Raw genomic sequence first — 57034 nt, forward strand, 5'->3', positions numbered from 1 at the left:
CACCACCCCCGGTCCGCCAGCCCCGGAAGAGCGCCGACGGACGGGTCCGGGCCGCCCGCTCGCCCGGTTCCTGCTGGGCCGGCTGGTGCAGATGCTAGTCACGCTGGCGGTGCTCGTGCCGCTGACGTTCCTGCTGTTCCGGGCCGTCCCGGGTGACCCGGCGGCGGCCGTCGTCGGACCGGATATGGATCCGGCGGTCGCCGAGCAACTGCGGGAGCGATACGGCCTGGACGAGCCGCTGCCGCAGCAGTTCCTGTCGTACTGTCTCGCGCTGCTGCAAGGTGATCTCGGGATCTCGTTCCAGTACAAGGTGCCGGTGGTCGACGTGCTGGCGGACCGGCTGCTCAACACGGCCGTGCTGGTCGTCCCAGCGGTGCTGCTGGCCGCCACCATCGGTATCGGGCTCGGCGCCTTGGCAGCCACGTCGAGCCGAAGGTTCGACGAGGGTGTGCGGACGTCTGCGTTCGTCATCAAGGCTTCACCGATCTTCTGGGTGTCCACCCTGGCGCTCACGCTGTTCGGGCTGACGCTGGGCTGGGTCCCGTCGCTGGGCATGTTCTCGCCTGGCGAGGGCGGTGACGGGCTGGCCCGGTTCCTGTCGCTGGACTTCCTGCACCATCTCGTGCTGCCGCTCACCATCCTGGTGCTCTACTACCTGGTCGAGCCGACGCTGACCATGCGCGCCTCGATGAAGGAGGTACTCGACCAGGAGTTCATCGAGCTCGGCCGGGCGCAGGGCCTGCCGCGGCGGCGCATCGTCTACCGCCACGGTGCACGCAACGCCGCGCTGCCGGTCGTGACGCTGGCGCCGACGCTGGTCGACAACATCATCGGTGGCCAGGTCATCGTCGAGACGGTGTTCTCGTGGCCTGGCATGGGCCGCGGCGTCGTCGAGGCCGTGAACAACTTCGACTACCCGATGATGCAGGGCATCTTCCTGCTCACGGCGGTGACCGTCATCGTCGTCAACGCCGTCATCGACGTCGCCTATGCCTATCTCGACCCGAGGGTGAGGCTGGCATGAGCGCGACCACCGCCGACGTCCGCGACGCCGGCCGGCACTTCGTCACCGCCGGGCGTGACGCTCTGGTGCGGGTGTGGCACACGCCAGGCGCGAAGCTCGCGCTCATCGGTTTCGCGCTGTTCGTGCTGGTGGCGCTGATCGGTCCGTGGATCGCGCTCTACGGTCCGTTCGATCGGCTGCGGCTGGCGAACGGCGAGCTGGCGCGGTCGGTCCCGCCCAGCCTGGAGCATCCGTTCGGCACGACGAGCTACGGCCGTGACGTGCTGAGCCAGGTGATCTGGGGGACCCGCCGCACTCTGGTGGTGGGCTTCGCCGGCGCGCTGGTGACAGTGGTCATCGGCGTCAACATCGGCCTCATCGCCGGGTTCGCCGGCGGCCGCGTCGACTCGCTGCTCATGCGCATCACCGACAGCGCCTACGCGCTGCCGTTCCTGCCGTTCGCGATCGTGCTGGTCGGCATCCTGGGCCGGTCCGACATGGTGCTGCTCCTGGCGATCGCGGCGCTGTTCTGGCGGACGACGGCACGGGTGGTCCGCGCCCAGGTCCTGAGCCTGAAACAACGGCCGTTCGTCCGCGCCGCCGTGGTCGGCGGCGCCCGTCCCCGGCGCGTGCTCTACCGGCACATCGCACCCAACGTGGTCTCACTGGCCATGCTCTACGGCCTGTTCCTCGTCACCGAGGCCGTGATCGCCGAGGCGAGCCTGAGCTTCCTCGGGCTGGCGCCGCCGGACTCGATCTCCTGGGGAACGATCATGTTCGACGCGTTCACCTCGACCGAACTGAACACGACCTGGTGGTGGGCATTCTTCCCCGGCCTCGCGATCATGCTCTTCGTCCTGTGCATGTCACTGCTCGGCCGCGCCTACGAGTCCGCCCAAGCCCACCGATGGGAGGCGCGGCAGCCATGACGAACCCCGTAACCGCCGGCCTCACGACCGGAACCGCCAGCGCGCCGGACCACGTGCTGGACGTCCGCGGACTCGCCGTCACCTACGAGACCGCCGACGGGGTCCGCCAGGCGGTGGAGAGCCTCGACCTCACCGTCGCGCCCGGACACACCGTCGGCCTGATCGGACGGTCCGGCTCCGGGAAGACGACAGCGGGCAAGGCCATCCTCGGCCTGCTGCCGCGCACCGCGACGGTCAGCGGCGCGGTCCAGTTCGGCGGGCACGACCTGCTGGCGATGCCCGAGCGCCAGCGGCGGCGGCTGCGTTGGGAGCATCTCGCGCTCGTGCCGCAGGCGGCCATGAGCTCCCTCGATCCGGTCATGGCGGTCGACCAGCAGATCGCCGAGGTGGTCCGCGCCCACCGTGACGTCAGCCAGCGTGCGGCCTTGGCCATGGCCCACGAGGCACTGGAGCGGGTCGGCATCCACGCCGACCGGACGTCGTCGTACCCGCACCAGTTCAGCGGCGGGATGCGGCAACGGACGTTGATCGCGATGGCCACAGTGCTGGAGCCGACGGTGCTCGTCGCCGACGAACCGACCACCGGCCTGGACGTGATCGTCCAGGACCGTGTTCTGGAGCTGCTGGTCCGGGCGAAGGAGGACCTCGGTCTGGCTCTGCTCGTCGTCACTCACGACCTCGGCGTGGCCAACGAGCTGTGCGACCACGTCATCGCGCTCGACCAGGGCCGGGTCCAGGCCGAGGGTACGCCGGCGCAAGTCCTGGGCCGGCCGCACGACGCCGGCGTGCTGGCGCCGCGACCGGCAGCCGAGCCGGAGTCCGAGCCGCCGCCGGCACTCGAGGTGTCCGATCTGACGGTGAGCTTCGCCGGTGGCCGTGGCCTGGCCGCGCTGCGCCGATCCAACGAGCTGACCGTGCTCCGCGACGTCTCGCTCATGGTGCGGCGCGGCGAGGTCGTCGGGCTGGCGGGGGAGAGCGGCTGCGGAAAGAGCTCGCTCGCGGCGACTCTCGTCGGGCTCACCGAGGTCGCCGGCGGGGCGATCCGCATCGCCGGTCACGAGGTCGCCGGAGGCGACCGGGCCGGCTGGCGGCCGTTGCGCAGGCATGTCCAGATGATCTTCCAGGATCCGTACGACTCGCTCAACCCGCGGCTCCGGGTGCGCGACGCTGTGGCTGAGCCGCTCATCGCCCAGCATCTCGCCGCGAACGACGCCGACCGAGACCGTCGTGTGACGGAGGCGTTGGAGAACGCCGGCCTGACGCCCGCGTCCGACTACGCCGGCCGATATCCGCACCAGCTCAGCGGCGGAGAACGGCAACGGGTCGCGATCGCGCGGGCCCTCGTCGTGGAGCCTGAAGTGCTGCTGGCCGACGAGCCGGTGTCGATGCTGGACGAGCAGACCGCGGCCGGCGTGGTCGCGCTGCTCGCCGACCTCGCCCGTCGCCTGGACGTGGCCGTCCTCCTGGTCTCGCACGACGTGTCCTTGCTGCGGCGGGTGTGCGACCGGGTCGCCGTTATGTATCTGGGCCGGATCGTGGAACAGGGACCGGCTGGGGAGGTCATCGACGCTCCACGGCACCCGTACACGGACGCCTTGGTGCGGGCCGTGCCCACGCGCGTACCCGGACAGCGGCGAGCTCGCGTGTTGCTCAAAGGTGAGCCACCGTCGTTGCGGAACCGGCCGGCCGGGTGCGCCTTCCACCCCCGCTGCCCGCACGTCTTGCCGGCCTGCCTGGAAGACGACCCGGCGCTCCTGGATCTCGGGCCCGGGCCGGGCCACGACACAGCCTGCTGGCACCCCATGGCCGAGCGCGGCATCGCGGAGAAGGGAGGCGCCCGGGACTGACGACATGCGCCACAGGCTCACCGTCACACGTACCGCACACACGAGAGGACAGCACGATGCTGCAGATCATCACGCCGGACGACGTCGAGACCAACGACAACGAGACCCGCACGAGCTGGCGGCTGCTCAACGCCGACACGCTGGGCATCGACTACGGTGCGCGCGGCGGATTGATCGACTACAAGTTCCGCTCCGAGGAGCCGACGGACGAGGAGCTCGGCGGCGCGCACGAGCACCCGGAGTACTACTACGTGATCTCCGGGTCCGGGGTCGTGGGGCTGCCGGGGGAGCGGGTCCCGATCAAGGGCGGATCGGCGTTCGTGATTCCGGCCGGCGTCCGGCACTCGATCTGGGGCTCGTCCGAGGACGGTCCCGTCACGGCGTTCTACGTCTCGCTCAAGCGATGAGCCTGAGCACTGAGACGGCCGCGGCCGCCGCTGACCTGTCGCCCTCTTTGGCGACGGGTCAGCGGGCCGTCCACGACCACGAGCTGACGTACCCGCTGTGGCCACCGCTGGTCGCTGGCTGCCCGCGGTCGAGCACCGAGACGGTCGCGTACCCGCTCGAAGTGACGTTCGGCTACGACGCGCTCGGCGATGGCACGGTCGACGAACTGTTCGGCCGCGACACCGTGCCCTCCGACGCCTCCGCCTGGGCACCGCTGCTGCCGCCATTGCACCCGGGCTTGGTCCGCGGCATCGGCGGCACCACCCTGCTCGACGCCTCGGCACTGTTCGACACCGACGTGCCGGTGCTGCTGAAGGACGAGAGCCGCAATCCGACCTGGAGCCACAAGGACCGGCTCAACCTGTGTGCCGTCAGCGCCGCGGCGTTGTCCGGCGCGCCGGGTGTCGTCGTCGCGTCCTCGGGCAACCACGGCGCCTCGGCGGCCGCGATGTCGGCCGCCGTCGGGCTCCCGTGCGTCGTCGTCATGTCCACCGGCGGTCCGCCCCCGGTGGAGTCGTTCGTCGGTGCCTACGGCGCCACGGTGCTGTCGGTGCCGCGGGCCGCCCGGTGGGGTGTGGTGAAGGACATCGTCGACCGGCTCGGCTTCCAACCGGTCAGCAACCAGACAGTCACCCACACCGGTCACCCCTTCGGTCCCGAGGGCTACAAGACGATCGCCTACGAGCTCTACATCGAGCTGGGCCGCCGCGTCCCCGCCGCGGTCTACGTCCCTGCCGGTTACGGCGAACTCCTCTACGGTGTGTGGAAGGGCTTCGAGGAGCTGCGGACGCTGGGCGTGGCCGGCACCGTCCCCGCCGTGTACGCCTGCGAGGTCGGCGGTCGCGCCGTCATCGCCACGGCGCTGCGCGAACACCAGCCGGCCGTCACGGTGCCGGTCACCCCGACCGACGCCTACTCCGTCGCGACGACCACCGGCGGCTACCGCGCCACCCACGTCATGACGCACACGACCGGCGAGGTGATCGGCGTCGAGGACGCGGACATGGTGCGCGCCCAGGACGACCTCGCCCGCTTCGGCATGTGGCAGGAACTGTCCGGCGTGATCGGCGTCGCCGGGCTGCGGCAGAGTCTGGCGGCCGGGACGAGGTTCGAAGGCCCGGTCGTCTGCATCTGCACCTCCAGCGGGTTCAAGGACAAGAACGCGCTGCGCTACGAGCCGATCCCGACCGGGGCGGACTGGGCGTCGGTCTCCGCCGTCCTGGCAGGTCGTGGGATCGACATCGGCAGCTGAAGGCGCCGGGCGCGAAGACAACGGCCCCGCCGGGCATCGCCGGCGGGGCCGTCGCACGTCAGGAGGCTGTCACGCCGGCGCGCCCGTGCGCCGACTCACCGAGCGCGTGCTCGGCCTGGAAGACGATGTCGGCCAGGTGGTTGACCGAAAGCTCCTCGCCGCGCAGCGCGAGGATGATCCGCACCCCCAGTGGGGTCGGAGAGGAGGGAGAAGACCTCCGCGGCCAGCTCCACGTACGGGCTGTCGACGTCCAGCTTGCACGTCTTCGTATCTTCGGACATAGGCAGGTTCTATGCCAGTCGTTCCGACGCCGAACACAGGTGGGGCCGGATCCGGGGATCCGGCCCCACGGCTGCGTCGCTCTCAGCCGGTGCGGCCGTGCGCTTCCTGGTAGGCGCGGCGGGCTTCGGGTGAGGAGTGGTGGTGGGTCAGCTCGTGCGCCTCGGGGGGTGTGATGCCGTCGTAGGTGGGATGGATGTGCACGCTGACGTCGTTGAGGTGCGGGATCGTGTGCAGTAGCTCGTGGTGGGTCTGTTCGGCGAGCTGGTGGCCGTCGGCGACGGTGAGTGTGGCGTCGATGCCGAGGGTGAGTTGTGCCTCCAGCCGGTGGCCGCTCCACCGTGCCCGGATGGCGTCGACGTAGTGCACGCCCGGCACGGCCGATGCGGTCTGGTGGATCTCGTCGACGAGGCCGGGTTCGACGCCGTCCATGAGGCGGCGGATGACCGACTTGCAGGACTCGACGAGGATCCACAGGATCGCGACCGCGATGAGTAGCCCGATGATGGCGTCGGCTTGCGGGAAGCCCAGCCATACGCCGATCACGCCGAGGACCACGGCGATGGAGGTGAAGCCGTCGGCGCGGGCGTGGTTGCCCTCGGCGATCAGCGCGGCGGAGCCGATCTTGCGGCCGATGCGGATCCGGTAGGCGGCGACGAGTTCGTTGCCCAGCGCGCCAACGAGCCCGGCGGCGAAGACCCAGCCCAGGTTCGCGAGGTCGCGCGGGTTGATCAGGGCGTGGACGGATTCCCAGATGATCAGGGCCGCCGACAGGGCGATCACACCGGCGATGAGCAGGCCGACGAGGTCTTCGGCGCGCCGGTAGCCGAACGGGTACTTCTTCGTGGGGTTGCGCCGGCCCAGCCGGAACGCGATCACCAGCGGGATCGTCGTGACCAGGTGACCGAGGTTGTGCAGCGTGTCGGCGAGCAGTGCGATGGAGCCGCTGACGGCCACGATGACGATCTGCAGGACCGCGGTCGCGCCCATGCCGCCGAGGCTGATCCAGGCAGCCCGGATGCCTTCGCTGCTGGCCTCCTCCGCGGTCTGGATGGCCTCGGTGTGGTCGTGCGCGTGCGGTCTGAACAGATGGGTGACGCGGCCCCACAGGCTGATCCCGTCGTGGCCGTGCCCATGCCCATGCCCGTGCCCGTCCTTGTGCGGGTGGGGATGCGGATGCGGGTGGTCGTGGTGCCCCTCCTGCGCCGCGTCGTCGTGGAGGTGTCCGTGTCCATGGTCCGCTGTCTCGGTCTGGCCGGAGGCCGGCCCGGGCTCGTCGTGGCCACGTCCGTGACCGTGGCCATGGCCGTGCCCGTGACCGTGGACCTTCGGCGCCGACTGGTCGTCCATCTGCGCTGCTCTCCCAACGGGTCGTCTCGTCGACTCCAGGCGTGTCGCCTGTGATACATCACAGACGATGTTATCTGAAACATCACTGATGCGGAAGGGCTTCGTGCAGGTCGGGCCGCTCGAACGTCAGCGCTTCGGCGGCCGCAGTACGGAGCGTGGTGCCACCTGTCGCGGGTCGAGGTGATCGCGCAGCGCATCGCCCAGGAGGTTCACGGCGACGACGGTGATCGCGATGGCCAAGCCTGGCGCGGCGATGATCCAGGGATCGGTCTGGAAGTAGACGCGGCCGTAGTTGACCATTGCGCCCCATTCGGACTGTGGCGCCTGGACTCCGAGGCCGAGGAAGGACAGCGAAGTGAGATTCAGGATCGCGGCGCCGAGATTGACGGTGAGGAGAACGACGAGGGGGCCGGCGACGTTGGGCAGCACGTGCCTGATGACGATCAGGGGCAGCGGCACCCCGATGGCGCGTGCCGCCTCGACGTACTCCCGGCGCCGCTCGAGGAGGAACAGGCCGCGGTAGGCGCGGGCGTACCAGGGCCAGCCGGTGATGATCAGCGCGATGATGATGTTGGTGAAGGATTTGCCCATCGCGCCGACCAGGGCGAGGGCGACCACCAGGGACGGCAGTGCGAGCAGGGCGTCGACCAGGCGCGACAGGACGGTGTCGACGCGCCCGCCGACGATGCCGGCCACGGCGCCGACGGTGATGCCGATCACTGACTCTCCGACGAGGATGATCCCGGCACCGGCGAGCGACAGTCGCCCGCCATGAAGCAGCCGGGCGAGGATGTCGCGCCCGAAATCGTCCGTGCCCAGAGGGTGCTGGGCACTGAATGGCGCGAACTGGCGGGCCATGTCGGTCTTGTCGGGGTCGATCGTCCAGATCATCGGCCCGATCAGCACAGCGCTGACAACGACGAGCAGCGTGACCAGTGAGGTCACGCCCACCCAGCCCAGCGCCCGATAGCCGGAGGCGAGCCGGCTCGGCGCCGGTACGGAGATGGTGGTCACGCGCGCACCTCCTCGCGGATCCGCGGATCCATCAGGGCGTAGGTGATGTCGACCAGCAGGGTCGTGAGCAGCACGACGACGCTGACGACCACGGTGAAGGCCATCAGGACCGGAAGGTCGCCGGCGAGGGCGGCCTCTACGCCGAGACGCCCGACACCGGGCCAGGCGAACACCCACTCCACGACGGCGGAGTTGGCGATCAGAACGGCCAGATCGAGCCCGATGACGGCGACGATCGGCAGGATGGCGTTCGGCAGCACGTGTCTGCGCATGATCGCGAACTCGCCGAGTCCCTTCCCTCGGGTGACCTTGACGTGCTCGCTGCGCAGGACCTCGGCGGTGGTCGTCTGCATGAGCCGGATGAGGCGGCCGAGTGGGCGCAGGCTGAGGACCAGGATCGGGAGGATGGCGCCGGCGAAGGTGAGCTGGCCGATCGCGGGTACCAGGTGCAACTTGGCCGCGAACAGCGCAATGGCCATCAGAGCGATCCAGAAGGCGGGCAGCGACACGCAGGCCAGGGCGAGCAACCGGCTGGAGTAGTCGATCAAGCCGTTCGGGCGAACGGCCGACGCCATCCCGAGTGGAACGCCGACGGCGATGGCGACGACCATTGCGAGCACGGCCAGCATCAATGACGCGGGAAAGCGCTCGACGAACAGCGCCGTCACGGACCTGCCCGACGTGAAGGACTCACCGAGGTCACCCTGGACCAGATCGCCCAGCCAGGTGAGGTAGCGCTCGGGCAGCGGGCGGTCGAGTCCCAGCTCGATCCGCTTCAGCTCCACATCGCGTTCGTCGATCTGCACGCCGGTGCCGCCGGCGGCCAAAGCCATGCGGGCCGGGTCGGACGGTGCGGCGTTGCCGAGGGCGAAGGCGACCAGCGTGATGAGGAACAGCAGCGGAACGGCGTGCACGATCCGCTTGAGGATGAGCCGAGTCATGGTGGCCGCACCTCCCGTGAGGGGCAAGGCGCGAGCGAGAAGCCCGCGCCTCACCGGGTGTGGTCTAGCCGATGCCGAGCGCCGGGTCGATCTTGTAGTTCTCGAGGAAGTGCGGTGTGAAGTCGGTGACGTCCGGTGCGGTCGCCACGATCTGGTTGGGGTTCACCAGGTACACGACCGGCACGTCGGCACCGATGAGCTCCTGGATCTGCCGGAGCAGATCCTCTCGCTCGGCCTCGTCCAGCGACGTGCGGTACTGCTCGAACAGCGCGTTCACCTCGTCGTTGGAGTAGCGCTCGTTGTTGGTGCTCGACGGTGTGTAGAGCTGGCCGATGGCTCGGTCGATCTCGCCGAAGGGCGCGACGTTGTACGAGTAGAGCGTGGCGTCGAATTCGTTCTCGGCCATCGCGGTGTTGATGTCGGCGATGCTCTCCAACTTGACCTCGATACCGATCTCGGTGAGCTGGTCGCGGATGATCGTCGCGAGGGGCTCGAGCTCGGCGCGGGAGGTGTAATACCCGAGAGCGAACGCGAGCCGGTCGCCGTCCTTCGTCCTGATGCCGTCGGCGCCTTCGACCCACCCGGCGGCGTCGAGCACCTCGCCTGCCTCCGCGAGGTCGAACTCCTGGGTGGCCACCAGGCCGGTCAGGCCGATGTCCTCGGGCGCGAGGGCGTAGGCCGGCGTGCCGGAGCCGGCCAGGACGCCGTCGACCAATGCTTCGCGGTCGATGGCCAGGGAGATGGCCTGCCGGACCGCGACGTCGTCGAACGGTGGGCGATTGACGTTGAAGACGAGGTCGTTCTGCCGCCCGAACGGATACTCGTGGATCTGCATCCCGGCGGCTTCCAGCTGCGGCTTCAACGACGGCAGCATCGCATACGCCATGTCGATGTCGCCGGCTTGCAGCGCCAGGAGCCTGGCGCTGACGTCGGGGATCATCTGTACCTCGATCGTCGCCACGGCCGCGGGCGTCCGATGGCCTTCGTAGGCCTCGAGGACGATGGAGGTCTGCTCGACGAACTCCGCGTACCGGTACGGCCCCGTGTAGACCAGCGAGCCGTCGTCGGCGACCTTCTTGATGGTGAAGTTGAAGGAGGCCAGGTTGTTGCTGAGCGAGCCCACGGGCTCGGGCGTCGTGATGGTGAGGACTTGGCCGTCGGCGGCGAACGTGGTCCCCGCTGGGATCAGGGTGTCGGTCCCGGGTTGCTCGGTGACCGAGCGTTCCAAGGACCGCTGGACGGCCGTGGCGTCGACCTTCTCGCCGTCCCAGAAGGTCACGTCGTCGCGGATGGTCACCTCCAGGGTCAGCGGGTCGACCTGCTCGACAGATTCGGCCACCCACGGGACCAGCTCGTTGTCCGGGGTCACCCGCATGAGCGACTCGGCGATCCCGTAGGCCATGAGGGTGTAGCCGGCGAATCCCACGTCGGCGTCGAGCGCGGTGGGGAACGTGTTCTCGCCTATGGTGAGCGTGCCCTCCGGGCCGGTGGCATCGTCCGGTGCCTCGTTGCTGGCGTCGCTTGCCGAGCAGGCGGTCAGAGTCGCCACGAGGGCGATGATCGGCGCGAGAGCTGTGGTGCGCCGCCGTGCGCGTTGCTGTCTCACTTGCGTGCCTCGCTTTCGTGAGATGTGAGGTCGCTGAGCGCGGCCGGCCAGTCGTGGAGTGGCCCGCTACGCAGGGCGAGTGCGGGAGAGCAGGACGTCGAACTCCGCACTCGCCGTGCTGTACTCGAGATCTCGCTCGAACGGTCCGCCGTGCGTGAATCGTTCGGCACTGAACGGGCGCAGGTCGACGGTGCGTGGTGCCCCGTCGACGACCCACTCGGCGACGGCGCGGCCCAGCGCCGGTGCGCCCTTGAAGCCTCGGCCGTTGCAGCCGGCGATGTAGTGGAGTCCGGTGAGCTCGGGGTGCCGGTCCACGATCATCGCCCGGTCCGGGGTCAGCGTGACCGGCCCGGCCCAGCCGGGGCCGCGGCGAGCGGCGGCGGCCGCCGGCAGCCGCGCGACGAGGCGTTCGCCGGCACGCTCGCCGTAGGAGTCGTCGCCGCTCTCGTCGAAGTGGTCGAGATCGTCGACGGCCTGTCGGTGGTCAGCGGACAGACCGGCGATGAACCGGCGGCCTACGCCGTCCCAGGTGAAGTAGCTGCCGTGGATTTGGTCCGAGACATTGACGAACGTCGCCGAGCTCGGCACGTCCGGCCAGGCGAACTGCGCCAGTTGGGTGCGAGCGAGGGCCACCGGAGGCCGGACTCCCACCTCCTTCAGCAGGTCCAGGTTCCAGCCGGCCGCCGCCAGGACGACGACTGGAGCGGCGATGATGCCGCGGTCCGTCCTGACTCCGCTGACGCGTCCACCCGTGACCTCGATCCCTCGGACCGGCGTGCGGGCGTGGAGGCGAGCACCCAGCTGTTCGGCGCGGCGCACGAAGCCCTCCGCGGCCTCGGTGGCGGACGCGTTTCCGGCGACCGCCTGATAGATCCCGAAGGCGACGTCGGAGGTGTCGAGGTACGGCGCGAGCTCGGCCACCCCCGCCTGGTCGAGGATGTCGACGTCGACACCCCACGAGCGGAGCAGCTCGGCGTGCAGACGTGCCTTGGCTTCCTGATCGGAGGTTCCAACGCGCAGGTAGCCCTTCTGCTCGAACCCGCAGGAGCCGTGGCCGACGATCTCGTCCCAGTGCAGGTAGTAGCGCAGGCTCGCCAGGGTGATGCGCGCCTCGGGCCAGGATGTCTCGACGACCTGGACGAACGCCGCCGTCTTGCCGGTGGCGCCGGAGCACAGGGCGTCGCGCTCGCAGAGGACGACCCGTTTCAATCCGCGGGCGGCCAGGTGGAACGCTATGCTCGCGCCGGTGATCCCGCCGCCGACGACGACGGCGTCCGCGGTTTCGGCTGCCATGTCATTCTCCCGTGCATCAGTGCTGGTGAGCCGGCACGCCGGTGGCGGCAAACTCGTGGACCGCCTCGGCGTGCACGTGCAGCAGGCGTGCCAGCATGCCACCGCCCCGGTTGTAGTCGAGGGTCGGCGCGGCAGGCTCGGGGTCGTCGTTGCTCGCGCCGAGGGCAGGGGGATCGGGCAGCTCGAAGAGCACCCGGCCCTGGTCGGGCGGATTCCGGTCGTCTCCGTCCGGCGTCACCGGGGTCTGCAAACCGCGCAATTTCGGCCAAAGGGCCCGGGCGGCCGCCGTCGACTCGAACTCGAGCATCAACACCATCGTGTCGGGAAGCAGCTCGCCGGCAGACTCCCGCAGCACCGCGCCGCCCAGATACCCAGGATGGCCGTCGAGCTCGCCCAGCCAGTTGGACAGCCGGATGAGCGCTTCGTCGGCACGCCCCGGCGCCGGAACCAGCATGAACAGGTCTCGTCGTTTCGTCATGTCGAGCACCGCCTACTCCGAGTTAATTGATACTAGGGCACTATCGATTTCTGTCGAATATCAGCCTGAAAACATTTCGCCCATTTCGGCATCCGGCCAGGCGCTCTTGAGGCCGCTGCCGGTCAGCACCACAACCGTGTCGTTGGTGGCGGTGTTCGACCCGGCCAGCCGCCGGAAGCCCGCGACTGCGACGGCACTGGTCGGTTCCACGTAGTGGCCGAGTCGGCCGAGATCACGCAGGGCGGCCGCGATCTCGTGTTCGGTCACGGTGAGGACGTCGCCGTGGGACTCGCGGATGGCCCGAAGCAGCTGGCCGCCGTACAAGGGACGCACCGCGGCCACGCCCTCGGCGATGGTCGGGCCGTGGTCGAGCGCGGTGACCTCGTCGCGCCCCGATGACCAGGCAGCGGACAGCGCCGAACGCGTCTGGGCCTGCACGGCGATCAGGCGTGGGAGCCGATCGATGGAGCCGCCTGATCGCAGCGCCCGGAAGGCGTGTGCGAGTGCCAGGACCAGGCTCCCGTGGCCGGCTGGTACGACGACGACGGCGGGTGCGGCGTGCCCGAGGTCCTCCCAGAGCTCGAAGCCGAGCGTGGACACGCCGGCGATGAACGCGGGCATCCTGTTGTGACTGGCGTAGAAGGGTGCGCCGTCGGCGGCCGCCGCGTCGCGCATGGCCGCGGCGCGGTCGCCGCCGATGGGGCGCAGTTCCGCACCGTAGCCGCGGATCTGCGCGAGCTTGCCGGACGAGTTGCTGGCGGGCACGTAGACGACGCACCGCATGCCGGCCGCCGCGGCGTAGGCCGCGAGGGAGGCGCCCGCGTTGCCCGACGAGTCGTCCATCACCTCGGTGACGCCAACGTGGTGCAGGAGCGACACGACAACGGCCGAGCCGCGGTCCTTGTAACTCCCGGTGGGCAGTGCGTACTCCGCCTTGAGCAGCGCATCGGCGCCGTCGATGCGGACCGGCACGAGGGGAGTGCGGGCCTCGCCCAGCCGGACCCGCCCCGCGGCGGGCACCCGGGGGAGTGCAGCGGCGTAGCGCCAGGGACCGGTCTCGAGCGTGTCCACGTGCTCGCTGGTGAGAGGGGCGGGCGGGGCGAGTTCCAACAGCCCTCCGCAGATGCACGACACCACAAGGCGCTCGTGTTCGTATCGGGCGCCGCACACAGTGCACGCCACCGGCGGGCTGGTCGCAGCCGGGCTCATGTCGCGATGCCTTTCGTCTTCAGGTGCTCGCGAACCGAGGCCCAGTCCGGGGCCGAGATCGTGATCTCGCGCGGGTGCTCCTCGTGGTCCTTGAAACCGCTGGACGTGGAGACGAAGACCACGGGTCCGTCGTCGGCCCAGTCTCCGCGGCGGGCGCCGGTGAAAAGTTGCCGCAAGGCTGCCAGTCCTGCCCCGCTGGACAGTTCGTGCCAGAAGCCGGCCCGGCGCTGAGCCTGGTGGGCCTCTTCCAGCTCATCCTCGGTCAACAGGATGGCGGTGCCGCCGCTGTCGCGTATCGCCACGACTCCGCGGTACCCGCTGGTCGTCGATCCGATGGAGAACGCGCGTGTGGGGTTCGTGGGAACGTGCGTAGCGTCCGATCCCTCCCGCAAGGCCTTGTGCAGTGGCCCGCGAGCTGCCGGCTCGCACGCCACCATCCGCGGCAGCCGGGACGTCACCCCGATCGCCTGCAGTTCGACGAACCCCTTCCAGATGCCGTACAGCGCCTCGGCGTATCCGGTCGGGACCAGCACGGCGGACGGTACCCGCCGGCCGAGCTGACCGAAGATCTCGAACGCGATGGTCTTGTAGCCCTCCGGCCCGAACGGGTGGCCGGTATGGGTGATGGTCAGATTGCTCACGGGGTGGAAGCCGAGCTTGTCGACGATGTCGCGGACCACTGGCCAGCGATCGTCGCGGTCGACGGCGACGACGGCCGCGCCGTAGGAGTCGACGAAGCGCTGGCCGACATCGGGTCCGCCGGCGGTCGCCACCACGATGCACGGTAGTCCGGCGGCTGCGGCATGGGCTGCCGCCGACGCGCCGTGGTTCCCGGGGGAGGCAACGACCACGCCCGGAGCTCCGGTGAGGACCGCGGCGCTGACCGCGCACGTGTTGAGGCGGTCCTTGTGGCTCCAGGTCGGGTTGCGGGTCTCGTCCTTCATGTACAGCTCGCCGTCGAACCTCGCGAACCGGGCCAGTTCCGGTACGGGCACGAGCGGTGTCCCGCCCACGCCGAGATCGAGTCCGGGGGCGAGCGGCGGCAGCACCGGTGCCCACCGGTGGAGTCCGGGCAAGGCGGGCTGGTCGAACAGCGTCGGATCGACACGTTGGAGGTCGTACGCGATCTCCAACGGGTACTGGACCTCCGTGCCGCTGGAGCGTGGACAGCCCTCGGTCAGCGGCGGCCACAACGGATAGGTGATGGTGGCATCGCGCACCGAGCGCTGGGCCACAGCCAGCGACGCCGCGCCGGACGCGTCGTCGGGTCCAGTGGTCTGCGGTGCAACCGAAACACTCACGTGAGGTCTCCTCTTCAGCGAGGCATAGCGATAATTGACGAATATCGATAATCATGGTCGAGCGCGCAGGCGTCGCGGCCCGTCGGTCGGTCAGGTCACATCGGGAAAATGACAGGCGGTCCAGTGCCGGGTCGCGAGCTCGACCAACGGCGGCTCCACCTCGGCGCAGACCTCCTGTGCCTTCCAGCACCGGGTGCGGAACCGGCAGCCGCTGGGCGGTGACATCGGGCTGGGAACGTCGCCGTGGAGAATGATCTGCTCGCGGTGTTGCTCCACCACCGGGTCGGGGACCGGCACCGCGGACAACAAGGCCTGGGTGTAGGGATGCAGCGCGTGGGCGTACAGGTCGTCGCGGTCGGCCAGCTCGACGATCTTGCCGAGGTACATGACGGCGACGCGGTCGCTGACGTGCCGGACGACGGCGAGGTCGTGCGCGATGAACAGGAAGGCGAGGCCGTACGCCGCGCGGAGGTCGGCGAGCAGGTTCACCACCTGCGCCTGGATCGAGACGTCCAGAGCCGAGATCGGCTCGTCGGCCACGATGACTTCGGGCTCTACCGCCAGCGCACGTGCGATGCCGATGCGCTGGCGCTGGCCGCCGGAGAACTCGTGCGGATAGCGCGAGACCGATGCCGGGTCCAGGCCCACTGTCCGCAGCAGCTCGGCGACCCGGACCGGCCGCTCGTCCTTCGCCACCAGCCGGTGTACGCCCAGCGGCTCGCCGACGAGCTGCCCGATGGTCATGCGCGGGTTCAGCGACGCGAACGGATCCTGAAAGATCATCTGCACGCGCCGGCGAACCCGGCGCAATTCCGTCCCTCGCAGCCGCGAGATGTCGGTGCCGTCGAGCCGGATCGACCCGGCAGTAGGCCGTTCCAGCCGCGCCACCGCCCTGCCGGTGGTGGACTTCCCGCAGCCGGACTCGCCGACCAGGCCGAGCACCTCGCCGCGGTGGAGGCTGAAGCTCAGGCCGTCGACGGCGCGCACCGCCGCGACCTGGTGGTCGAACAGGATGCCGGCCCGAACCGGGAAGTGCACCTGGAGATCGGTCACCTCGATCAGGGGCGGCTGGGGCGCCGGCGTCGCGGCGCTCGAATGGGGAGTCGCGTGGGCCGAGGTCTGCGTCATGGTTGCCCCGCCGTCGTCGTGGCGTCGGCGAGCCAGCCATCCGGCTGGGTCGCCCAGCAGCGCACTTCGTGGCCGTCTTCGGCGATGGTGTGCCGTGGCGCCGACACCAGCCCGGGCTCGCTCGCGCCACAGATCTCCTGGCGATGACCGCACCGTGGCTCGAATCGGCAGCCGGCGGCGCCGTCGGCTAGGTCGGGTGGAGCGCCGTCGATCGGGGTGAGCCGGTCGGCACGCGGATGATCCAGGCGGGGCAGCGACCGCAGCAGCCCCCAGGTGTACGGCATGCGCGGGTTCGCGAAGAGCTCCTGTGTGGTCGCCTTCTCGACGATCCGGCCGCCGTACATGACGTGGATGCGCTGCGTCATGCCGGCGACGACACCGAGGTCGTGCGTGATGAGGATGAGCGCTGTCCCCAGGTCGCTCGCCAGGGCGCGCAGCAGCGAGAGGATCTGCGCCTGGATGGTGACGTCCAGCGCCGTGGTGGGTTCGTCGGCGATGATCAGCTTCGGCTGGCACGACAGGGCCATGGCGATAACGATGCGCTGACGCATCCCGCCGGACAGCTGGTGCGCGAACGCGTCCACTCGGGTCGTAGGGCTTGGAATTCCGACCATCTCCAGCAGCTCGATGACCCGGAGCCGAGCCCGGCGCCTGCTGAGGTGGAGCTTGCACTCGAGCAGCTCGGCGATCTGGCGGCCGACCGGCATGATCGGGTTCAGGCTCGTCATCGGATCCTGGAAGATCATGGCGACCTCGCGCCCCCGGATCCGCCGGATCTCGCGCTCGCCGAGAGCGAGAAGATCGCGGCCGTCGAGACGGATGGAGCCGCCTGCGATCCGGGCCGATGCGGGCAGCAGCCGCAGCAGTGACAGCGCGGTGACCGACTTTCCGCAGCCGGACTCGCCGACCAGGCCGAGCGCCTCGCCGCGGCTCACCGTGAAGCTCACCCCGTCGACAGCGGCGACGGTGCCGTTCTTGCCGGTGAACTCGGTCCTGAGGTCCGATACCTCGAGCAATGCCATGGCGACCTCCGCCCGTTCGGCTATGCGAGATTGACCGTCACGTTCTTGGTCTGCGTGTAAGCCTCGAGCATGCCCGCCAAGGAGTATTCGCGTCCGAAGCCGCTCTGCTTGTAGCCGCCGAAGGACTGTCCCGGGAAGGCGCCGCCGCCGTGGTTGATCTGAATCCAGCCGGCGTCGATGCGGTGGGCGGCCCGGATGGCCGCCGCGGTGTCCCGGCTCCAGATATAGGCCGCGAGCCCGAAATGCGTGTCGTTGGCCAGAGCGACCACCTCGTCCTCGTCGCGCCATGGTAGCGCCACGAGCACTGGCCCGAAGATCTCTTCCCTGGCCACCCGCCAGGCGGGACCCGTGCCGGCGAAGATCGTCGGCACCGCGAAGTACCCCTCGGCGAGCGGCCCGGTCGTCGGCGGCAGTCCGCCGGTCACCAGGCGGGCGCCCGGCTGAACCATCGCGTCGGTGACGTAAGCGCAGATACGGTCGAACTGGTCCGGCGTGGTGACCGCACCGACGTCTGTCGTCTCGTCGAACGGGTCGCCCACCACCAGGGCCTCGAGGCTGGCGACCACACGCGCGAGGAAGGAGTCGAACACCGACTCGTGGATCAGCAGACGAGATCCCGCCGCGCATGACTGGCCCTGCCGGCTGAACCTCATCGCCGCCACGACGCCCGCGGCCGTGCGGTCGTCGTCGGCGTCGGGGAAGACGATGCTCGGGCTCTTCCCGCCCAGCTCCAGTGTCGCCGGCACGATGCGCTCGGCCAGCTCGCGAAGCACGACGCGCGCCGTACTTACGCCGCCGGTGAGACTGACCTTGCGCACTGCCGGGTGTGCGACGAGGGCCGCGCCCGCCTCGTCGCCGGTCCCCGTCACCACGCCCAGAACTCCAGCCGGCAGATGTGCCGCCAGGATCCTCGCCACGGCCAGGACCGCGAGCGGTGCCTCGAGCGCTGGCTTGAGGACAACGGCGTTGCCGGCGGCGAGTGCCGGGGCGAGTTTGAGAACGCTCAGGGAGACCGGCGCGTTCCACGGCACGATGGCCGCGACCACACCCCACGGTTCGCGTCTGGTGTAGCTGAGCATCGACCCCGGCAGCGGTACGGTGTCACCGGCGACTTGGCTGGCCACGCCGCCGAAGTACCGAAGGAGACCGACGGCGTTGGCGACCTCCGGCCGGGCCTGCGTGCGTATGGCCATGCCGGTCTCGAGGGCGAGCAGCCGTGCCACGTCTTCCAACTGTGATTCCAGGTCATCAGCAGCTCGCGTCAGCGCCGGACCGCGTTCACTCCAATGCGCCGCCGCCCATCCCGGTGCTGCGTCGGCGGCCGCCGTCACGGCGTGGTCGACGTCCCGCTCGTCGGCGAGAGGGACCGTCCCGGCGATGGCGCCGCGGTGCGCAGGGTTCTCCACGAACGCCGTCCGGCCGGTCGTGCCCGGCGTCCAGTCGCCGCCGACGAGCAGGAGCGCGTCGGCCGCGACGTGGTCGGGTCCGGGCACCGACATCAGTCGTGGTCCGCTGTCCAGGCGTTGCCGTACGAACCGTCCGGGAAGGCCATGTGGAAGTGCAGGGCGCCGTTCGGGCCGGGATCCTTGCGCGCGTCGTAGATCTCCACGGTCGGCATTGACCGCCAGAACGGTTCGGCGCCCGGCGATCTCGGGTCGGTGTGGAGGTAGATGACGTCGTAGCCGCCCTCGTTGGCGACGAAGTCCCGCGCGTTGTTGACCAGCGCGCGGGCGAGGCCGTGGCGGCGATAGTCCGGGTCGATGTAGACGCGGAACAACTGCGCGGTTCGCTCCGGGTGGTACCTCGCCGCCAGCCACTCCGGATGGGGCGGCGACCATGGCCCACCTGGCCGGACGGCGGACGTGCCGGCCACGGCTCCAGTCGCCTGGTCGATGGCGACGACCAGGCAGTACCGCGACTGCTTGATGTAGGTCTCTTCGAGTCGCTCCAGGTCCCAATGGATGTCCGGCCTGTACCCGCCGAGATCCTCGTCGAGGACCCGGCGGATCACCTTCCCGGCTCCGTCCAGGTCCTCGACCGTGGCCCGCCTGATGAGGAATCCGTCGACTGTCCTGGTTTCCGCTGACCGACTCACGTAGCCTCCTTGAGCCGCGACGATTATTGATAACTATCTATAGTCCACGCGATTCGACAACGTCAAGGCTTCGGAGGGCGGAATCGGGACGCTGAGCCGGGCGGCGCTCGGCTCAGCGTCCCTTGCCGCTGTCGGGGCCAGGTGACCTGAAGACCGCCGCGAGCGCCTCCAGCGTGTGCTCGACACCCTCGTCGCGCAGGCTGAGCAGGGTGCCGTTGCGGACCCGCTCCTGACGCACCAGCTCGGCGGCGCGCAGGGCCGCGACGTGGTGATGCACCGTCGGCTGCGAGAGGCCGACGAGCCGGACGAGCTCGGGTCCGGTGAGGGGCCCACGGCTGAGCAGGCGGAGGATTTGCAGGCGGGCGGGCACGGACATCACCTTGAGCGCGTAGACCAGCGAGGCGTCGACCGGCGCCGCGTCGAACCTCTGGGCCATGGTGGACTCGATGCCGTACACCACCAGCGCCTCCCCTGTGGACTCGTCCATTCGGACCGAGGCGAACGGGTGCAGGAAAACCGACGGCGCGAGCGTGAGCCGCCGCAACGGCCAGTCGGTGGAGATCGTGAAGCCGCCGCTGAGGTGTTCGACGGCCTTGGACGTCGGCAGGACGTCGAGCGTGTCCTCGGCACGCTTCACGGCCTCGGTCAACGGCTGTGTCAGCTGGTCGATCTGCTGGGCGAACACCGACTCGTTGTAGCGCGTCAGCACCTCCGCGAGCTCGTGCCGGGCGCGTGCGGGGTCCTCCAGGATCCGCCTGGCGCGCTGCTTGCGCACCGTGGGCAGGCCGCGCACGGCCGTGGTGACCGCGTTCGGTCGATCGCTGTCGAGCGCCCGGCGGAAGAGCTCGAGCCGGTCCGCCGGGGTGTCGCCGGGCGAATCGAGCATGTGCATGGCCAGGACGCGCGGATCGCTGGCGCGGATGCCCTCGATGAGCTGCTCCGGTCCGGCATCGTCGGGCAGCTCCGGCACCAGCCAGAGCGCGCCGATGCCCATCGACGTGTCGTGACCTTGGAAATAGAAGCGGCCCGCCTGAGCTACCTGCGCGGAGAGGGACTCCTTGGCAGCTGCCGCCCAGCCGCGCAACGACGGATACGTCCGCGGGCTGTACAGCACCCGGAAGCTGATCAGGAGGTCGTAGCAGACCGAGTTGTGCACCCGGGCCAGTCCGTCGAAGGGATCGTGGGTCGCGCTCCGACCCTGCCGCGCGCGTCTCATGTCCACCACTCACTCGTATCGGTTATCGACGATTGTCACGTTACTCGGCGAACGCACTGGCGAGGACGATCTCGGCCCGGCGAGGTCGTGTCGTCGGAGTGCCCGGCCGGGCCGGTTCCCCGTGTCGGCGGCATCGGCCCAGACGATCTCCCCGTTGACGACGACCGCCTCGACTCCCCCTGCCAGTTGCCGCGGCGCGTCGTACGTCGCGTAGTCGGCCAGTGCGTTGAGGTCGAGGACCACGAGGTCAGCAGCTTTACCAGACCGGATGACCCCGCGACCGGCGAGATCGAAGCGGCGCGCCGGCCTTCCCGTCATCGCATGGACGGCCTGCTCCAGCGACAGGCCGCCGGGCGATCTGGTGCAGGCGATGAGGTACCGCGGGAAGGAGCCCCAGCCGCGTGGATGCGGTCGCTGGCCGACCAGGATCGCGTCACTGCAGACCATGCCGGCGGGATGGCGCATGCACGCAGCGACACTGTCATCGGAAACGGTGCTGCCGACGTAGCCGACCGCCAGGTCGTTGTCCGCGAGCATGGCCGTGAGGACGTCGCCCACCGTGCCGCCGAGGCTACCGGCAGCCTGTGCGAGGCTCGCTCCGGCGAGCGAGGCGTAGGTGTCCTTGGCGAAGCCGCTGAGCACGTACTCGTCGGCGACGGCATCGAGCCGGTCGGAGAGGTGTCGCGCGATCCGTGCGCGCGACCTGCTGTCGTGCAGCCGGTCCATGAGCGCCGCCGGCCCGCCGACCAGGCTCCACGGTGGCACGTGCATCAGCATCATGCTGCTCGCCACCGCATAGGGGTAGACGTCGAAGGTGACGTCGACACCCCGGTCGAGAGCTTCGTCGATGACAGGCAGTGCGGCCGCCGCGCGTAGATGCGAGATGTGCACGCGCGCGCCGGTCGCCGCGCCGACCTCGACCATCTCGCGCACCGCTTCGACGATGCCCAGTGCCCGGCTCCGGGTGTGCGCGACGAGGACGCTGCCATGGGCCGCGACGACGCGGCCGAGCTCCAGCAGCTCGGCCGTGGTGGCGATGCTCTGGGGGAAGTAGTCAAGGCCGAGACCGACGCCGACCGCGCCCTGGTTGAGGCACGCCTCGGCGAGGTCCGCGGCGTGCTGGAGCTGCTCGGAATCCAGGGCGCGATCCGTCCACCCGGCCACGGCGATCCGGATCGCCCCGTAGGGCGCGAGCGAGGAGACGTTTTGGGCAGTGGCGCGGTCGTACTGGTCGAGGAACTCCAGGAACGTGGCGCCCTGCCCCCGGTAGCGCCCGTTGAGAGGCAGGAGATAGTCGGCCTGTTCTCGCAGGCGCTGGGCGGCCAGCGGCGCATAGGAGAGGCCGTCCTGACCGAGGATCTCGGTGGTGACGCCTTGGGCGAGCTTGGCGGCCACGGCGCCCTGGTCCAGGAGGGCTGCCTCGACATGTGCATGAGTGTCGATGAATCCAGGGCTGACGACCAGGCCCGTCGCGTCCAGCGTGCGGCCCGCGCTGGCTCCGGTCAGGTCGCCGACCGCGACGATCGTCGCAGCGCTGACACCGACGTCGACACGCGCCGGGGGTGCGCCGGTGCCGTCGACCACCGTCGCTCCGGAGATCACCAGGTCCAGGTCCATAGCGCACACCCATCGTTATAGACATGTGTCGATGATTGATGGTAGACAAAGCTCGTCGATGCTCACGAGGAGGCCCCATGTACGACTGCGTGGTGGTCGGCGCCGGCGCGATGGGATCGTCCGTAGCCTGGCACCTCGCTCGCCGGGGGCGCGAGGTCGCGGTGCTGGACCGGTTCGAGGCAGGCCACGCGCGGGGAAGCTCTCACGGCAGCACCCGGATCTTCAGGCTCGGCTATCCGCAGGCCGACTATCTGGAGCTGGCTCGTGAGTCCTTGCGCTGGTGGGAAGAGCTGGAGGCCGAGTCAGGAACCCGGCTCCTGGAGCTCACGGGCGCCGTCGAACACGGCCGGGAGTACATCATGCGGCCGATCCAGGGCGCTCTGAAGGCGTCAGGCCTCCCAGTCAGCCGGCTCTCGCCGGGCGAGGCGGCCGAGCGATGGCCCGGCCTGGCCTACGAGCCGTATGTGCTCCACCAGCCCGACGCCGGGCGTATTCTCGCCGACCGCACGGTCCAGGTGCTTCACCGTCGTGCGGTGGCACACGGCGCGGAGCTGCGGCATGCCTCGCCGGTGCGTCGCATCGACGTGGCGGGCGACCGCGCGACGGTGATCACGGACGACGCTACGTTGATTGCCAGGCGCGTGGTCGTTGCCGCCGGCTCGTGGTCGCAGGACCTGCTGGGCAACGTGCTGAACCTGCCTCGCATGGTGGTGACCCAGGAGCAGCCGGCGCATTTCGCGCCTTCGGAGGCCGCCGACTGGCCCAGCTTCCTGCACCATGGTGACCCGGGCCGTCCGAGCCGGCACATGTACGGCGCGTATGGCCTGGTCAGCCCAGGTGAGGGAGTCAAGGTAGGCCTGCACGGAACCGGCATCCGCTGCCATCCCGACCAGCGCACGTTCCGGCCCGATCCCCGCGGCGCGGACATTCTTCGGTCCTACGTCCGCGAGTGGGTCCCGGGCGTCGACCCGGACTCCGCAGAGTTCATCAGCTGCCTGTACACGACCACGGACAACGAGGACTTCGTCATCGATCGTCGAGGCCCGCTGGTGGTGGTGGCCGGATTCTCCGGTCACGGCTTCAAGTTCACCCCCGCGATCGGTCATCTCGTGGCCGGCGCGTTGCTGGACGGCGCCGCGTTGCCGGAGCGGTTCGCGATCGACCATCGCTTGCCCATCGAACGACCCAGGCGCGCTCAGCTGGAGACGTTGCTCGCGGCCCTGGGCGCGGGTCCGCCGGGGATCGTGGAACCGGCGACGCTTCACACGCAGCTGGCGACCGCCAGGAAATCTCCCACGAGCTGCGGACCCCGCTGACATCAACCGGACTCTGATCGAGGTGGCCCTTGACGACCCGCGGACGCCGGAACCGATGCACCGTCTCGGCGCGCCGGACCCGGGTCGCGATCCGCACCGACACGCGGGCGGCCCGCGTCGAGAAGGGTCCCGGGTCTGCTGGGCGGGTCCGGGCTGGGGTTGTCGATCGGCGCTCGGTCACTCACGCGCATGGCGGCGAAGTGCGGGCGAGCGCACGTGACGGGCGGCGGTCCGCGGGTCGAGGTGCGGTTCTCAGATGCCCAGGTTGGCAGCGGGCGCGCCGAGTGAGGTCGGGCTGAAGCCCGTGATCAGGGAGTCGATGACGCGTCGCCGGCTCTGCTCGATCTGCTCGGCGCTGATCTGCCGCGCAGCGTCGGCGTCGCCGGCCAGGATGGCGTCGTAGAGCGCGAGGTGCTCGTGCATCTGCTCGCTGCTGGTGTCGCGCATCGTGAGGCTGAGGAAGAACAGCCGCTGCATCTCCTCCAGCAGGGTCCGGATCGAGCGCGCGAGCCGCAGGTTGCCGGCCGCGACGGCGAGCCGCACGTGGAACTCCCGGTTGTCGACGATGAACCGCTCGTAGCTGGCCGGATCGGTCTGGTCGTACTCGGCGTGGGCGAGGTCGTGCAGCGCCTCGATGGAGGCACGTGATGCCCGGGCCGCCGCGAGCTCGCAGGCGGCGGGCTCGAGCAGTAGCCGCAGTTCGAACACCTCGTTGACGTCGGTGATCTTGAGGTCGGTGACGCGGTAGCCCTTCCGCGGGCGGACCTCGACGAAGCCGTCCTGGACCAGCCGGCCCAGCGCCCCGCGGACCGGTGTGCGGCCCAGTTCGAAGTCCTCGGCCAGTTGCGCCTCACGCAGCTCCGAGCCCGGTGCCAGCGCACACGTGAGAATCGCACGCTTCAGACGCTCGTAGGCGACGTCCGTCGCTGTGGCCGCGGCGGCACCTTCGGCCATGTGTGTCAACCGCGTTACCTCTCCTCGCAGCTCTTGCCACGGTGATGCATCACTCGTAGGTTACCTGACACATCACAGTCGGAAGGAGCTTCGATGCCCGTCGATCCGAAGCTGGTGCACCGCGATGCTCCACCCTTTGCTGCAGTTCGACGCCAGGCTACTGGATGGTGACCTTTGCGAGCGGTGTCGCGGATCTCCTGGCGATCCGCGAATTGACGGTCACCTTCCGTACCGGTGGACGCGATGTGTACGCCGTCCGCGGGGTGGACCTGTCCGTCGCCGAGGGTGAGACGCTCGCCGTCGTCGGGGAGTCCGGGTCGGGCAAGAGCGTGACGATGATGGCGGCGCTCGGCCTGCTGCCCGACAACGCCGAGGTGTCCGGGTCGATCCGGCTGGGTGATCGCGAACTGCTCGCGATGGAGGAGCGGGCGCTGCGCTCGGTGCGTGGCGCCGAGATCGGCGTCGTCTTCCAGGACCCGATGTCGTCGCTGAATCCCGTCCACACGGTCAGCCGGCAGATCGCCGAGGCGATTCGCGCCCATTCGGACGTCTCGCGCGCCGCCGCGCATGCCCGGGCGGTCGAGTTGCTGGGCGAGGTCGGCATCCCGGACGCGAAGGGGCGAGCCGACGACTACCCGCACCAGTTCTCCGGCGGCATGCGGCAGCGAGTCATGATCGCGATGGCGCTGGCTTGCGGTCCGCGCGTGCTGGTCGCCGACGAGCCGACGACGGCGCTCGACGTCACCGTCCAGGCGCAGATCGTGGACCTGGTCGACCGGATTCGCGCGGAGCGGGGCATGTCGGTCATCTGGATCAGCCACGACCTGGGTGTCGTGGCGCAGATCGCCGACCGGGTCACCGTCATGTATGCCGGACGCGTGATCGAGCAGGGCTCGTGCGCCGACCTGTTCGACGCGGCCGTCCACCCCTACACGGCCCGGCTGCTGCGGGCCATGCCGCGCCTTGACGCCGTAGCCGGAGCCGAGCTAGAGGTCATCCCCGGCAGCCTGCCTGACCCGGAAGCACAGCCCGAGGGCTGTGTCTTCGCCCCGCGCTGTGACCACACCCTGGACCAGTGTGCCGCCGCCCGTCCAGCCCTGCTGCCGCTCGTGGCGGGCGGCAGGCACGCGGTGGCGTGCCACCGGGCCGGCGATCGGCTCACGCACAGCCAGCCGCCGGGCCTCGTCGGGGGCGCGCCCGCGCACGAACGATCCGCCGGCCAGATCGTCGTCGCGCTGGACGATCTGCGGGTTCACTACTGGGGGCGGGGCTCGTGGCGCCGAGCGGCAGCGCCGGTGCGCGCCGTCGACGGCGTCACCCTCGGCCTCGAGCGCGGACGGACGCTCGGGCTGGTCGGCGAGAGCGGCTCGGGCAAGTCGACGCTGGCCAGGGCGCTGCTGGGGCTGGAGAAGACCAGCGGCGGCACCGTGGCGTTCGGTGGCCAGGTGCTGCACACGATGAGCGCCGCCGGCCTGCGAAAGCTGCGCTGCACCGCACAGTTGGTCTTCCAGGACCCCTCGGCGTCGATGAACCCGGCGCTGCGTGTCGAGGACGTAGTCAGCGAGCCGCTGCGGATCAACCGCCGCGGCTCGGTGGCCGAGCAACGCGCTCGGGCGGGCGAGCTGTTGGAGATCGTGGAACTCCCACGCGAGCTGGGTCGCCGCTTCCCGCACCAGCTCAGCGGCGGGCAGCGACAGCGGGTCGCCATCGCCCGCGCGCTCGCCCTGGACCCTCAGGTCCTCGTCTGCGACGAGCCGGTCTCGGCGCTCGACGTCTCGGTGCAGGCACAGATCATCACATTGCTGTCGAGACTGCAGGCGGAACTGGGGCTCTCCCTCCTGGTCATCTCGCACGACCTGGCCGTCATCCGGACCATCGCGCACCGGGTGGCCGTCATGTACCTGGGCCAGATCGTCGAGCTCGGCAGCCGTGACGACGTTTTCGGCGGGCCGCGCCACCCTTACACTCGCGGTCTGCTCGACGCTGTCCCAATTCCAGATCCGCACCGACGCTCCCGGCCGGTACCCCTGGCCGGTGACCCCCCGAGCCCGGTCGCACCACCACCGGGCTGCCGGTTCCACGAACGGTGCGCTTTCGCCCGACCCGGACTCTGCGACACCACTCCGCCACCCCTGGAGCAGCAGCGCCCCGGCCACTGGACTGCGTGCCATCTCGCCGACGAGATCGCCGCCTCGTCCACCGCCCCCGATCCGGTCCGCTCAGCGACGGGCTGACCGCGCTGACGCCACTGATCGCCACCCGGAGGTCCAGAAGATGTTCGAACGTCGCATCACCAGGACGGCAGTGCCGGCGCTCGTCCTCGTCGTCCTGATCCTCGGCGCCTGCGGTTCCAATGGAGGGACCGAGGACACCGGCTCGTCCGACGCCGCCGGCGCCGCGACCGCGGAGACCCTGCGCATCGGGATCATGTCCGAGGAGGGAAACCTGACGCCGCACACCTACGCGACCGGATTCCCGGGCCTGAACCTCACCATGCTCAGTTACGACTCACTCATGCAAGCCGACGAGAACGGGGAGCCCCAGCCCTGGCTCGCCGAAACGGTCGAGAGCTCACCGGACGGCTTGACCTACACGCTCGGCCTCGCCGACGGCGTCACCTGGCACGATGGCGAGGCACTCACGGCCGAGGACGTCGTCTTCAGCGTCGACTACTACAAGGCCGGCCCGCCTGGCCGGTTCGCCACCGCGATGGCCAACGTCTCGCAGGCCGTTGCGCAGGACGAGTCCACGGTCGTCCTCACCCTGGGCGTGCCGGACCCGTCGTTCGAGATCCGCGTCCTCGCCGACGTGCCGATCCTGGCCGAGCACGTCTGGTCTGGCATCACCGAGCCGGACCTCGCACCGTTCGACGAGACCACGAACATCGGCTCCGGGCCATACCGCCTGGTGGAGTCCGACCCGGGCGTGAGCTACTCCTTCGAGGCACACCCCGAGTACTTCCGCGGCGAGCCCAAGGTCGATGAGCTCGTCGTGGTCCAGTTCGCCGACGAGGCCGGCGCCACCGCGGCGCTGCGGTCCGGTGAGATCGACACGATGATGCGGTCGATCTCGCCCGAGCAGATCGACGTCCTGCGCGGCGCCGGGAGCCTCGATGTCGTCGAGGCGCCCGAGTACACGACCACCCTGCTGGTCTTCAACACCGCGGTCGCGCCGTTCGACCAGGCCGAGTTTCGCCGGGCCGTCGCTCTCGCCGTCGACCGGCAGCGGCTCGTCGACGACGTGTTCCTCGGTGCCGCGGTGGTCGGCAACGCCGGCTGGGTGCACCCGAGCTCGCAGTGGTACGACGAGTCCGTCGAGACGGTGTATGACCCGGAGGCCGCCGCCCGGCTGTTGGACGACATCGGCCTCACCGACTCCGATTCCGACGGCATCCGCGAGCTCGACGGCGCCTCACTGTCCTTCGAGCTACTGGTCGCATCGAACAATGCGCTGAGAATGCGCCTGGCCGAGCTGATCGGCGAGCAACTGGGGGAGGTGGGCATCGGGGTCGAGGTCAGCTCGGTCGAGATGCAGACCCTCGACGACGCGGTCTGGCCGGGCTACGACGTCGCACAGGGCCGCAACTACGAGATGTCCATGTGGGGCTGGTCGGCCTCCAGCCAGGCCGACATCGGCCAGATGGCGTCGCTGGTCTCCAGCGACCCGGCCATCGGCAACCTCAACGTCACGGGCTACGCCGACCCGGAGACCGACGCACTCGCCGTCGAGCTGGACACCGAACTGGACCCGACGGCCCGGGCCGAGGTTGCCGACCAACTGCAGCAGCGGATCGCCGAGGAGGTCCCGTTCGTCTCGCTGCTGCACCCGAACGGCGCGTACGGCTACAACCCGGACGTGTTCGGCGACTGGGTCTCGATCACCGGTTCCGGCCCGATGACGAAGCTGTCGTTCATCCCGGACGACGGCCAGCCCTGACGCACGTCGTGCTCACCACGGACGGAAGGAGACGGCGACGATGAACGCGCGACGCCTCGGCCTGGCCCGCCTCGGCCAGTACGCCATCGTGCTCGTCGTCGCCGTCACCCTGAACTTCGCGCTGCCACGGCTGATGCCCGGTTCGCCGCTGGCGCTCATCGCCGGCGTCGAGGCGGGGGAGATGACGCCGGAGGAGCGTGCGGCGGTCACCGCCGACGCCGGGCTGGACGAGCCGCTGGTCGTCCAGTACCTCACCTACTGGAAGAGCATCCTCACGCTCGACTTCGGCTACTCCTTCCGCCAGGGCACGCCGATCGAGGAACTCGTGCTGGGCCGGCTGCCCTGGACCCTGCTGCTCACGCTCACCGCGCTGGCGGTGTCCGGCACCGTCGGCATCGCACTAGGGGCCTTCTCCGCGTGGCGGCGGGGAAGCAGGTGGGACGTCGGCTCGCTCAGCTTCATGATCGCGCTGGAGTCGACGCCGCAGTTCTGGCTCGGCATGCTCTTCATCGCACTGTTCTCGGTGTCGCTGGGCTGGCTACCGTCGTTCGGCGCGACGACGGCCGGCGCGGACCTGTCCGGCCTGGCGTGGGTCGCCGATGTGGCCGAGCACGCCGCGCTGCCAGTGCTGACGCTGTCCATCCTCAGCATCCCGGCGGTGTACATGGCGATGCGGTACTCGACACTGTCGGTACTGGGCGAGGACTACATCCGTACCGCCCAGGCCAAGGGGCTGCGGCCGCGTGCGGTGATGATGCACCACGTCGTGCGCACGGCGCTGCTACCGGTCACCACCGTCCTGGCGCTGCGGCTGGGCTGGGCGTTCGGCGGCACCGTCGTCATCGAGACCGTGTTCTCGTATCCAGGCCTGGGCCGGCTGATGTACGACGCGGTCTCCGCCCGCGACTACCCGGTCATGCAGGGCACCTTCCTGGTCTTCACGATCGCCGTTCTGCTGGCCAACCTGCTCGCCGACTCGCTGTACCCCCGCCTGGACCCGAGGACCCGCGTATGACCGCTCGCGTGATCACCGAGTCCGCGCCGGAGCCGCAGATCGTGTTGCGCCGCAGCCGGGTGTCCGGCGACCGCACCAGAGTGCTCGGCGTCATCGGGGCCGTCATCGTGCTGGCGCTGGGCACCGTCGCGGTGCTGGCGCCCGTCCTGGCCCCGTACGACCCCACCGAGCGAGCGGGGACGCCGTTCTCGCCACCGTCGGCGGAGCACCTCCTCGGCACCAACGACGTCGGGCAGGACCTGCTCAGCGAGATGATCTACGGCACCCGGGTCTCACTGACCGTCGGCATCGTCGCCGCCGCGGCCGCCATGGTTCTCGGCACCGTGGTGGGGCTGATCGGCGGCTACTTCCCGCGGCTTGGCGCGGTGGCGATGCGCGGCGTCGACGTCGTGCTGATCCTGCCGTTCCTGCCGCTGCTGATCGTGCTTGCCGCCTACCTCGGGCGCAGCATCGTCAACACCGTCATCATCATCGCGATCCTCATCTGGGCGCCGACCGCCCGGGTGATCCGCTCGCAGGTGCTGTCGCTGGCCAAACGCGACTACATCGTCGCCGCCCGCTCTATGGGCGCCGGGCACGGCTACGTCATCCGGCGCCACGTCCTGCCCAAGACCCTCCTGCTCGCCATCGGCGAATTCGTCGCCGCCACCAGCGGAGCGATCCTGCTCGAGTCGTCCCTCAGCTTCCTCGGCCTCGGCGACCCGCTGCAGGAGAGCTGGGGGTCGACGCTCTATTGGGCCCAGGCACGCGGCGCGTTCCTCACGCCGGCCTGGAAGTGGTGGGTGCTCCCGCCGGGCCTGCTCATCATGCTCTCCGCCCTCGGATTCGCCCTGCTCGGCTACGCCCTCGAGCAGCGCATCAACCCACGCCTGCGCCGCTCGTGACGGCACCGACAGAAGGGACACGCCCATGACCAACGTCCTCATGCTCGCGAGCTACGGTCTGGAGATCGTTGAATGCGGCGGCGCCATCGCCAAGGCGGTCGCCGCCGGCGAGACGGTCAACGCGGCCGTCCTCATGTGCCGTGAGGAGAGCAAGCCGCAGGTGTCCCGCGCCGCGGACATCCTGGGGGTCAGCGGCGTGGACTTCCTCGACGTGTCCTTCGGCGAGGTGGACCTCACCTCCGCGACCAAGGTCAAGGTCGTCGAGCTGATCCGGCGGACCAAGCCCGACGTCGTCATCATGCAGGACCCGCAGCACGCCCAGCACGACCTCGACCCCGACCGCCGCGTCATCGCCATTCTCTACGCCGAGGCGCTCGCCGTCGCCGGCCGCGACTGGCGCATCGATGAGTGCGGCGGCCACGACCCGCACCCGATCCCGACCATCTACTACATGACCCCCGAGCACCCGAACTGCGTGGTCGAGATCGGCGACGTGCTGGACAAGAAGCTGACGGCGCTGCAGGAGCTTTCGTCGCAGAACACCTTCAGCGCACAGCACTGGCTCGCGCACACCACGCCCGAGGTGCTGAAGTCCGTCATCCCGGCCTGGACCGACGGCGAGCTGGAGACGCTCGGGTCGGAGGGGCAGCGGGCGTTCTTCACTGCGCTGGCGCTGACGAACGGCCTCGCCTCGCACTCGGGCGCGGTCCTCGGCGAGCCTTACCGGCGTGAGGGCAGCTTCGTGATGGACCGGCTGACGAACTGAGGATCGACGCGGACCCGGTACCCGTATAGGGTATGCACACAGTCCGTTCGCGAAAGGGGCACTCCATGGCCACGTCCACCTTCACCGTCGTCGGCATGACCTGCGGCTGCTGCGCCAACAAGGTGCGCGACGAGATCGCCAGGATCGACGGCGTGGGCACGGTCGATGTGGACGTTGAGTCGGGCGCGGTAGGCGTCACCAGCGCGGTCCCAGTGCCTGCCGACCAGGTGAAGGTCGCGGTCGAGACGGCCGGCTACCAGCTGGTCTGAGTGGCCGAGCCCTCTCCCCGATCCATCTCCGGCCGGAAGAGGGCATCCGGTGAACGTTCAGGTGACGCGCAGCGAGCGGCTCTGGCGGTGGCGGATGTTCTTGACGCGGTTCTGGCAGGTGAGGCCGCAGAAGCTGCGTGTGCCGTTCTTCGAGCGATCGACGTAGACGCGGTCGCATTCAGCGGCGGCGCAGACGCCGAGCCGTCCAGCTCCCGCGCTGCCCAGGGCCATGGTGAGCGCGGCCGCGCAACCGGCGGCCCAACCGTCGCCGAGCCGGTCCGAAGGGCCGTGGAAGTGCATGTCCCAGGTGCTGTCGTGCTGATCCAGCCGCGGAATCGGCCGGGCCCAGGACAGGAGTGAGTTGGTCGCGGTCGAGGCCGCATCGAGGTCGTCGTCGGCCGCGGCCTCGAAGATCCGCCGCGCGTCCCGTGCGAAACGCACGAGGACGTGCACGTCACGCTGCCCGACGGCGGGCTGCCGCCCGTCCCTCGCGAGAATGCGTCCCAGCTCGTCGCGCAGCTCGCGACCCGAGGGGACGAGTGCCGGCCGGCCGCCGGCGTACTCGCAGGTCTGGACGTTGACGAGCTCGACCGCGACCGTGAGCAGGTCCACTACGTGACTGTCAAAACGCATTTGAACAGTCTATGCACTCCACCCTATCGTCAGTCCCATGACTGGCAAACGGCGGTTCGACAGTCTCGCGGCGTGGTGGGGCTCGGATCTTCCCGGGACCGTGAAGGTCCTGCTGCTGGCCCGGTTCGTCAATCGGATCGGCGCCTTCTCGATGCCCTTTCTGGCCGTCCTCCTCGTACGGGACCACGGCGCATCGGTGCGGGTGGCAGGGCTCGTGGTCGGAGCGTTCGGGGCGGCGACCATCGTGTCGCGTCTCCTCGGTGGTCGTCTCGTCGCCGGCGTCGGGTCCAAGGCCGCGGTGGTGATCGGGCTGTGTGGAACCGCGGGCGCTCAGCTTGTCATCGCCGTTGCGCCCACTCTGGTCGTCGCGCTGGCCGGTGCGGTCCTACTCGGGCTGTGCTTCGAGATCTACGAGCCTGCGAGCCAAGGGCTGATCGCCGACGTCACGCCCGACCACCTCCTCCCGGCTGCCTACGGGCTGCTCGGCGTTACCCTGTCGGCCGCCGGCCTGGCCGCAGGACTGGTCGCGGCCGCGGTGGGGCGCATCGGCCTCTCCTGGCTGTTCGCCATCGACGCGGCCACCGCGCTCGCGTGCGCTCTACTGGTGGCCATCGCCATGCCGGCCACACCGCGCCACCCACGCGACGAGTCGGCGAGAACACGGCCCTGGGCGGACCGGCGGCTTCTCGCACTCATGGCGACCGGTACCGCCTTCGCGACCGTCTACATGGCCGTTCCCATGGCCTTGCCCATCGCCCTCACGACAGCGGGCCGGGATCCGTCCGAGGCGGGCCTGCTCGCGGCGCTGGGCGCGCTGGTCGTCGTGGTCGCCCAGCCTGTCCTGCGCCGTCACGCCGATCCGAACGGGCGCATGGTCAGCGGCTACCTTCTCGTCGCGGTGGGCCTCGCGACCGCCGGAGCCTTCCCCACCCTTGCCGGCTACACGGTCTCGGCGGTCGTCATCGCGCTCGGCGACGTCCTTTTGCTCGGCTACGCCTATACGCTCGTGGCGCGCCTGGCGCCGGCCGGGACCAAGGCCGCCTACTTTTCTGTCTACGGCATCATTTGGGGCGTCGCGCTGACGGTTGGGCCGCCGCTCATGGGCTCGGCACTCGCCCATGGCACGCGCACGTTCTGGCTCGTCGCGGCGGGCGTCATGCTCGCCACCGCAGTGGCCCATCGCCTCGTAGCTCGTTCCGGAGCGCTCAATCCCGCAGCGCGTACAGGCTGAGTGTGGTCGCGGTCAGGGCGAGCGCCGTGCCATGGACAGCGGCTGCGGCGAGCATCCCGGCGCGGCGGGGCGAGCGGCCATCCGCCCGCGGCGAATCACGATGGCGGCGTCCGCGACGCTGCGGGGTTTCGCGACGGCGTCGAGCGCTCGAACCAGCGGGTCGCGGCGGTTGCGGGGGAGGGCGGCTGTCGTGGCGACGACGTCGCGCTGGCCGCCCTGCTCATCGACGGCGGACTCGTTGGCGTCGCCGTCGACACCGGTTCGGCCGTGGCGGGTCGCCGGCCGTGTTGGGGTCCCCCACGGTGTGAACCGCCCGGCACGGGAACGCATGGCGCGTGATCGTCGGCATCGTCTGGTGCTGCTCGGTGGTCCGGACCGGGCGGGCCGTCGTCACCGATGGCTCGTGTTGCCCATGCGGCCCGGGTGGCGGGCAGGTGTGGTCGTTCGCCTCGATTGTGTACGCACACGTGTTGGTGATCGTCATGGTGGCTATTCCGGGGAAAGACGGACCGTTCTGTTCAATTGGGGGTTGATACCGGCGACGTAACGTGCTTCGGTGGAGAGATCGTGGTCAAGCAAGCGCCACCGCCCTTCGATTCTGGAGAGGTGCCAGCATGCAGACCCAGGTCTTATCGTCCCTGGACGAACGTGTAGAGCATGACCACCAGGACATCGACAAGTCCGACCGAAACCAACTCACCATCGACCTGCTGAGGCTTGCCGCCCGGGCGAAGGGTCAGAAGCGTCAGCGGCTGATCGACGAGGTCGTCCTGCTTCATCTGGGCCTGGCGGAATCGGTTGCCTGGCGTTACAGCAACCGGGGGATCGAGCGTGATGATCTGGTCCAGGTGGCCTGCCTGGGGCTGGTCAACGCCGCTCGGCGGTTCGATCCGGCTTACGGTAAGGACTTCGTGTCCTTCGCGATGCCGACCATCACCGGTGAGGTGAAGCGGTACTTCCGTGACCGTGGCTGGGCGGTCCGGCCGCCGCGCCGGGTCCAGGAGCTGCACGCGGCGGTGGCTGCGGCGAGGTCGGAAATGTCGCAGGCCCTGGGGGCTGCACCAGCCGATGCCGAGCTGGCCGAGCACCTGGGCGTCGAGGTGGAGGAGATCAGGGAGGCGAACGCCTCGCACGAGTGCTTCACGGCGGCCTCCATCGACCACCGTGGCGGTGACGGCGAGGAGACCCGGCTGGCGGATTCCCTCGGCGAGGACGAGCGCGGTTATGCCCGGGCCGAGGCCGTGGTGGCGCTGGCGCCGGCTTGCCGCGCGCTGCGTCCGCGTGATCGTCGTCTCCTCTACCTGCGGTTCTTCCGCGGCTGGACCCAGCAGGAGATCGCCCAAGAGCTCGGCGTCACCCAAATGCAGGTGTCACGCCTGCTGACCCGCATCCTCACCAACCTGCGATCCAGCCTTGGCGTCGCCGAGCCCGAGCAACGCACCCGGAGGCGTCGCGCGGCGCGGTGACCGCAGCGCATTCGCTGCTGCGGTAGTCAGGTCAAGGAGCCGCAGCGCGGCTGCGAAGATCGAAGATCGGTGCGAACCGGTTCCTCATGGAATCGGTCCCGCTGGGAACAGAGGTGCTGTGACTGTCTCTCCTCCTCGTGCCGGCTCCGCCGGCCACATCCCGGAGCCGGGCCGCGCCGGCATGATGTCCACGCAGCGGCTCGGGGGATGTGTGATCGTCCGCCTCGCAGGCGAGTTCGCCGATGCCGACGTGCTGCCGCTGCAGCGAGCTCTCTGCGATCTCGTCGCTTCCGATGACGTCGTCATCGACTTGTCGCGCACGGGCCCGTCGGCCGCGACGGTGGTGGGCGCGCTGACCGCCGCGCACGATGAGGCGGTGCGGCATCGTATGAGTCTCCACGTGACTGGCGCCGCCGGTGCGCTACGGCGCCTCCTGAACCGGTCCCAGCTGGAGGCCCGATTGACCTATCACGAGCACCTCGCCGACGCCGTGGAGTCGGCGCTCGCGGCGCGCGATGCGAGAACGCACGGCACGTAGGCGGGTGGACGAGTGCACCGACGCGCCGACGCCGTGACCTTGCCTCAACCGAGAATGCGCACGGTCTTGACAGCCGCTCGCATCGCAGTACGCCACGAGGGGAATCGCCGTGGCTCGCCCACCAAATGCGGGAACGGATCGATCAGGATCGCCCAGACCACCCACTTGCCGCGGTCGTGATGCACGCTGGCCCGGATCATGTCCGACTCCTACCCAGTCAGGTTGGCCGCATTCCCGGCCGGCCGCAAGCGTCGCGGTACCGATGGACCACATCCAGGCGGCGACTCGATCAACGGTCGGGTTGAACGGCCGTCATGGCCGTGACGTCCTTGACCGACGGAGGCCACCTGGGGCGCAGAGACGTCGACGCGGCGCGACACTTCGATCACGACGATTCCTCCCATGGACGTCGTCGATCATGCGGAGGGAGGGAGAGTAGCCCGGACCGTGCGCGGTGACGGTTCCCCTCATTCGCGCAGCGCGGGGAGCACCGCCTTGCCGTAGGTGCGGATCGTGCCGAGCGGGTTTCGGCCGGCCACGTTCATCACTACGATCGCGGTCGCGCCGAGTTGACCCAGCGCTTTGATCTTGCGCACGTGGTCCTTCGGATCAGGAGAGAACAGGCTGGCGGCCTTGAAGGTCATGTCGGACACCTGGTCTCTGCCATTGGCATGGATCTGGCCGGGATCGTGGATGTCGTCGCTGTAGTGCGCCGGGACCTGGGTGGCTTTCCATTCGCGAGCGCTCTCCAGAGCCGCGTCCTGGGTCTCGTCGATCGCCACGGCGGTCTGCAGAACGATTTCACCGGGTTCCTTGCTCGCCATCTCGCGGGCGCGGCGATAGCCGGCGATGACGCTCGGGACCGAACGCGGATCGGCCAGGGTCCACACGCCGTCGGCGAGACGGCCGGCGATCTCGGCGGCCTGCTCGCCGAATGCCGACATGAAGACGGGTGGGCGCCGCGCTGGGACGTCGTAGAGCCTTGCCGCCTCGGCCCGGAAGTACCGGCCCCGGAAGGTGACGGTCTCACCGTCGAGCAAACGACTGATGATGGTGAGCGCCTCCTCCGTCCGCTCCAGCTGCTCCTGCACGTTTGGCCACGTCATCCCCGCTGGGACTTCGTTCATAGCCTCTCCGGACCCCACGGCCAGGAAGGCGCGGCCGGGGCACAGCGTCTCCAGAGTGGCCACCTGCTGGGCAACGACGACGGGATTGTAGCGGTGGACGAGGGAGGTCACCGCGGGACCAAGCGTCACCCTGCTCGTCGCCTGTCCCGCCGCCCCGAGCCATACCCATGCATTGCCGCAAGCCGCCGGCGACGGGTTGCCTGGCTCCCACCACGGGGCCAGGTGATCGCTGCAACTCACGAAGTCGAAGCCGGCGTGCTCCGCGGCCACTGCCTGTGTCAGCAACTCGTCGGCGGCGAACCGCTCATGTGCGAGCGAGACGCCGTACGCCACGTCCTCGGGCCGGTGCCGGCGTGCCCACAGCAATCCTCGAGTCGATTCGATGATGTTCATTTCAGGCCCGTACCCAGGAGGTCCGCCGGGCACGCGCGACCTGGAGCGGCCGCCGCCGCTCCGCGGGCCCGCGCCAGGAGCCGCGATGATCGGGTTGGGCTGCAGACGGCGGTCCTCGTCGCGTGCTGGCGGGCTGTCGCCGAGGCGCAGACGGGTGCTGGTCACATCACCCGCTCGGCAGACCGGGGTCGATGACGATCCAGTCCTGGTACTTTCCGGCCCGGTGGTCGCCGGACGAGCGGCCGGTGAGCCGGCGGCGGACCCACGGAGCGACGTATCGGCGGTAGTAGAGCAGGTTCTCCGCGGCGGTCGGTGCCGTCCGGCCTGGGGGGACCGGAGCCATCCACTCGTGCGGATACGAGGCGTTCAGCGTCTCCAGCACGCGGGCTGCGACCCGGTGATGGCCGGCGGTGTTCAGATGCAGCCGATCCTCGGCCCAGTAGTCGGCACGGGTGAGTTCGTTGTCGGCCCAGTTGTTCGCGAAGGGCACGTGGTACTTCATCGTGAGCGCCTCGACCGCCGACGTCAGCTGGTCGCCCAGCTGGCGCATGCGCCGACCCATCGGCAGGCCGCGGCTGGGGTCGCCGCCGCTGAGGATGATCGGCTGGACGTCTGTCTCCAGACAACGAAGGATGACGTGCTCGGTGAGGGCGCAGATGCGGCCGATGTCGACACGCGGGCGCATGAGGTCGTTCCCGCCGCCGTTGAAGGTCAGAGCGGTCGGCTCGAGCGCCAGCGCCGGCTCGAGCTGTTCGGCCACGATCTGGCCGGCAAGCCGTCCCCGAATGGCGAGGTTGGCGTACTCCACCGGTGCGCGGCGATCGCGGGCGAGGCCGCTCGCGAGCAGGTCGGCCCAACCTCGAGGACTCCCATTCGGGAGTTCGTCGCCCACGCCTTCGGTGAAGCTGTCGCCGATGGACACCAGCCGCATGGCGTTCAGTATCGGCTACCCGCCCAGCGCGGGTGCCGGGGCGTGGCTGTTCTTCCTACCGCGCTGCTGTTCCTACTCGATGTCGGGCCGGATGTTCTGGTTGAGGCGGAACAGGTTGCCGGGGTCGTAGCGGCGTTTGACCTCGACCAGCCGGCGATGGTTGTGCCGATAGTTCGCCCGGACCTGCGCGGGGTCGTCGTCGGAGGAGAAGTTGACGTAGCCGCCGGCCATCGCGCTGGACCGCAGCGCCTCATGGTAGGCGCGCGTCCAGGTGATGTTGGCAGCGTCGTCCGCGGGTTCGTGCCAGGTGGCGCCGATCCCTACGGCGAAGTTCGCGTCGCGGAATCCGAAGGCGGTCTCGTTAGGGCCGACGCGGTGGCATGCCCCATCGATGGGGAAGATCAACGTGGCGGACTCCAGCGTCGGCAACCTCCGAGCGAAGGAGATGTGCGTGTCGATCGCTGCGTCCGTCAGGCTCGCGTTGAAGCACCCCTTCCAGTAGTGGCGCAACCCGAAGGGCAACAGGTCGTCGAACAAGGTGTTGATCACTGGATAGGGCATGCGGTCGACGAACTGACCGACCGCCGGTCCGAGCTGCTCGAGGTGGCCGCGGATCCGGTCGTCCTGGTCGCGTGGGCCGCTCCAGCACGTCAGCACCGCGACTACCGGCTTGCCGTGCCATGCCTCGGGAACAAAGGGCACCGGTGGGGCTTGCACGAGCCCGAGGACGAGGTTCAGTTCGCCGGGGGCGTCGGCCAGGAGGTCGAGGCATTCGTGTACGACCTCGCTGTCCAGCGGATAGAAGGTCGGACCACCGAGAATGTCCGCGACCGTGTGGAGGCGGTACTCGAACGACGTCACGACCCCGAAGTTTCCGCCGCCGCCACGCAGTGCCCAGAACAGGTCGGGATGCTCGTCCGCGCTGCACACGAGCAGGCGACCGTCGGCGGTGACGACGTCCGCGCTGATGAGGTTGTCGCAGGTCAGCCCACACCGCCGCGCAAGGTGGCCCAGCCCGCCGCCCAGAGTCAACCCGGCGATGCCGGTGGTGGACACGATCCCGCCGGTGACGGCGAGCCCGAACGCATGGGCGGCGTGGTTGAGGTCGCCCCACGTCAGTCCCGGCTCGGCGCGCACCGTCCGGCGCTGCGGGTCTACCCGCAGCCCTCGCATCGGCCCCAGGTCGAGGACGATCCCGCCGTCGGAGGTGGCGAAGCCGGCAATGCCGTGGGAGCCGCCGCGCACCGCCAGCGCCAGCTCGTGGTCACGGGCGGCGGCCACGGTCGCGGCCACGTCGGCTGCGCTCTTGGCGCGGACCACGGCTCCGGGTCGGCGGTCGTGGATCGCGTTGTAGATCGAGCGCGCTACGTCGTAACCGTCGTCGCTTGGTGCGAACACCGAACCGCGCACCGCGACGCGTAGATTCTCGACCACCGTCGGGTCGACGGACATGTCGGTGAGCGCCATCGCTTTCCTCCCCAGCTCGGCTCATCACCGAGTGTGGATCGGCTCGAACGGCGAGCGCATCGCGCAAACACCCCAACTCGTCGAGGCGGCCCTTGGGCCGAATGCGCTATGGCGTGGCGCTCAGGCAAGGTGATGGGTGTAGGCGAAGGCCGCCGCTGCGGCGCGGGTGGACACCCCGAGCTTGGCATAGATGTTGTCCAGGTGGCGCGAGACCGTGTTCGCGCTGATGACCAGCTCTGCCGCGATGTCGCGGTTACTCTTGCCTGCTGCCACGAGGCGAAGCACGTCGAGCTGGCGCGTGGTGAGTCCGGCCGGCAGGTGGCGCCGCGAGCTGAGGAGCTCTTCGACCCGCCGCAGACCGGCGGACGACCCGAGGCGGATGAAGGTCGACCGCGCGGCGCGTAGCTCGAGCTCGGCCGTGTCATCGTCGCCGGCCGCCCGATATGCGGTCGCGAGCAGCAGTCTCGCCTGTGCTGCCTCGTAGGGCAGCTGCAGTTCGAGCCACAGGGTGCGGGCGCGGCGTAGCCGGGCGAGTGCGTCCGCGATGTCGTCGCCGGCCGCGGCGACGGTTCCGCGCGCCTGCAGCGACAACGCCTCGAGGAGCCGTGATCCCGACGTGCCGGCCATCGCCTCGAGGTCCCGTGCCGCGTCCTGGCCGGTCTCGACGTCGCCGATGGCCACGCTGACCTCTGCCTGGGCCGCCAGGAGCCGTGCCCTGTCGAGAAGACCCCAGCCTCCGCCGGCAAGACAGGAAGCCAGGGCCGTGGCGGCCGTTTGCGCCTTTCCCTGGGTGAGACGGAGCAGGGCCAGGCCCGGCTGCGGGTCGCGTCCGAGTTCGTGGGCGGTGAGGAATGCGTTCTCGGCGCCGGTTAGGTCTCCCATCCGCCGCTGCAGCTCGCCCGCTACATAGAACGACTCGCCCGCCATGTTCGGGTGGTAGTTCATCAGTTCCCGACACGCGAGCACGGCCTCCGCTCGGGCCTTGTCCCAGGCACCGCCGAGACCGAGCAGCTCGACGTGATGGACCCGGCAGAGGCCGTGGAATGGCGTCCCGGCTGGCAGGGTGGCACACCACGCCATGGCAGCGTCGTTCCAGGCGGTGGCGCGACCCAGGTCGGACAGCTCGAAACAGATCGGGACGGCGAGGCAGTACAGCCAGCCCGTCACCAGATCACCCAGTGCACCGGTCATGACGTCGCACATGACCTCGTCGAGGCGGGCCAGACCTGTCTCCGTGTCGCCGACGGTGATGCGCAGTCTGCCTTCGAGCAGGCGGGCCATCGCGACCACATCTTGGCTCTCGCAGCGTGCGCCGACCTCGGCCATGTGGCGGGCCAGCCGCAGCGCCTGCTCGTGGTCTCCCGCACCTGCCGCGAGCTCGGCCTCGGCGAAGCAGAGAAAGCCCTGCTCCTCGCACTCCGGCAGATCGGCCAAGTGCCGCCGCGCCTTGGTCAACCAGCCTGCTGCCAGCGCTTCCTTGCCGATGAACCCGTACTCCGTGGCCAGCATCCAGGCGTTGTAGCCGGCCCTACGCCCGTCCCCGGCGGCGACGTACGCGGCGTGGGCTCGCCGACGGGTTGCCAGCGACTCCTCGACCCGCGACAACCACCAAGCCGCTTCGGCGAGTGCCTCCAACCCGGTGGCCCCGAGCGACTCAGGATCTTGATCATGCAGCAACCGGTACACCTCGGGCCACCCGCCACGGCCGGCCTCGGCCCGAGCCCTCTGCGTCGCCGCACGATCCGCGGGCATCAGCTCCCTCCCCGGGACAGCCCTGAATCACCGTACACCGGTCGCCACGGCTTGAAACGGGCTCGATCAACGCCATCCTCGTCCAGGGCAGCCGAATTGTGAGCGGGACCGGCACGCCGAAATCGGCCCCGGCGCCTGGGTCTTCCTGCCGTGCGGTGTCGCCACGAGGTAGAAGCGCCCCGCTCGGGCTGTTGCGGGTGTTTCCCCGCGGCCGGCTGAGGAAGCCGCGGACGGTGTCGAGGAAGGCAGATGGACGCAGGCCGTCCTCTACCCGAGCGAGAGCATCGCCTCGGCGACCTCACCGGCTGCCGCATCGGGGATCGCAGTGGCAGCTTCCTCGAGGACGAGCAGCCGCGCCCCGGGAATCTCGCGCGCGATAGCCTCGCCGTTGCCGACGGGGAAGAACGGGTCTCGGCGGCCGTGGACGACGAGCGTGGGAACCTCGATCTCGGGTAGGCGCTCGCGCCAGCGGGGTTTGCAGTTGAGCGTGGCGAAGACCATGCCGAGCTGGTTGGACATCTGGGTCGGGGGTGCGGTGCCAGGTGTGCGGTCCCAGATGCGCGCTGCGATCGCGCGGGCAGCGACGGGGTCGTCGCCGAGGATCTCCGCGCGGGCAGCGGCGAACTCCGCCACCGCCTCGCGATCGGTCCAGTCGGGCATCGGTCGGGTGAACAGGCGCTTCATCGTCGCCTTGTCGTGATCGGGGAGGTCAGCGTCGGACTTGCCCGGCGCGACCGCGCGGGTGCCGGCCAGGGTGAGCGCCGAGAACGCGCCGGGATGGTCGAGAGCGGCGGTCTGGGCGACCATCCCGCCGACGCCGATCCCGGCGAGGTGCGCGGGCACGCCGCCGAGCGCGTCCACAAGGGCCGCCGCGTCGGCGGCGAGGTCGCGCAGGGTGTAGGTGGGCGCGTGCGGGTCCGCCGTCGTCGACTCGCCGCTATCGCGTAGGTCGTAGCGCACAACGCGGCGCCCACCGGCGGCGAGGCGCTCGCAAAGCGCGTCGGGCCAGGACAGCATCGTCGTCCCGCCCGCGAGCAGAACGAGTGGCGCGTCGTCGTCACCGAAAGACTCGATGCCCAGGGCGACCTGATTGGCGTCGACGGTGGTCATCGGTCGGTCAGCCCTCCAGGGCGGCGACAGTCGGTGCAGTCTTCGAGTAGCCGGCGGCCTCGACGATCTTGCCGTCGACGACCCGCATGACGTTGACGCCACGGACCGAGTCGGTGTGGCCGGGACCCCATACGTAGCGCCAGCGGATAAGCGCCCACTCGTCACCGGTGTGGACGTCCTCGACCTCGAAGTGGCTGGTGGTGTCGTCGATGAGCGCCTTCCACGAGCTCAACGAAGCGTCATAGCCCTCGTAGCGGGTGCCGTCGGGGGCTGGCTGAATACTCTCCATGACGCAGTCGGGGGCGATGATCTCCTCGAGGAGGGTGGCGTCCCGCTCCCGGAACGCCAGGTTGAAGCGGTCGATGACCTCGTCGGTTGTCTTCGTCAAGTCATCAGAGGGGCTCATGCGATTCCCTTCCTTCGTGGGTTCGGGATCTGATCTGGACCGCTTCGGTGGGCACGGTGCCCCCGAAGGCGGGTCGCCGTTTAGACCGGACCACCGCCCCGATCTCATCGGTTGTGGCCCGTCGACGGATGCGGTCGAGCGTCCGCATAGCGATCGCTTCCGGAACGCTGAAGCACCCGGAGGTCGATCACGGCGGAGCTGCCCGCGCTCGCCACGAGTACGAGGGGCGTGCCCGCTCGACCGACGGCGGAACGCACACGGCCTACACGGTGGTGCCAGTCGCCTGTCGCCGGCATGGACGCTCGGTGGATCAGGAGAGCTGGCGGAAGTTGATGTCGCCGATCCGCAGGTCGAAGTCGACACCGCCGTCGGTGACACCACCGGACGTGTAGGGTCCGGCGTCCCGTTCGGGCTCGCGCGGCGGGAAGAAGCCGTCCTCGAGGCGGAACGGGGATTCACCGACGATCTGCTCGTAGACCGCCTGCCGCAACTCGACCACCTGATCCGGCCACGTCCGGACCTCGGACCAAGGGTACCGCGGATCGGTGAAGGGTGTCTCGCGGCGGGCGATCGCGATCTCGCAGTCGGCGAAGTCGTCCCGGATAACGGTCATCTCCGGAAGCGTCCCGTGCTCCTGGGCGGTGGCGCCTTCACCGAGCGACAGGGTCAGGTCGGCGGTCCGATCGTCGCTGGGCTCGCCCTCGATGACCTGCCCGCTCACCGTGACCGGCACGTTCCAGGTGAAGGTGAGCTCGGGATCGATGCTGTCGTGCTCGGGGCACTCGACGGTGTGCCCGTAGTCCACCTCGGACAGTTGCATGCTGCCGCTGCCGGTGACGTCGCCGTCGGAGTCGACGACGAGCATGCCGCCGATGAGGGTCCTGAACGGCTCCAGGACCGACCAGTCCAGGCCCTGGAGCGTCCACGGATAGAACTGGTCGTCGTCGTCCTGGTAGGCCTCAACGCTGTCGTACTCCGCGGGGTCGCGCGGCGACGTCGCGAGCCCAGCCAGCCGCCACACCTGGGAGCCCTGATCGAAGCCCAGACCCACGCTGAACGGGATGAACTGCCTGCCCGTGGTGACGTCGACGATCGGTTCGTCGGTCGGTCCGATCCCCAGGAACCGCAGGAACGCTTCGGCGATGAGTCGGCCGTTCTCGTCGGTGGCGTACGACATCGCGGTGCGGATCTCCGCCGGGGTCAGGTCGCGGTTCTCGGCCAGCGCGGTGGCGACCAGCCCCGACACCAGCGCCGTGGCCGCCGACGTTCCGCTGCTGATCCAGTAGCCGTCGGGGGAGTCGGCCATCATGAGGTTGGCTCCCGGCGCGTGCACGTCGATGTACTCCTTGTCGGGAGTGCACGGCCACCGCGAGCCGTCCCGCTCGGTCGCGCCGACGGTGATGACGCTGCCGAAGGCGGCCGGCCAGCTGTCGAGATTCTCCCCCGGGCAGTAGTCGGCGCCGGAACCGTCGTTGCCCGCCGACGCGACGACCACGACACCTTGCTCCTCGGCGTAGCGGATCGCCGGACCGAACACGTCGTCGGGACAGTAGAGATCGGTAGAGCCGATCCGCATGCAGATGGCCGTCTGGCTGACGTTGATGACCCTGGCTCCGTTGTCGACGGCCGTGATGATGGCCTCGGCGATCGAGCCGAAGTTGCCGATGTCGGTCATGTTGACGTCGGTGTCCAGCTCTCCTTCCTCGTTGACGTGCTGGTTGTGGATGTCGTAGGCGTGAATCGTGACGCCGGTGGCGACGCCGTGGACGACCCCGGTGTGCTCGCCGACGATGAGCGACGCCATCGCGGTCGCATGGTCGCCGGGTGCGTCCCGGCCCGGCTCGAGGATGTTCGTCTCGGAGATCGTGGCCTGGTCGATGTTCGGATGGTTCGGGTAGATGCCGTCGTCGAGCAGGGCGACGACGATGCCCGTTCCCCGCGGGTCCGGCGGTAGGGCGTCGAAGTTCATCGCCTCGATCTGCCAGGACGTCTCGCCGTCCGGCAGCGGCCACTCGGTCTCCGAATCCGTCTCCCGCACAGGTCCGGCGACACCGGCGCCGAGAATCCCTTCCTCGGCTTTCAGCTGATCGATCCGAACCTGGACGTCGCCGCCGACCGGGACGGTCTCGAACTCGACCACCGGCGTCCCGTCGGAGTCGGCCCGGGTTACCGCGAGCAGAACCGGCTGGTCGGCGGGCCACTGGGTGACCGCAGGGCTCGGCGCTGGCCAGTCGGGCAGTCGGGCGGCATCCGACGGCTCGGAGACGGTCTCGCCCTGGACGGAGGCGACGGTGGCCGTGGTGGCTCCGGCGGCGCTGAGCCGGTCGAGGGTGAGCTGGCAGGCGTGGTCCGGACAGCCATCCGGCTCGATGCGGATGGGCGTGTCGGTGCTGTCGAGTTGGAGTAGGTAGGCGTCGGCGCCATCGACGGGGGCGAACGCGACGACCAGACGCGGGTCGGCGCCGTCGGTGAGCGAGGCTTCGAGCGACGACGGCGGGAGCAGCGAGCCGTCGTGGCCGTCGTCCGAGCCTCCCGTGCAGGCTGCCGGTACCAGGAGCGTCGCGGTGAACAGGAGCATCGCTGCCCGCGTCTGCGCTGGTCGGCCCTGCATGAACAAGCATGAAACCAGATGTCGGCAACCTTGTCATCGACCTTCCGGGTACCGGCGGCGCCAGGTGTATACCATGAGCGGCCGGGCACATCGGGGAAGGCGACGGCAAGGAGAATGACGTGCGGGCCTCGATACTTGCTGTAGGTCTCTTGGCCGTGATGACGTTGGTCGGCTGTGCGGACGAACCCGCTGAGACCTCGACGTCCACGGCCAACACCGGGAGCGCTGAGCCCACGTCGGACGATGACGGCGAGCCGACGACCGCACCGGCCGAAGCCGGCGAGGACAGCGAAGCCGGCGCCGAAGCGTTCGTGCGCTACTACCTCGAAGCCCTCAGCGACGGCTACAACCACCTGGCCGTCGGGGAGATTCGCGCGCACGCGTTGGAAGCCTGCGTGACGTGCCACGAGTGGGCCGACGCGTACGCGGGGACGATGGAGCAAGGCGGCACGATCGTCTCCGGCGATGCCACCTGGCGGGTGGGCGAGATCGTCGTCTCCTCTTACGAGGCGGGCGCGAACGCCGAGGTCAGCGCGTCGGTGACGATCGGGGAGCACACGTTCACCGAATCGGCGACCGCGACTCCGGTCGCGCGTCCGGAGGTGACGTTCCACTTCGAGTTCGTCGTCGTCCGGCAGGACGACTCCTGGGCCGTCGAGGAGATGGCCGAGTCTCAGATGTGATCCGGGCTGCGATCCCCTGTGATCATCAACGATCACGCGGCCAACGGTTGACGATCATGGAAACCGCGATCGGTGTCCCGCGGCCAGGCCGGCGGACCGGTGGCGGACCGTGCCGAGCGCCGGCCGGGCAGCACGGCCGGTGGCGGATGGAAGTCCTGGGTTGGGAGTGTTCGCGGGAAGAGCACGACAAGAGGCGTGCCGGATTTCAGGACGAGGCGGCGTCCAGTCGGGCTGCAGTCAGCTCACGAGGGCATGGCGGTGCGCCTGGCCGACGATGCGATCAGCGGTTTGGTCAGGGGTGAGGGCAGCGGTGTCGAACCACCAGCCGGTATCGCCGAACTCCCGCTTCATGTCGGCCTCAAGGGCTTCGTAGCCGTCGAAGTCGAACCGCTCACGTGGATCCCTGATGGTGTTGCGATATCGGCAGACCTCGATGCCGGGTGTGAGGACGACGAACATGACCCGGCGAGGCCTGAGGAGCTCGAGGAAGAAGTCCAGCCTCTCGCGGGAGGGAATCACCGCATCGATCAGTGGCGTGAAGCCGGCGTCGGCGAAGTTGTTGGCCAGTGTGCACAGATTGCGGTGGCACAGCTCCACCTGTCGCGCTGCTTCGGCGGCGGGCTCGCCCAATGCCCAGACGAAACCACTGACAATCATCCTGTTGAGCTCATCGCCGTCGAGCCGGGCGGAACGCGGCAGCCGCTCGGCGGCCAGCCTGGTGACGGTCGATTTCCCGGCCCCCGGCATCCCTGTCACGATCACGCAACTCGGCGTTCCTGTAGGGAGCACGACCGGAATCGTGTCACCGTGCCTGCTGATCGGCAATCCTATTTCCCAGGAGCCGCGACCGCACGAGCGGAACCGCATTGAGCCAGATCCTCGTCTCGTGACATCGCGCACGACGACGACCTCGGCCACGACGTCGCGCTCCGTCAGCACGTCGCAGGGCCATCACCAGGCATACATGCCTGGTGAACCGCACCTAGCCCTGGTGGTGTGACGGATCGTCGACGGGCGTGGCCTCGGAGCTCGCCGGGAGAGTGACGGTCACGACGAGGCCGCCACCGTCGCGCGGGTGGGCGGTTGCGTCTCCGCTGTGGGCTCGCGCGATGGCGCGGACGATGGACAGTCCCAGGCCGGCGCCCTTCGCGGTGGTCAGGCGGTCGGTGCCGAGCCGGCGGAACGGTTCGAAGAGGGCCGAGACCTCGTACGGTGGGACGACGGGGCCGGTGTTGCTGACCTCCAGCTCGACGACTCCCGCATCGGAGTCGGTGCGGCTCGTGACGTGAACCCAGCCGCCGTCGGGGTCGTTGTGCCGGATGCCGTTCTCGACGAGGTTGTGCACGAGGCGTTCAAGGAGGAGCGCGTCGCCGTCGGTCACGGCTTCCCCGGCCTCGTCGTGCACGTCGACCCCAGCTGATTCCGCGTCGTCGGAAGCTTGGCCGATGACGTGGTCGATGACGTCGGCGAGGTCGACCGGGAACCGTTCGACCAGCTCGTTCTCGGCTCTGGCCAGCAGGAGAAGGCCAGCGATCAGGCGCTCGTGGCGGGTGTTGATCTCCAGGAGGTCTTCACCCAGGCGCTTGACGTCGTCAGAGGCTGTTCGCCGGCGCATCGCCAGCTCGACGAGGCCCCGGCCGAGCGTGAGCGGCGTACGTAGCTCGTGCGAGGCGTTGGCCACGAAACGACGTTGACCATCGAAGGACCGGTCGAGGCGGGCAACCATCGTGTCGAACGTGTCGGCGAGCTCCTTGACTTCATCGTCGGGGCCGACGAGCGCTATGCGTTCGTGGAGTCCGCGGTCGGCGGCGGGAGCGGCGGCGATGCGTCGTGCGGTTTCGGTGACGCGGTGCAGCGGCGCGAGCACTCGGCCGGCCACCAGCCACCCCAGTCCGGCCGCGGCGCCGCCGACGACCACGAGTGCGATACCTCCCTGGGTGATCAGCGACGTCACGGCCGAGTCCCGAAGCCGTTGCTCCTGCTGGTTCATCCATTCCGTGGCCGCCTCGTCGGAGAAGACCTGTCCGTCGTCGGTGACGATCTCGTTTCGTCGAGGTGCGTCCACTTCGCTGGTCGACCGGTCCTCCCCGTCGGTGGAGCTCGAGAAACTGGCCTCTTGTGAAAAGCCGGACAACTGCTGGTTGAACAGCGCGTAGGTGGTGCCGAGGAGAACGACGCCGGCGATGAGGAACATGGCCCCGTAGATGACCGTCAGTCTGGTGCGCAGGCTGATCCGGTTCGGCAGGATTCTGGTCAACTCTCGGAGTCTCATGGGATGCGGTATCCCACACCGGGGATCGTCTCGACGATCGGCGGGTTGCCGAGCTTGCGGCGCAGCTTGAGGATGGCCAGCCGGACGGCTCCGGTGAACGGGTCGGCGAACTCGTCCCAGACTTTCTCCAGCAGGTGCTCGGCGGAGACGGCGGCGCCGTCGGCACGCAGCAGTTCGGTGAGTACAGCGAACTCCTTCTTGGACAGTGCCAGCAGTCGGTCCTCACGGAAGGCCTGGTGACGGGCCGGGTCCACGATGATGCCTGCCCGGCGCAGCACGGGTGGAACGGGCGGACGGGAGCGGCGCCCGAGCGCATGGACACGTGCGCTGAGCTCGGCGAACGCGAACGGCTTGGTCAGGTAGTCATCGGCGCCGAGTCGCAACCCGGTCACTCGGTCGACTACCTCGGCGGCGGCTGTGAGCATCAGCACCCGCGCGCCCGAACCGTCCTCGACCAGTTCGCGGCAGACATCGTCGCCATGGATGAGCGGAATGTCGCGGTCGAGGACGACGACGTCGTAGTCGTTGACGCCGGTGCGTTCCAACGCCGCGGCGCCGTCGTGGACGACGTCAACGGCATGGGCATCGCTACGCAGCCATTCCCCGACCGCCTCGGCGAGTCTCGGCTCGTCCTCTACGACCAGTACCCGCATGTCTGATCCTCTTTCGCTGGTCGGAGTGGCGGCTATCGATGACGCTCGCCGCCACCCCGCACGGTCATTGTCGCCGACCGGCGTGTTTCTTTTCCGTTAGCGCTTTGCCTGCGTTTCGTCTCGGGCACAAGGAAACGCTGAAGAAACGCCCCTCACCCTTCGATGGTCCCAACGGCGCCGGTACTCGGCCGGGGCCACGACAGGAAGTCGAGACGATGATGCGCATCCGATTTCGCATGGGGCTGGCGGCCCTGCCGCTGGTCATCCTGGTGGCTCTCACCGGCTGCGGGTCAGACGACGGAAGCGGCGACGACGACGGCTCGGTCGCATCCGCCGACGGCGGCACGCCCTCCGACAGCGGGGACGACGGCAGCCGGGATGACGACAGCGGCGACGGCGGGAAGCCGCTGAGCGAGGACGAGCTGCATGACAGGCTGCTGGAGTACGCGCAGTGCCTGCGCGACCACGGCCTCGACGTGGAGGACCCGGCACCCGGCGAGGGCATCCAGATTCAGAACGAGGGCGATCCCTCGAAGTCCGACGAAGCTATGGCCGCGTGCGAGGATGTGGCACCGCCGTCTCCCCCTGAGGGGAGCGAGGACGACGATCGCGAGGACATGCTGACGTTCGCGCAGTGCATGCGTGACAACGGCGTCGAGGCCTTCAAGGATCCCAAGCCCGGCGAGGGTATCAACATCGGCCCGGAGGTCGCCGAGGACCCGGACTTCGTAGCGGCCGAGCAGACCTGCAACGACCAGGTGTTCGGTGGACAGCCCGACACGCAAGGCGGCCCGTCGTGAGCCAGGGCATCATCATGTCGCGACCACCGGACGAGTCGGAGCTGGACGCCGACGACCGTCCACGACGACGTCGCCTGCTGTGGCTGGCTACGACTCTCGTTGTGGCCGGCGGCGCCGGGGCCTGGTACTGGTTCGCCATCCGGAACGACACATCGGCACCGGCCGACGCGTCGACCGGTCCCGCGGCGACCGCGGAGGTCGCCAGGGAGACGCTTACCAGAGCCGAGTCGTTGACCGGCACGCTCGGCTACGGCACGCCGCTCGCCGTCAAGGCGAAGGGCGACGGAACCGTCACCTGGCTCGCTGCCCAGGAGTCGGCGGTCGGCCGTGGCACCGAGCTGTACCGCCTGAACGAGCAGCCGGTGATCGCTGTGATCGGGTCGGTCCCCATGTACCGCGAGTTGTCACCGGGCGCTGAGGGAACTGACGTCGAGGTGATCGAGCAGAACCTCAGCGAGCTGGGCTACGACGGGTTCACCGTCGATGACGAGTACACCTGGTACACGGCACAAGCCGTCAGGGAGTGGCAAGCCGACATCGGCGCCGAGAGGACCGGCACGGTCGGACCGACCGACGTCGTGGTCGTTCCCCAGGCTGGACGCGTTGACGGGATCAAGGTCGCACTCGGCGACACGGTCGCACCCGACACCGAGGTCCTCGGCATCACCACCGCCGACCAGATCGTGTCGCTGGAGGTCGACGTCGCCGACCGGGGTCTCATCGACGTCGGCACCGCGGTCTCCGTCCAGCTGCCAGGCGGTCAGGAGGCGGCCGGGACGGTCACCTCCTCCACGGTGGTCGAGGACACCTCCGGCGAGGGCGACGACGGCGGAGAAGGAGGCGGAGGCGACGGGGACCCTGGCGCGGACGACACCATCACCGAGGTGGAGGTGACGCTCACCGGCCCGGTCGACGAGGCCCTGATCGGGGCGCCGGTCGACGTCGTCGTGGACGTCGAGACCCGCGAGGACGTCCTCGTCGTCCCCGTCAACGCCCTGCTCGCCCTGGCCGGGGGCGGGTTCGGCCTCGAAGTCGTCCGCGCCGATGGCACGACGGACATCGTTGCTGTCGAGACCGGCATGTTCGCCAACGGCAAGGTCGAGGTGAGCGGCGCGGACATCGCCGAGGGAACCGTCGTCGGGGCGGCCGGCCGATGAGCACACGCATCCAAGCCGCCGCCACGGCGCCCGTCGCGGTCGCGGACACGAGGGATCCCGTCGTCCTCCTGCGCGACGTCCGCCGCATCTATCCCGGGCACCCACCGGTGCGAGCGCTCGACGGCGTCGACCTGCAGATCGACCCGGGCGAACTCGTCGGCATCGTCGGACCGTCAGGCTCGGGAAAGACGACCCTGCTCAACGTGCTGGGCACGCTGGATCGGGCCGACGCCGGCGTGGTGCGCGTCGACGGCTACGACGTCGAGGAGCTGTCGGACCGGCAGCTGTCGGCGATGCGCGCGCACCGGATTGGCTTCGTGTTCCAGCAGTTCTTCCTCTCCCCAGGAGTGACCGCGCTGGACAACGTCGCCGACGGACTGCTCTACACCGGGCTCGCTCAGCGCAACCGCCGGGCCAGGGCACGGCGGACACTGACCCGGGTCGGGCTCGCTGACCGGACGCACCACAAGCCGCACCAGCTCTCCGGCGGGCAACGGCAACGGGTCGCCGTCGCCCGGGCTCTCGTCGGCCAGCCGGCGCTGCTGCTCGCCGACGAGCCGACAGGCGCCTTGGACTCGGCCTCCGGTGCCGCGGTACTGGAGCTCCTGCACGAGCTTCGCGACACCGGAACGACCATCGTCGTCATCACCCACGACCACGGCGTGGCAGCGGAGCTGCCCCGGCAGGTGCACATCCTCGACGGCCGGATCGAGTCCGACGAAAGGACCGCAGAACGATGACGGCCACGTCCACACCCCCGGCCTCGCGGCTGCGCGGCCGCGACACCGTCCGCGTCGCCTTCTCCGGCCTGCGTGCGCGGCCGCTGCGCGCGGTGCTGTCCGCGCTGGGCATCGCCGTCGGCATCGCCGCCATGGTAGCCGTGGTCGGCATCTCGGCCAGTAGCCGCGAACAGGTCAACGACCAGCTGCGCCAGCTCGGCACCAACCTGCTGACCATCACGCCGGGCCAGCAGCTGACGGGAGGCGAGGCCAAGCTTCCCCCTGACAGCGTCGACATGGTCGCCCGTGTCGGCCCGGTCACCGCCGTCAGCGCCATCGGCACGGTCGACGACGCTTCGGTCTTCCGCAACCAGCACATCCCCGAAGAACAGACCAACGGGCTCTCGGTGAACGCGGCCCGGCCCGACCTCCTCGACACCATCTCGGGCACGGTCGCCTCCGGACGCTGGCTCGACGACGCGCTCGCCCAGTTCCCGACGGTCGTGCTCGGCGCCGACGCCGCCGAACGCCTCGGCATCAACCGCACCGACGGCAGCGGCCAGGTATGGCTCGGCGGCGAGTGGTTCACCGTCGTCGGGATCCTCGACCCGGTGCCGCTGGCTCCCGAGCTGGACTCGTCGGTCCTGATCGGCTGGCCCGTCGCCGCGGACCTTCTCGGCTTCGACGGATCGCCGACGACGATCTACGAGCGATCCGACGAAGACGCGGTGGACGACGTCCGTGCCGTGCTCCCGGCCACCGCGAACCCCGACCACCCCGAAGAGGTCTCGGTCAGCCGGCCCTCGGACGCGCTGGCCGCCCAAGCCGCCGCCGACGAGACCCTCACCACCTTGCTGCTCGCCCTGGGCGGCGTCGCGTTGCTGGTCGGTGGCATCGGCGTGGCTAACACGATGGTCATCGCAGTGCTGGAGCGACGCTCCGAGATCGGCCTGCGCCGCGCGCTCGGCGCCACTCGCGCCCACGTCCGCCGCCAGTTCCTCGGAGAGTCCGTCCTGCTCGCCGGCCTCGGGGGCATCGGCGGCGCTGCCCTCGGCGGCGTCGTGACCGCCGCGTTCGCGCAGACCCGGGACTGGCCGTTCGCCTTGCCGGTATGGGTCCTCGCCGGCGCCGCGGCCGCTACCGTCCTGGTCGGTGCCATCGCCGGCGCGTACCCCGCCGCCCGTGCCGCCCGCATGCCACCCACCGCCGCCCTGGCGACGGTGTAGCGCCACGAGCACGCCTCGTGCTGTCCGTCGTACTGCACCCGCGTCCTGTCGTGGTCTGTCACACACCGTCTGCCCGTCCGTCTGTAGACGGCCCTGGGCCTCCAGGGGTATGCGTCAAGCAGACCGCGGCTGGTCCCACCCCCGCCAGTACTCGCCGACCACGTGACCCCAGCACTCACCGGGGTCACACCGGCCGGCGTGCTGGTGTCGGCGCTTGCGTCCGGTCGGTTACCGCATGTCTCGGGCGCCATCTATGACGACCGCGATGCCGTGGAGCTCGGCGACGGCCGCGAGCTCCCGAGCGAGGTGAGGATCTGGGCCGCCGGGTTCGGCGCGCCGGACCCGGCCGTGCGCAGTGCGGGCCAAGCGGGACGAGGCGCCGGCCACCCGCTGAACGAGCAGCCTGGACCGGCCGCGAAGGAGAGGTGTGGAGCTGTGAGCTGTGAGCGAGCACGCCGTCCTGGAGACGCTGACGCCGACCGAGCGGGCCACGTGGACGGCGAGCTGGACGGCGTCCTGGCGATGCGGGTCGACGACGCTCGCACCACCGACCTCTATCTCGTCCGCAACCCGGACGAGCTGACCTGCATCGACTCCGAGATCGCGCTCACCCTGCGGTGAACGCCGGTAGTGGCCGCCCGGTCGCGCGGATGGCGCCGCCCACGGAGTGAGGTTAGGGATGCCTTAGATTTGGCAGCATGTCGAACAGGTCCGGGTGGAGCGACGCGAAGCTCGGCATCGGAATCGTGGCCGCGATGGCCGCCCTCGTGCTCGTGGTGGCGCTGGGCCTGGCCATCGGCACTCGCGCGCTGCCGTTGGCCGACGTCGTCGACGCCCTGCGCTCCCACGACCACAGCGACGCGGCCATCATCGTCTGGGACCAGCGGCTGCCGCGCACCCTGCTCGGCGCGCTCGTCGGCGCGGCACTCGGGGTCGGCGGCGCGATGGCTCAGGGCATCACCCGCAACCCGCTGGCGGATCCGGCGCTGCTGGGGGTCTCCGCCGGTGCGGCGCTGGCGATCGTCGTCGGGTCGCTGGCGTTCGGCATCACCGCGTTGGCGCCGCAGATCGTCGTCGCCACCGTGGGCGCGGCCGCGGCGGGCGCGGTCATCCTGGCGCTGACGGGGTTCGGGCACGGCGGGGTACCACCGGTCACGCTGGCGCTGGTCGGGCTGTCGCTGTCCGCGCTCATCGTCGCCGTCGTCTCCATTCTGGTGCTGCTCGACGCGCAGACGCTCGACGAGTACCGGTACTGGCTGGTCGGCGCGCTGTCCGGGCGCGGCACCCCCACGCTGACGACGGTGGCGCCCGTCCTGATCCTCGGGTTGGCCGCCGCGGTGACCGCCGTGCGCGGCTTGGACGCCCTCGCGCTCGGCGACGACGTGGCCCGCGGCCTGGGGGTGCGCGTGACGCGGGCCCGGATCGCGGCCGGGCTCGCCGTCATCCTGCTGACGGCGACGGCCGTGGCCGCCGCGGGCCCGATCGCGTTCGTCGGGCTGGTCGTCCCGCATGCCGCGCGGGCGATCACCGGGCCACGGCACGGCTGGCTGCTGCCGTACTCGGCGCTGCTCGGCGCCACCCTCCTCGTCGCCGCCGACGTGGTCGGGCGGGTGGTGGCGCGGCCCGGCGAGGTGCAGGTCGGCGTGGTGACGGCGCTGGTGGGTGCGCCGATGGTGCTGCTGATGTTGCGGCGGACGGCTCGGGCAGGTGCGGCGCTGTGACCGTGGTGCGTTCCCGAGCAGTGCGGCAGCGCGACGGCGAAGCCGCGACGCTCGCACGGTCCGGGCCGGCGGTGGTGCTGCGCTGGCGTGGCGCCGGTGTGTTGGTGCACCCGCGCACCTGGGCCGTCGGAGCCGTGCTGGCCGCCGTCGTCGCCGCCCTGTGCATCGTCGCGCTCGCCGTGGGAACCCAGTGGCTCCCGCTCGACGACGTCGCCCGCGGCCTGGTGGGCGAGGCGGAGCGGGCGACCAACCTGACCGTGCGGCGGTTCCGGCTGCCACGGGTCGTGGTGGCGGTTCTGGTCGGCGCCGCGCTCGGGCTGGCCGGCGCGCTGGTGCAGGCGGTGACGCGCAACCCGATCGCCGCGCCGGACGTGATCGGCGTGACCGCGGGAGCGAGCTTCGGCGCGGTACTGGTGCTGCTGGCCTTCGGCGGCACGACGTTCGGTGCCGGGGGAGCGGCGGCCGAGCTCTCGCGGGTCGGGCTGCCGCTGGGCGCCGTCGCCGGAGCGTTCGTCGCAGCGGCCATCGTGCTCGGGCTGGGTGCCGGGAAGGGACCGTCCTTCGCCACGCAGCGGGTCGTGCTGGTCGGCATCGTGTGCCACGCCGCGTTCATCGGCCTGGTGCACTGGGGCCTGACCCGCGGCGACGTCGACCAGGCCACCCGGGCCGCGGCCTGGCTGGTCGGCAGCCTGCACGGGCGCGGCTGGGAGCACGTCACCGGGCTCGCGGTGGCGCTGGCGCTGCTGTTGCCGGTCGCGCTCGTGCTGGGCCGGTCGTTGAGCGCGCTGTCGCTCGGCGAGCCGTCGGCGGCCACCCTCGGGGTCCGGGTCCGGCGCACGCAGCTCGGCGTGTTCCTGGTGGCGTTCGCGCTCACCGGCGCCGCGGTGGCGGCGGCCGGGCCGGTCGGCTTCATCGCGCTGCTCGCGCCGCAGATCGCCCGGCGGCTGGTCCGCGCACCCGGGATGCCACTGGTCGCGTCCGCGCTCACCGGCGCGGCCGTGCTGCTGGCCGCCGACGTGCTGGCCCGGCTGGCGGTCCCCGGCGTCGAGCTGCCGGCCGGCGCCGTCACGGCGCTGGTCGGCGCCCCGTACCTGCTCTGGCTCGTCGTCCGCTCGGAAGGACAGAGATGAGTGTCATCGGCGCCACCGGCGCACCGGCCTCTGAAAAGGTCGTGCCGCTCCTGCGCGGTCAGGCGTTGCGGCTGGCGTACGGGCCGGACCGCGTCGTCGTCGACGGGCTCGACCTGGAGCTGCCGCCGGGCAAGGTGACGGCGGTGATCGGCGCCAACGGCTCGGGCAAGTCCACGGTGCTGCGCGCGCTGGCCCGCCTACTGCGGCCGGTCGACGGGCAGGTGCTGCTCGACGGCCGTGACATCCACCAGATGCGCACCCGCGACGTGGCGCGGCAGCTCGGGCTGCTGCCGCAGGCGCCGGTGTCGCCGGACGGCATCACCGTCCGCGACCTGGTGCGCCGTGGCCGCACCCCGCACACGTCGCTGTGGCGGCAGTGGAGCGACGCGGACGAGGCCGCGCTGCTGGCCGCGCTGGCGGCGACCGACCTGACCGAGCTCGCCGACGATCCCGTGGACGCACTCTCCGGCGGTCAGCGCCAGCGCGCCTGGCTGGCCCTGGTGATCGCGCAGGAGACGCCGCTGCTGCTGCTCGACGAGCCGACCACGTTCCTCGACATCGCGCACCAGGTGGACGTGCTGGAGCTGGTGCGGGCGCTGAACCGGGACGCCGGCCGGACCGTCGTGATGGTGTTGCACGACCTCAACCAGGCGTGCCGGTTCGCGGACCACCTCGTGGCGTTGCGCGGCGGCAGGATCGTGACCGCCGGTCCGCCGGCCGCCGTGGTCACCACCGAGCTGGTCCGGACCGTGTTCGACCTGGACGCCATGATCGTGCCCGACCCCGTTGGCGGCACCCCCATGGTCGTACCCATCGGGCGGGCGAAGTAAGGTATGCCTGGCCTTTCTTCCATCGTCTGAAGGAGACACGTCGTGTTCCGATACAACGGGCGGTGGCGTCGTGTCGCCGCCGCGGCGATGCTGACCCTGACCGCGACGCTGACGGCGTGCGGCGGCGACGACTCCACGGAGACCTCGACCACCGACGGTGCCGAGGCGGCCGCCGGCGACTTCCCGCGGACCATCACCCACCACAAGGGCGAGACCGAGATCGAGAGCCAGCCCGAGCGCGTCGTGGCGCTGGACAACAGCCTGGTCGAGGCCGTCGTGGCGCTGGAGCGGCCACTGGTCGGCGGCATCTCCAGCTACCGGGACCTGACCGGCTTCCCGGAGTACCTCGGCGACGCGGTGGCCGACACCGAGGAGGTCGGGCCGCTGGAGTCACCCGACCTGGAGGCCATCGCGCTGCTCGAGCCGGATCTGATCGTCTCGGCCAGCGTCCGCCACGACGCCCTGTACGACGAGCTGTCGGCCATCGCACCGACCGTGTTCGTCGAGACCACGGGCCCGACCTGGAAAGACAACATCAGGTTGCTGGCGGAGGCACTCGGCACCGAGGACCTGGCCGACGAGGTGCTGACCGAGTACGAGACCCGGGCGGCAGAGCTCGGCGCGGCCATCAACGAGGCGGCCGGCGACCCGACGGTGTCGATGGTCCGCTTCCTCGACGGACCGACGCGCCTCTATGCCAACGCATCGTTCAGCGGCATCGTCTTCCAGGACATGGGCCTGGCCCGCCCGGCGCCCCAGGACGTCGACGAGTTCGCCGTCGAGATCGGCGAGGAGGAGATCCGCCAGGCCGACGGCGACCACATCTTCGTCACCATGTTCTCCGGCGGGGAGGAGTCCGAGGAGCGGTTCCTGCGCAACCCGCTGTGGGGCCAGCTGGCCGGTGTCCAGGCCGGCAACGTGCACGAGGTGGCCGACGAGATCTGGATGACCTCCGTCAGCGTCCAGGGTGCGCACATGATGATGGACGACATGGCGGAGATCTTCGACGTC

At 70.0% G+C, this 57034-nt stretch carries 54 protein-coding genes (1 of these 54 cut by a window edge); 25 read left to right on the forward strand and 29 right to left on the reverse strand.

The window, feature by feature from the left end; all coding sequences use genetic code 11:
• The 5 genes from E1269_RS07665 to E1269_RS07685 form a co-directional block, all read left to right on the forward strand.
• Positions 1-1024: ABC transporter permease (locus E1269_RS07665; protein WP_203433134.1), on the forward strand; the 1024-nt coding region annotated here is incomplete at its 5' end.
• Positions 1021-1932, forward strand: a complete 912-nt coding sequence (locus E1269_RS07670; protein WP_131893047.1) for an ABC transporter permease — start codon at positions 1021-1023, stop codon at positions 1930-1932. The genes E1269_RS07665 and E1269_RS07670, both read left to right, overlap by 4 nt.
• The gene (locus E1269_RS07675) at positions 1929-3779 is read left to right on the forward strand and encodes a dipeptide ABC transporter ATP-binding protein (protein WP_162606272.1); all 1851 of its coding nucleotides are present in this window, start codon (positions 1929-1931) and stop codon (positions 3777-3779) included. The genes E1269_RS07670 and E1269_RS07675 overlap by 4 nt, the downstream gene beginning before the upstream one ends.
• A gap of 56 nt (positions 3780-3835) precedes the next feature.
• On the forward strand, positions 3836-4186 hold the full coding sequence (locus E1269_RS07680; RefSeq protein WP_131893051.1) for a cupin domain-containing protein: 351 nt from the start codon (positions 3836-3838) through the stop codon (positions 4184-4186).
• Entirely contained in the window at positions 4183-5478 is a 1296-nt protein-coding gene (locus tag E1269_RS07685; protein ID WP_131893053.1) for a threonine synthase, read from the forward strand. The genes E1269_RS07680 and E1269_RS07685 overlap by 4 nt, the downstream gene beginning before the upstream one ends.
• Before the next feature lie 58 nt (positions 5479-5536).
• Here E1269_RS07685 and E1269_RS33755 read toward each other — a convergent pair whose 3' ends face one another.
• From E1269_RS33755 to E1269_RS07760, 15 genes are all read right to left on the reverse strand, one after another.
• Entirely contained in the window at positions 5537-5662 is a 126-nt protein-coding gene (locus E1269_RS33755) for a hypothetical protein (RefSeq protein WP_275264104.1), read from the reverse strand.
• 179 nt (positions 5663-5841) lie between these two features.
• Positions 5842-7107: a cation diffusion facilitator family transporter gene (locus tag E1269_RS07695; protein WP_131893055.1), complete on the reverse strand. Its 1266-nt coding sequence runs from the start codon at positions 7105-7107 to the stop codon at positions 5842-5844.
• A gap of 126 nt (positions 7108-7233) precedes the next feature.
• Positions 7234-8121 carry an ABC transporter permease gene (locus E1269_RS07700; protein WP_131893057.1) on the reverse strand — a complete coding sequence of 296 codons (888 nt, stop codon included), beginning with the start codon at positions 8119-8121 and terminating at the stop codon, positions 7234-7236.
• Positions 8118-9062 (reverse strand): ABC transporter permease, encoded by a 945-nt coding sequence (locus E1269_RS07705; protein WP_131893059.1) that lies wholly within the window; start codon positions 9060-9062, stop codon positions 8118-8120. The genes E1269_RS07700 and E1269_RS07705 overlap by 4 nt, the downstream gene beginning before the upstream one ends.
• A gap of 64 nt (positions 9063-9126) precedes the next feature.
• Positions 9127-10611, reverse strand: coding sequence for an ABC transporter substrate-binding protein (locus E1269_RS07710; RefSeq protein WP_131893061.1), 1485 nt, complete (start codon positions 10609-10611; stop codon positions 9127-9129).
• Positions 10612-10734: 123 nt separating this feature from the next.
• Complete coding sequence (locus tag E1269_RS07715) at positions 10735-11961, reverse strand: NAD(P)/FAD-dependent oxidoreductase (RefSeq protein ID WP_131893063.1); 1227 nt, start codon at positions 11959-11961, stop codon at positions 10735-10737.
• Positions 11962-11977: 16 nt separating this feature from the next.
• The gene (locus E1269_RS07720) at positions 11978-12439 is read right to left on the reverse strand and encodes a hypothetical protein (protein ID WP_131893276.1); all 462 of its coding nucleotides are present in this window, start codon (positions 12437-12439) and stop codon (positions 11978-11980) included.
• 60 nt (positions 12440-12499) lie between these two features.
• On the reverse strand, positions 12500-13510 hold the full coding sequence (locus tag E1269_RS07725; RefSeq protein ID WP_162606273.1) for a pyridoxal-phosphate dependent enzyme: 1011 nt from the start codon (positions 13508-13510) through the stop codon (positions 12500-12502).
• A 134-nt stretch (positions 13511-13644) separates the two neighbouring features.
• Complete coding sequence (locus E1269_RS07730; RefSeq protein WP_131893067.1) at positions 13645-14949, reverse strand: threonine synthase; 1305 nt, start codon at positions 14947-14949, stop codon at positions 13645-13647.
• Between the two features lie 90 nt (positions 14950-15039).
• The gene (locus E1269_RS07735; protein ID WP_131893069.1) at positions 15040-16077 is read right to left on the reverse strand and encodes an ABC transporter ATP-binding protein; all 1038 of its coding nucleotides are present in this window, start codon (positions 16075-16077) and stop codon (positions 15040-15042) included.
• Positions 16074-17099, reverse strand: coding sequence for an ABC transporter ATP-binding protein (locus E1269_RS07740; RefSeq protein ID WP_131893071.1), 1026 nt, complete (start codon positions 17097-17099; stop codon positions 16074-16076). Before E1269_RS07740 ends, E1269_RS07735 begins: the two co-directional genes overlap by 4 nt.
• Positions 17100-17119: 20 nt before the next feature.
• Positions 17120-18598 (reverse strand): aldehyde dehydrogenase family protein, encoded by a 1479-nt coding sequence (locus E1269_RS07745; RefSeq protein ID WP_131893073.1) that lies wholly within the window; start codon positions 18596-18598, stop codon positions 17120-17122.
• Positions 18598-19194 carry a GNAT family N-acetyltransferase gene (locus E1269_RS07750; protein ID WP_162606274.1) on the reverse strand — a complete coding sequence of 199 codons (597 nt, stop codon included), beginning with the start codon at positions 19192-19194 and terminating at the stop codon, positions 18598-18600. Before E1269_RS07750 ends, E1269_RS07745 begins: the two co-directional genes overlap by 1 nt.
• 112 nt (positions 19195-19306) lie before the next feature.
• Positions 19307-20410 (reverse strand): ArsR/SmtB family transcription factor, encoded by a 1104-nt coding sequence (locus E1269_RS07755; protein WP_131893077.1) that lies wholly within the window; start codon positions 20408-20410, stop codon positions 19307-19309.
• A 9-nt stretch (positions 20411-20419) separates the two neighbouring features.
• A complete protein-coding gene (locus E1269_RS07760; RefSeq protein WP_131893079.1) occupies positions 20420-22027 on the reverse strand; it encodes an N-acyl-D-amino-acid deacylase family protein in 1608 nt (535 codons plus the stop codon).
• Positions 22028-22104: 77 nt separating this feature from the next.
• On the opposite strand from E1269_RS07760, the gene E1269_RS07765 reads away from it, so the two are divergent.
• Complete coding sequence (locus E1269_RS07765; protein ID WP_131893081.1) at positions 22105-23343, forward strand: FAD-dependent oxidoreductase; 1239 nt, start codon at positions 22105-22107, stop codon at positions 23341-23343.
• 252 nt (positions 23344-23595) lie between these two features.
• Here E1269_RS07765 and E1269_RS07770 read toward each other — a convergent pair whose 3' ends face one another.
• On the reverse strand, positions 23596-24297 hold the full coding sequence (locus E1269_RS07770; protein WP_131893083.1) for a GntR family transcriptional regulator: 702 nt from the start codon (positions 24295-24297) through the stop codon (positions 23596-23598).
• Between the two features lie 164 nt (positions 24298-24461).
• On the opposite strand from E1269_RS07770, the gene E1269_RS07775 reads away from it, so the two are divergent.
• The 6 genes from E1269_RS07775 (at position 24462) to E1269_RS07800 (ending at position 31167) form a co-directional block, all read left to right on the forward strand.
• Complete coding sequence (locus tag E1269_RS07775) at positions 24462-26531, forward strand: ABC transporter ATP-binding protein (protein ID WP_131893085.1); 2070 nt, start codon at positions 24462-24464, stop codon at positions 26529-26531.
• A gap of 40 nt (positions 26532-26571) precedes the next feature.
• Entirely contained in the window at positions 26572-28233 is a 1662-nt protein-coding gene (locus E1269_RS07780; RefSeq protein WP_131893087.1) for an ABC transporter substrate-binding protein, read from the forward strand.
• 40 nt (positions 28234-28273) lie between these two features.
• On the forward strand, positions 28274-29248 hold the full coding sequence (locus tag E1269_RS07785; protein ID WP_131893089.1) for an ABC transporter permease: 975 nt from the start codon (positions 28274-28276) through the stop codon (positions 29246-29248).
• Complete coding sequence (locus E1269_RS07790) at positions 29245-30132, forward strand: ABC transporter permease (protein ID WP_131893091.1); 888 nt, start codon at positions 29245-29247, stop codon at positions 30130-30132. Before E1269_RS07785 ends, E1269_RS07790 begins: the two co-directional genes overlap by 4 nt.
• A gap of 25 nt (positions 30133-30157) precedes the next feature.
• Positions 30158-30898, forward strand: coding sequence for a PIG-L deacetylase family protein (locus E1269_RS07795; RefSeq protein ID WP_131893093.1), 741 nt, complete (start codon positions 30158-30160; stop codon positions 30896-30898).
• A gap of 65 nt (positions 30899-30963) precedes the next feature.
• The gene (locus tag E1269_RS07800) at positions 30964-31167 is read left to right on the forward strand and encodes a heavy-metal-associated domain-containing protein (RefSeq protein WP_131893095.1); all 204 of its coding nucleotides are present in this window, start codon (positions 30964-30966) and stop codon (positions 31165-31167) included.
• 57 nt (positions 31168-31224) lie between these two features.
• Here E1269_RS07800 and E1269_RS07805 read toward each other — a convergent pair whose 3' ends face one another.
• A complete protein-coding gene (locus tag E1269_RS07805) occupies positions 31225-31800 on the reverse strand; it encodes a CGNR zinc finger domain-containing protein (RefSeq protein WP_131893097.1) in 576 nt (191 codons plus the stop codon).
• Between the two features lie 100 nt (positions 31801-31900).
• Here E1269_RS07805 and E1269_RS07810 point away from each other — a divergent pair, with 100 nt between their 5' ends.
• Positions 31901-33031: an MFS transporter gene (locus E1269_RS07810; RefSeq protein WP_203433138.1), complete on the forward strand. Its 1131-nt coding sequence runs from the start codon at positions 31901-31903 to the stop codon at positions 33029-33031.
• Between the two features lie 12 nt (positions 33032-33043).
• On the opposite strand, the gene E1269_RS07815 is transcribed toward E1269_RS07810, so the two are convergent.
• Complete coding sequence (locus tag E1269_RS07815) at positions 33044-33361, reverse strand: hypothetical protein (RefSeq protein ID WP_131893101.1); 318 nt, start codon at positions 33359-33361, stop codon at positions 33044-33046.
• A gap of 284 nt (positions 33362-33645) precedes the next feature.
• Here E1269_RS07815 and E1269_RS07820 point away from each other — a divergent pair, with 284 nt between their 5' ends.
• Positions 33646-34497: a SigB/SigF/SigG family RNA polymerase sigma factor gene (locus tag E1269_RS07820; RefSeq protein ID WP_131893103.1), complete on the forward strand. Its 852-nt coding sequence runs from the start codon at positions 33646-33648 to the stop codon at positions 34495-34497.
• 184 nt (positions 34498-34681) lie between these two features.
• On the forward strand, positions 34682-35035 hold the full coding sequence (locus tag E1269_RS07825; protein WP_338033565.1) for an STAS domain-containing protein: 354 nt from the start codon (positions 34682-34684) through the stop codon (positions 35033-35035).
• 44 nt (positions 35036-35079) lie between these two features.
• Here the strand turns inward: E1269_RS07825 and E1269_RS32140 are convergent, their stop codons facing one another.
• The 8 genes from E1269_RS32140 to E1269_RS07860 all read right to left on the reverse strand — a co-directional run bounded on the left by E1269_RS32140 (position 35080) and on the right by E1269_RS07860 (position 44832).
• Entirely contained in the window at positions 35080-35235 is a 156-nt protein-coding gene (locus E1269_RS32140; RefSeq protein WP_162606276.1) for a hypothetical protein, read from the reverse strand.
• Between the two features lie 267 nt (positions 35236-35502).
• Positions 35503-36555, reverse strand: coding sequence for a TIGR03557 family F420-dependent LLM class oxidoreductase (locus tag E1269_RS07830; protein ID WP_131893107.1), 1053 nt, complete (start codon positions 36553-36555; stop codon positions 35503-35505).
• Between the two features lie 166 nt (positions 36556-36721).
• Positions 36722-37486, reverse strand: a complete 765-nt coding sequence (locus E1269_RS07835; RefSeq protein ID WP_131893109.1) for an SGNH/GDSL hydrolase family protein — start codon at positions 37484-37486, stop codon at positions 36722-36724.
• 72 nt (positions 37487-37558) lie between these two features.
• Positions 37559-38953 carry an FAD-binding oxidoreductase gene (locus E1269_RS07840; protein WP_203433140.1) on the reverse strand — a complete coding sequence of 465 codons (1395 nt, stop codon included), beginning with the start codon at positions 38951-38953 and terminating at the stop codon, positions 37559-37561.
• Between the two features lie 120 nt (positions 38954-39073).
• Entirely contained in the window at positions 39074-40705 is a 1632-nt protein-coding gene (locus E1269_RS33315) for a helix-turn-helix transcriptional regulator (RefSeq protein ID WP_131893110.1), read from the reverse strand.
• Between the two features lie 267 nt (positions 40706-40972).
• Positions 40973-41815 (reverse strand): alpha/beta fold hydrolase, encoded by an 843-nt coding sequence (locus tag E1269_RS07850; protein ID WP_131893112.1) that lies wholly within the window; start codon positions 41813-41815, stop codon positions 40973-40975.
• Between the two features lie 7 nt (positions 41816-41822).
• Positions 41823-42203 carry a nuclear transport factor 2 family protein gene (locus tag E1269_RS07855; RefSeq protein ID WP_203433142.1) on the reverse strand — a complete coding sequence of 127 codons (381 nt, stop codon included), beginning with the start codon at positions 42201-42203 and terminating at the stop codon, positions 41823-41825.
• Positions 42204-42531: 328 nt separating this feature from the next.
• Positions 42532-44832, reverse strand: coding sequence for a S8 family peptidase (locus E1269_RS07860; protein WP_131893116.1), 2301 nt, complete (start codon positions 44830-44832; stop codon positions 42532-42534).
• 155 nt (positions 44833-44987) lie between these two features.
• Between E1269_RS07860 and E1269_RS07865 the strand changes: the two genes are divergently transcribed.
• Positions 44988-45515 (forward strand): DUF6318 family protein, encoded by a 528-nt coding sequence (locus E1269_RS07865; RefSeq protein WP_131893118.1) that lies wholly within the window; start codon positions 44988-44990, stop codon positions 45513-45515.
• Positions 45516-45752: 237 nt separating this feature from the next.
• Here E1269_RS07865 and E1269_RS07870 read toward each other — a convergent pair whose 3' ends face one another.
• The 3 genes from E1269_RS07870 to E1269_RS07880 all read right to left on the reverse strand — a co-directional run bounded on the left by E1269_RS07870 (position 45753) and on the right by E1269_RS07880 (position 48440).
• Complete coding sequence (locus E1269_RS07870) at positions 45753-46433, reverse strand: AAA family ATPase (RefSeq protein WP_203433144.1); 681 nt, start codon at positions 46431-46433, stop codon at positions 45753-45755.
• 64 nt (positions 46434-46497) lie between these two features.
• Positions 46498-47787: a sensor histidine kinase gene (locus tag E1269_RS07875; protein ID WP_131893120.1), complete on the reverse strand. Its 1290-nt coding sequence runs from the start codon at positions 47785-47787 to the stop codon at positions 46498-46500.
• Positions 47784-48440: a response regulator transcription factor gene (locus E1269_RS07880; protein WP_131893122.1), complete on the reverse strand. Its 657-nt coding sequence runs from the start codon at positions 48438-48440 to the stop codon at positions 47784-47786. Before E1269_RS07880 ends, E1269_RS07875 begins: the two co-directional genes overlap by 4 nt.
• 38 nt (positions 48441-48478) lie before the next feature.
• Here E1269_RS07880 and E1269_RS07885 point away from each other — a divergent pair, with 38 nt between their 5' ends.
• From E1269_RS07885 to E1269_RS07925, 9 genes are all read left to right on the forward strand, one after another.
• Entirely contained in the window at positions 48479-49240 is a 762-nt protein-coding gene (locus tag E1269_RS07885) for a hypothetical protein (RefSeq protein WP_131893124.1), read from the forward strand.
• Entirely contained in the window at positions 49237-50397 is a 1161-nt protein-coding gene (locus E1269_RS32145) for a peptidoglycan-binding protein (RefSeq protein ID WP_162606277.1), read from the forward strand. The genes E1269_RS07885 and E1269_RS32145 overlap by 4 nt, the downstream gene beginning before the upstream one ends.
• Positions 50394-51137 (forward strand): ABC transporter ATP-binding protein, encoded by a 744-nt coding sequence (locus E1269_RS07895; RefSeq protein WP_131893126.1) that lies wholly within the window; start codon positions 50394-50396, stop codon positions 51135-51137. Before E1269_RS32145 ends, E1269_RS07895 begins: the two co-directional genes overlap by 4 nt.
• Entirely contained in the window at positions 51134-52342 is a 1209-nt protein-coding gene (locus E1269_RS07900; protein WP_131893128.1) for an ABC transporter permease, read from the forward strand. Before E1269_RS07895 ends, E1269_RS07900 begins: the two co-directional genes overlap by 4 nt.
• Positions 52343-52504: 162 nt before the next feature.
• On the forward strand, positions 52505-52963 hold the full coding sequence (locus tag E1269_RS07905; protein WP_131893130.1) for a hypothetical protein: 459 nt from the start codon (positions 52505-52507) through the stop codon (positions 52961-52963).
• A gap of 77 nt (positions 52964-53040) precedes the next feature.
• Complete coding sequence (locus tag E1269_RS07910; protein WP_131893132.1) at positions 53041-54063, forward strand: FecCD family ABC transporter permease; 1023 nt, start codon at positions 53041-53043, stop codon at positions 54061-54063.
• A complete protein-coding gene (locus tag E1269_RS07915; protein ID WP_203433148.1) occupies positions 54060-55193 on the forward strand; it encodes a FecCD family ABC transporter permease in 1134 nt (377 codons plus the stop codon). Before E1269_RS07910 ends, E1269_RS07915 begins: the two co-directional genes overlap by 4 nt.
• A complete protein-coding gene (locus E1269_RS07920) occupies positions 55190-56023 on the forward strand; it encodes an ABC transporter ATP-binding protein (protein ID WP_131893133.1) in 834 nt (277 codons plus the stop codon). Before E1269_RS07915 ends, E1269_RS07920 begins: the two co-directional genes overlap by 4 nt.
• An 87-nt stretch (positions 56024-56110) precedes the next feature.
• A protein-coding gene (locus tag E1269_RS07925; RefSeq protein WP_131893284.1) for an ABC transporter substrate-binding protein crosses the window boundary here: on the forward strand, positions 56111-57034 show its 5' portion. The gene runs 18 nt beyond the window's last position; only the first 924 of its 942 coding nucleotides appear in the window; the start codon lies at positions 56111-56113; the stop codon falls past the right edge of the window.

The sequence above is a fragment of the Jiangella asiatica genome (assembly GCF_004349065.1).
GTDB classification, from domain to species: domain Bacteria; phylum Actinomycetota; class Actinomycetes; order Jiangellales; family Jiangellaceae; genus Jiangella; species Jiangella asiatica.

Coding starts and splice junctions, on each gene's coding strand:
- E1269_RS07825 (WP_338033565.1), top strand. CDS start 34,682: ATGTCCACGCAGCGGCTCGGGGGATGTGTGATCGTCCGCCTCGCAGGC.
- E1269_RS07910 (WP_131893132.1), top strand. CDS start 53,041: ATGTCGAACAGGTCCGGGTGGAGCGACGCGAAGCTCGGCATCGGAATC.
- E1269_RS07785 (WP_131893089.1), top strand. CDS start 28,274: ATGAACGCGCGACGCCTCGGCCTGGCCCGCCTCGGCCAGTACGCCATC.
- E1269_RS07760 (WP_131893079.1), bottom strand. CDS start 22,027: ATGGACCTGGACCTGGTGATCTCCGGAGCGACGGTGGTCGACGGCACC.
- E1269_RS07715 (WP_131893063.1), bottom strand. CDS start 11,961: ATGGCAGCCGAAACCGCGGACGCCGTCGTCGTCGGCGGCGGGATCACC.
- E1269_RS32140 (WP_162606276.1), bottom strand. CDS start 35,235: ATGATCCGGGCCAGCGTGCATCACGACCGCGGCAAGTGGGTGGTCTGG.
- E1269_RS07765 (WP_131893081.1), top strand. CDS start 22,105: ATGTACGACTGCGTGGTGGTCGGCGCCGGCGCGATGGGATCGTCCGTA.
- E1269_RS07670 (WP_131893047.1), top strand. CDS start 1,021: ATGAGCGCGACCACCGCCGACGTCCGCGACGCCGGCCGGCACTTCGTC.
- E1269_RS07680 (WP_131893051.1), top strand. CDS start 3,836: ATGCTGCAGATCATCACGCCGGACGACGTCGAGACCAACGACAACGAG.
- E1269_RS07770 (WP_131893083.1), bottom strand. CDS start 24,297: ATGGCCGAAGGTGCCGCCGCGGCCACAGCGACGGACGTCGCCTACGAG.
- E1269_RS07745 (WP_131893073.1), bottom strand. CDS start 18,598: ATGTCGGTGCCCGGACCCGACCACGTCGCGGCCGACGCGCTCCTGCTC.
- E1269_RS07885 (WP_131893124.1), top strand. CDS start 48,479: ATGACGCTCGCCGCCACCCCGCACGGTCATTGTCGCCGACCGGCGTGT.
- E1269_RS33315 (WP_131893110.1), bottom strand. CDS start 40,705: ATGCCCGCGGATCGTGCGGCGACGCAGAGGGCTCGGGCCGAGGCCGGC.
- E1269_RS07695 (WP_131893055.1), bottom strand. CDS start 7,107: ATGGACGACCAGTCGGCGCCGAAGGTCCACGGTCACGGGCACGGCCAT.
- E1269_RS07820 (WP_131893103.1), top strand. CDS start 33,646: ATGCAGACCCAGGTCTTATCGTCCCTGGACGAACGTGTAGAGCATGAC.
- E1269_RS07675 (WP_162606272.1), top strand. CDS start 1,929: ATGACGAACCCCGTAACCGCCGGCCTCACGACCGGAACCGCCAGCGCG.
- E1269_RS07800 (WP_131893095.1), top strand. CDS start 30,964: ATGGCCACGTCCACCTTCACCGTCGTCGGCATGACCTGCGGCTGCTGC.
- E1269_RS07685 (WP_131893053.1), top strand. CDS start 4,183: ATGAGCCTGAGCACTGAGACGGCCGCGGCCGCCGCTGACCTGTCGCCC.
- E1269_RS07805 (WP_131893097.1), bottom strand. CDS start 31,800: ATGCGTTTTGACAGTCACGTAGTGGACCTGCTCACGGTCGCGGTCGAG.
- E1269_RS07795 (WP_131893093.1), top strand. CDS start 30,158: ATGACCAACGTCCTCATGCTCGCGAGCTACGGTCTGGAGATCGTTGAA.
- E1269_RS07850 (WP_131893112.1), bottom strand. CDS start 41,815: ATGACCACCGTCGACGCCAATCAGGTCGCCCTGGGCATCGAGTCTTTC.
- E1269_RS07740 (WP_131893071.1), bottom strand. CDS start 17,099: ATGGCATTGCTCGAGGTATCGGACCTCAGGACCGAGTTCACCGGCAAG.
- E1269_RS07755 (WP_131893077.1), bottom strand. CDS start 20,410: ATGAGACGCGCGCGGCAGGGTCGGAGCGCGACCCACGATCCCTTCGAC.
- E1269_RS07720 (WP_131893276.1), bottom strand. CDS start 12,439: ATGACGAAACGACGAGACCTGTTCATGCTGGTTCCGGCGCCGGGGCGT.
- E1269_RS07775 (WP_131893085.1), top strand. CDS start 24,462: ATGGTGACCTTTGCGAGCGGTGTCGCGGATCTCCTGGCGATCCGCGAA.
- E1269_RS07875 (WP_131893120.1), bottom strand. CDS start 47,787: ATGAGACTCCGAGAGTTGACCAGAATCCTGCCGAACCGGATCAGCCTG.
- E1269_RS07900 (WP_131893128.1), top strand. CDS start 51,134: ATGACGGCCACGTCCACACCCCCGGCCTCGCGGCTGCGCGGCCGCGAC.
- E1269_RS07895 (WP_131893126.1), top strand. CDS start 50,394: ATGAGCACACGCATCCAAGCCGCCGCCACGGCGCCCGTCGCGGTCGCG.
- E1269_RS07920 (WP_131893133.1), top strand. CDS start 55,190: ATGAGTGTCATCGGCGCCACCGGCGCACCGGCCTCTGAAAAGGTCGTG.
- E1269_RS07830 (WP_131893107.1), bottom strand. CDS start 36,555: ATGAACATCATCGAATCGACTCGAGGATTGCTGTGGGCACGCCGGCAC.
- E1269_RS07880 (WP_131893122.1), bottom strand. CDS start 48,440: ATGCGGGTACTGGTCGTAGAGGACGAGCCGAGACTCGCCGAGGCGGTC.
- E1269_RS07705 (WP_131893059.1), bottom strand. CDS start 9,062: ATGACTCGGCTCATCCTCAAGCGGATCGTGCACGCCGTTCCGCTGCTG.
- E1269_RS07815 (WP_131893101.1), bottom strand. CDS start 33,361: ATGCGTTCCCGTGCCGGGCGGTTCACACCGTGGGGGACCCCAACACGG.
- E1269_RS07790 (WP_131893091.1), top strand. CDS start 29,245: ATGACCGCTCGCGTGATCACCGAGTCCGCGCCGGAGCCGCAGATCGTG.
- E1269_RS07780 (WP_131893087.1), top strand. CDS start 26,572: ATGTTCGAACGTCGCATCACCAGGACGGCAGTGCCGGCGCTCGTCCTC.
- E1269_RS07860 (WP_131893116.1), bottom strand. CDS start 44,832: ATGCAGGGCCGACCAGCGCAGACGCGGGCAGCGATGCTCCTGTTCACC.
- E1269_RS07835 (WP_131893109.1), bottom strand. CDS start 37,486: ATGCGGCTGGTGTCCATCGGCGACAGCTTCACCGAAGGCGTGGGCGAC.
- E1269_RS07735 (WP_131893069.1), bottom strand. CDS start 16,077: ATGACGCAGACCTCGGCCCACGCGACTCCCCATTCGAGCGCCGCGACG.
- E1269_RS07840 (WP_203433140.1), bottom strand. CDS start 38,953: ATGGCGCTCACCGACATGTCCGTCGACCCGACGGTGGTCGAGAATCTA.